Genomic DNA, 57,671 nt, shown 5'->3' with positions numbered 1-57,671 from the left:
TTGAGTAACAATCACTCAGGCTTAAACCATAGTGTTTAATCGTCATCCCAGAATCGAACCGAGCGAGATGTCAGGGATCTCTGTTCGTGAGAGGCCCAAAGAAGAAGGGGATTTGTAGTTGTTAGGTATAAGGCCAAAGCGGCTGGTAATCTGGCATTAGAACTATATAGCAGGCACAAAAAACGCCACCCTTAGGTAGCGTTTTAATTAAAGCAGATAAGTAATCGAGATTACTTAGTTACTTTAAGAACTGGAGTTTCGCCAACAGTTACAGAACCAGAAAGCTTGTTCAGCTCTTTGATTTCGTCCATGTTAGAGATAACAACTGGAGTAAGCGTAGATTTCGCTTTCTCTTCTAGAAGCGCTAGGTCGAAAGTGATGATAGTGTCACCAGCTTTAACAGATTGACCTTCTTCAGCTACACGAGTGAAGCCTTCGCCTTTAAGTTCAACAGTATCGATACCGAAGTGAACGAAAAGCTCAACACCGTCGTCAGACTCGATAGAGAATGCGTGGTTAGTTTCGAAGATCTTACCGATAGTACCGTTAACTGGAGCTACCATTTTGTCGCCAGCTGGTTTGATCGCGATGCCGTCACCAACGATTTTTTCAGCGAAAACTACATCTGGCACATCTTCGATGTTTACGATTTCACCAGAAAGAGGTGCGATGATTTCGATTGCACCAGCATCAGCGCTGTCATCAGATACAAGCTTTTTCAGTTTGTCAAACAGACCCATTGTGTCATGCTCCTAACGTTTAGTTTTATTCTGTAGAATATACTATACCAATCTAACAAATTAGACGACTATTTTTAGCCGTCTAACGTTATTAAGCGATTGGCGATTACTGAGTTTTCTCAGCGATGAACTTTTCTACGCAAGCTTCAATTTCAGCAGCTGTTGGTAGAGATAGTGCTTCGTCAGCCATAGCTTTAACTTCAGCGAAGTTAGAGTTACGGATTACTTTCTTAACTTTAGGGATAGAGATACCGCTCATAGAGAACTCATCTAGACCCATACCAAGTAGAAGTAGCGTTGCACGCTCATCACCAGCAAGCTCACCACACATACCAGTCCACTTACCTTCAGCGTGTGATGCGTCGATCACTTGCTTGATTACTGTAAGGACAGCAGGAGATAGTGGGTTGTATAGGTGAGAAATCATTTCGTTACCACGGTCTACCGCAAGAGTGTATTGCGTTAGGTCGTTAGTACCGATAGAGAAGAAAGATACTTCTTTCGCTAGGTGGTGTGCGATTGCAGCAGCTGCTGGAGTCTCAACCATTACGCCGATTTCGATTTCTTCATCGAAAGCTAGGCCTTCAGCGCGAAGTTCAACTTTGTACTCTTCGATTGCTTTTTTCAGTTCACGGATCTCTTCAACAGAAATGATCATTGGGAACATGATACGTAGTTTACCGTGTGCAGATGCACGTAAGATGCCACGTAGTTGGTCACGTAGGATTTCACGACGATCCAAGCTGATACGTACTGCACGCCAGCCTAGGAACGGGTTCATCTCTTGTGGAAGGTCCATGTATGGTAGGTCTTTGTCGCCACCGATATCCATAGTACGGATAATCACTGACTCGCCTTCCATTGCTTCTGCTACTTCTTTGTAAGCAACGTATTGCTCTTCTTCAGTAGGAAGCGCGTCACGGTCCATAAATAGGAATTCAGTACGGTACAGACCAACGCCTTCACCGCCGTTACGCAGGATACCGTCACAGTCTTTTACTGTACCGATGTTGCCGCAAACTTCTACACGGTGACCGTCTAGAGTTTCAGCATGCAAATCTTTTAGTTTTGCTAGTTCAGCCGCTTCTGCTTCAAAATCTGCTTTGATTTTCTTAGCTTCTGCTAATTCAGCTTCAGAAGGGTTGATGATGATTTTGTTGTTCATCGCGTCTAGCACAAGCATGTCGCCGTTCTTAACTTGCTTAGTGATATCGTTAGTACCAACGATAGCTGGAAGCTCAAGAGAACGTGCCATGATTGAAGTATGAGATGTACGACCGCCGATGTCACAAGCGAAACCAAGAACGTAGTCTAGGTTGATTTGTGCAGTTTCAGATGGCGTTAGGTCGTAAGCTACTAGGATAACTTCTTCACTGATGTCTGATAGAGACACAATGTTGATGCCTAGAGCATTTTTAACGAAACGAGTACCGATATCGCGGATATCAGTTGCACGTTCTTTTAGGTACTCATCATCAAGAGATTCAAGCGCACAAGCTTGCTCTTCGATCACAGTGTGGATCGCGTTGTCTGCGTGCATTTTTTCTTTCTTGATGAGTGCTAAAATCTCTTCTTCTAGCTCTTCATCTTCAAGCAGCATGATGTGGCCTTCAAAGATTGCTTCTTTTTCTTCGCCAAAAGTTTCAAGTGCTTTTTGCTTAACAACTTCAAGCTGTTGAGAAGATTTGTTACGAGCGTCAAAGAAACGCTGTACTTCTGCTTCAACTTGGTCGTCAGAGATAGATTGAGTGTTTAGGACAATTTCATCTTCTTGAAGTAGTAGTGCTTTACCGAAAGCAATACCGGGAGATGCTAGGATGCCTGAAATCATAGCCTTACCTTAGTTGTTCAACTGTAAACGGGAGAGTGTGTGACTTTAAGTCGTCGACTAATGTCGCGCTTATTCCTATCTATTTCGAACAAAGCCACTTTGCTATGCAAAATGGCTTTGAAAGAAGGAGACCGTATTAGTGTAGTTGATCCATAAGAGCAACTAGGTGGTCTACTGCTTGCTGAGCTTGAGGACCTTCAGCTGAAATAGTAACGTTAGTACCTTTTACTAGGCCTAAAGTTTGTAGTTTGAACAGGCTTTTCGCGCTAGCGCTTTTGCCGTTAGAAGTCACTGTGATGTCAGCGTCGAAAGATTTTGCTTCTTTAACGAACTGTGCAGCTGGACGAGTGTGAAGACCGTTTTCTGCTGTGATTTCTACTTGCTTCTCGTACATTTTATATACCCCAATTAATTTATTTTTTGTAAGTTTGTAACCAGATTAGCTTAACTGCTTTAGCCCAAATGCGCTAGAGGCTAGTACGCCATGTTCGTGTTAGAACTTAGACTGGTTATAAATTTTTATCCAGCCATGGTCGTCTTTTGCTGAGTACTCATGACTTTCAGAATTTGTTTATTGCTTCTTTTATTTTGAAGCGAAAAATAAAACAGACCTGATATTACCAAAGGTGGGGCAGGGATCAACAAAAAAGCCCCTAAACGGGGCTTTTTTGGACGAAAAATTGATTTGACCACATATTATTGTTGGTTCTCTTTTTCCGTAAAGATGCCAGCAAATAGGGCTGTGCTTAGGTAACGCTCACCAGAGCTTGGTAGTACAGTAACGATAGTTTTTCCTGCAAATTCAGGTAGTTCGGCGATTCTGTTTGCTGCTACAACTGCCGCGCCAGATGAGATGCCTGCAAGAATACCTTCTTCTTTCATTAGGCGTTGAGCCATCTCAATCGCTTCTTCAGAAGTTACCGATTCAACACGGTCAATAATCTCTAAATCTAGGTTTCCAGGGATGAAACCTGCACCGATACCTTGAATTTTGTGTGGAGCTGGTTTGATTTCTTCACCTGCAAGTGCCTGTGCAATCACTGGAGACTCAGCCGGCTCAACCGCGACTGAAGTAATCGCTTTGCCTTTTTCACCTTTAATGTAACGACTCGTACCAGTGATAGTACCGCCCGTACCAACACCCGCTACAAACACGTCGATTTCGCCGTCTGTTGCTTCCCAAATTTCAGGACCAGTCGTCTGCTCGTGAATCTGTGGGTTAGCAGGGTTGTTGAACTGTTGAAGTAGTAGGTATTTGTCTGGGTCTGAAGCAACAATCTCTTCTGCTTTAGCAATCGCGCCGTTCATGCCTTTTGGTGCTTCAGTTAGCACAAGGTTTGCGCCAAGCGCTTTAAGCAGCTTACGACGTTCTAGGCTCATTGATTCAGGCATAGTTAGCGTTAGTTTGTAACCGCGTGCTGCTGCTACGAATGCAAGTGCAACACCTGTGTTACCACTGGTAGGTTCAACAAGCTCGATACCTGGCTTCAGAGTACCTGCTTTTTCTGCTTCCCAGATCATATTAGAACCGATACGGCACTTAACACTGAAGCTTGGGTTACGAGCTTCGATCTTAGCTAGGACGTTACCTTTGCTTACTTTGTTAAGGCGGACTAGAGGTGTGTTACCAATCGTTAGGGTGTTGTCTTCGTAGATCTTGCTCATGCGATATTCCTTCATTTAATGACAGAACTAAACGTAGTATATCAATCACTTTACCGTCTAGTGTCTTTCGATGTTTGTTCAGCTTGAATTTAGATTAAACAAGTTGAAAAAAAGGTAAAAGGATTAAAAAGTTATATCATATAGATATGTAGCAGAATTGACGCCTATCTTTATTGAAATCAGAACTTCAAAAAGATAGGCGAAACTAGGAAGTGTAGAAAGGGTTAGAGACGAGAACTATAGACGAGAACGCAGAGCTTGGTCTTTAAACTCAGCAACCCACATTGCCGTCGCGCCGCAAACGGCAACGGGCATTACGATCAGGTTTAGAATTGGAATTGTGGTGAACACAGAAACAAGCGCGCCAAAGCTGTAGCTCTTGCCTTGTTTTTGTTTCAAATTGTTTCTCATGTCATCAAATTTGATTTTATGGTTATCGAACGGGTAGTCGGCGTATTGAATCGCTAACATCCATGCTGTGAAAATGAACCATAAAAACGGAGCAACGGTTTGCCCTAGTGCTGGAATTAACAAAAGTAGGAATAAACCGATCGCTTTTGGCAGAATGTAGACAAGCTTGCGCCATTCTCTCGCTAATATACGTGGGGTATCTTTGAGGACATCAAGTAAACCATCGTCATTAACTTTTTTACCGCTCAACAACTCTTCAACTTTTTCCGCGAGTAAACCGTTGAACGGTGCGGCAATGAAGTTAGCGAGCGTGCTAAAGAAGTACGAGAATGTGGCCAAGACGGTTAACACAAGTAATGGCCATAAAATGTATGACAACCACGACAAGAAACTTGGCAATGCACCAATCCAACCTTCAATCCAAGTGTTTAGGTTGGAGAAGATATAAAACAAGGCACCACCAACGAGTAACACGTTCGCGATAAGTGGCATTAGTACAAACTTACGAATGCTCGGCGACAAAGCGATTTTTATTCCGAAAATAAAATAGCCAAAGCCGGAGCGGGGAACAGATTCAATAGTCATATTTAAATTAGGTCACATGTGAATTTGGTTAAATAGCAAACATGTCTAGTGTACTCGACCGAAATTAAGAAAAAAAGCGTGGTGAAAATCACACCATGTAAGGAACTAATTGTATTAAGTTGTTCTAAAACAGTGGCTACTTTTGATAGAGTAGTGAGATTAGCCAAATTAACCCAACTTAGTGACAGCGTGTTTATAGCTAGTTGACTAAGAAAGCTGAGAGCGAAAAATGCAGGAATTGCGATTTGTACTCATTATTGTTGGCGCATTAGCTATCGCCGCATTATTGTTCCATGGTCTATGGACGAGTAAAAAAGAAGGGAAAGCAAAGTTTGGAGATAAGCCGCTCGGTAAGCTTGATAACGACAGCTTAGATGAAGCAGAAACTATTCCAAACCGTTCATTCGCCCCAGAAGATGATTTTGAGATAATCCGAAAAGAACGTAAAGAGCCGGATTTTGCTGTTTCACCCTCTGATACTGATCCGCTGATCGACTCAGATCCGCTAACAGCGCCACAAGCGAAAGAAGCTTACGAAGATGATATCGAATTAAATGATCTTCCTTCTTTCAGCGTAGAAGACCCAATTAAGGTTGAAAGTGAACCTGAAGTGATTGAGGAAGAGAAGGACGTTGAGCCTGAAGTTCCAAGCTTTGAGTTGACTGACGAGCAAAAAGAAAACCATGCCGGCTTTAAAGTGCAGTACGGTTCGTTTGAAGAGCCTTCTGAAACAGTTGATGAGCCAGTCGTTCCAAACGAAACGCTTACTCAAAGAGAGCCCGTTGTTGCGAAAGAAGTCGTGACTCCGCAAAGTGCGACTGTTGAAGAAGCAAAACCAGATGAAGAACTTGGTTTAGAAGTGATCGTTCTTAATGTTCACTGTGCTGGAGAGATCCCATTCGTTGGGACTGAACTTTTCCGCAGCATGGAGAACAACGGTTTAACTTATGGTGAGATGTCTATTTACCACTGCTTTGCACAATCTACAGATGCACCAAAGGTTATTTTCAGCGTTGCAAACATGATGCAGCCAGGAACGCTAGAACATGATGATCCTGCTGACTTCACGACTAAAGGTATTTCGTTCTTTATGACGTTGCCTTGTTATGGTCAAGCTGATCAAAACTTCAATGTGATGCTGAGTGCGGCGCAGAAAATTGCTGACGATATGGGCGGAAACGTGTTGGATGAGTCACGCAACTTAATGACACCAAACCGTTTATCTGACTACCGCAAGCAAATCAGAGACTTTATGACGGCATCGAATGCCTAGCCGTATTGTTTAGCCTTGTAAATAATCTATATTTATAGAAAAGGGCTCCTAAGGGAGCCCTTTTTGATATTTCAATCACGATAGAGAATGATATGAAAGAATCGATTCAAGTTACCTTAGAGCAGTTAAGAGAAACTCTGCATTATCACGCCGTTCGTTATTACGTAGAAGATAGCCCTGAGATCCCTGATGTCGAGTACGATCGATTAATGCAGCAATTGCTAAAGATCGAAGAAGAGAACCCGGAACTAGTGACGGTAGATTCTCCGAGCCAACGTGTTGGTGGTCAGCCTCTCGATGGTTTCACTCAAGTGACTCATGAGATCCCAATGCTTTCTCTGGACAATGCTTTCTCTGATGAAGATTTGGATGCGTTCAATAAGCGAATGTCTGATAGAGCGCCAACCGCTAACCTCAAGACTTTCTGTTGTGAACCTAAGCTTGATGGCCTTGCCGTTAGCCTACTCTATGTGAATGGTACCTTAGTTCAGGCAGCGACACGTGGTGACGGTGCGACGGGTGAAAACATCACTGAAAACGTGCGTACTATCAGCTCTATCCCACTTAAGTTGCAAGGTGAAAGCTGGCCGCAGCGTATTGAAGTTCGTGGCGAAGTGTTTATGCCAAAAGCGGGTTTCGATAAGTTGAATGAGATGGCGTTGAAGAAAGGCGAGAAAGTCTTTGTTAACCCACGTAATGCCGCTGCAGGTAGCCTGCGTCAGCTTGATTCTCGTATTACTGCGAAACGTCCGCTAGCTTTCTACGCATACAGCGTCGGTGTTGTACAAGGCGCTGAGCTATCAAATAGTCACTACCAACGCTTCTTACAGCTTAAAGGTTGGGGCTTACCTATGTGCCCTGAGACTAAGCAACTGAGCTCTCTCGAAGACGTGAAAGCCTATTACCAAGATATTATGACTCGTCGTGATGCTCTGGCTTACGAGATTGATGGCGTTGTTATCAAAGTCGACGATATCGCGGCTCAAGAAGTGCTTGGTTTTGTTGCTAGAGCGCCACGTTGGGCAATTGCTTATAAGTTTCCAGCTCAAGAAGAGATTACACTGCTCAATGACGTTGAATTTCAGGTGGGCCGTACTGGTGCTATTACGCCGGTTGCTAAACTTGAACCTATCTTCGTTGGTGGCGTGACAGTCAGCAATGCCACTTTACACAATGCCGATGAGATTGCGCGTTTAGGCGTGAAGGTAGGCGACAGCGTTATTATTCGCCGTGCAGGTGATGTTATTCCGCAAATTGTGGCTGTTGTACTAGATCGTCGCCCTGAAACGGCTAGAGACATTGTTTTCCCTGATGCTTGCCCTGTATGTAGCTCTACGGTTGAGCGTGTCGAGGGGGAAGCTGTAGCGCGTTGTACTGGCGGTTTAGTCTGTCAGGCGCAGCGTAAAGAAGCGCTTAAGCACTTTGTGTCGAGAAAGGCGCTAGACGTTGATGGACTGGGCGTGAAAGTTATTGAGCAGCTTGTGGACCGTGAAATGGTCGAAACACCTGCTGATTTATTTAAGCTAAGTGCTGGCGTGATTACTGTTCTTGACCGAATGGGGCCTAAATCGGCACAGAACGTCGTGAGTGCGTTGAATAAAGCTAAAGACACGACGTTAGCGCGTTTCCTCTATTCACTCGGTATTCGTGAAGTCGGTGAGGCGACAGCGATGAACTTAGCGCAACACTTTAAGACGTTGGAACTGGTTCAAGCAGCTACTCATGAACAATTAGTTGAAGTGTCAGATATTGGTGACATCGTTGCTAGCCATATCACCAGCTTCTTCTCACAAGAGAAAAACAGAGCGGTCGTCGAGCAGTTGCTAGAGCTTGGTGTTAACTGGCCTGCAATCGAAGCTGTTGCGGATGACCAAGATCTACCGTTAGAAGGTAAAGTGGTTGTGTTAACAGGCTCATTGTCGCAATTAGGTCGAAGTGAAGCTAAAGCTGCGTTACAAGCATTAGGTGCGAAAGTGACGGGTAGCGTATCGAAGAAAACGGACATCTTGTTTGCCGGTGAAGCTGCGGGTTCTAAATTAACTAAAGCACAAGATTTAGGTATCGAAATAAGAACAGAAGAAGATCTAATAGCCCTTATTTCGTAAGTAAATACAGATAAAAAAAGCTCAAAGGCACTCCTTTCAAGGGAGTGCCTTTTTTGTTTCTGATATAAAAATGAGGGCTTTTTAATTGTTGAGAATTTTGTTCCTATACGAACTCTAAAATCAGGACAGTGACGCTGCTCAACATTAATGAAATACCATTGTAGTTGTATCAAAAATGCGACTCATATCTATTTTTATAAAGTGATAATTACCTCAAGTTGTTGAATTTATTGGTATTGATTTTGTTTTGGTGAGGATTTTTCTATTTATCGATCTGGATCACTAAGTACCTATTAAATTTGCACCAACTCATATTTTTTTAGATGAAAATTAAGTTCTCATTGATCTTTTTGAGGGCGAAGTTAGTCTTAATGCCATGGATGCACATGATGTGTATAACCAGAAAGGAAATAGAGAATTCAGAGTTTAGGGTTCTCAAACAAGAAAAGGTATTTCTCTCTACGGCGGCCAACTTTAGGCGGGGAATATTCAAACAGCTATATCCATTTTTAGGAGTTTTATTCCATGGAAAACAAAATTTTCAAACGTACTCTACTAGGTGCATCCGTTGCACTTTTATCGACAGGCGTAATGGCGAAAGAAGTTGGTATCAACTCTGATTTCAACGTTGACGTATACGGTGTTGCAGCTATCTCTCTAGTTAACTACAACACAACTGACAACAACGACTCTAGTACTGGTTACGCTGTAGAGAATGAATCTCGTATCGGCTTCCGTGCTCATAAAGAGATGTTTGATGACGTATTAATCACAATGCAGATTGAATCTGGCTACGTAGATAGCACAGACTGGGGTCATGGCGGCGTTTCAGGCGGTGTGCTTGGTTTCCGTGATACGTTCGTTGGTGCTTCTGGCTCTTGGGGTAACCTGCGTGTGGGTCGTGTTCTTACTCCACTATACGAAATCGTCGACTGGCCATTCTCTAACCCTGGTCTAGGTTCTGTATTCGATTGGGGCGGCATCAACGGTCACTACGATCGTCAATCTAACCAAGTTCGTTACGATTCAGCTAAATTTGGCGGTTTCTCTTTTGCAGCTTCTGTTGGTCGTGACGATAACGACAACGGTGGTGGTGCAGCAACTCGTGACGCAAACTTTGTTGGCGCAAGTGCTAAGTACAGCTTCGAGAAAGTAACATTAATGGGTGCGGTTGAATCTGGTACTCGTGTCGTTGCCGCGTCTGGTGGTGATTGGTCTTTTGATGAAAACGGTAACCCAGAACAGGCTCCTGAAGTAGCTGGTTACGATGATGATACATTCGCATACATTGTTGGTTTCGAAGCTAGCCTACCAGCAGGTTTCGGTTTCGCTGCAGCATATAAAGGCGAAGAGCTAGATAACGGCATCCGTAAGCAAACACAAGATTCTTACTCAATTATTGGTCAATACTGGAACGGTCCAATCGGCTTTAAACTGGGTTACGCAGCGAACTTAGAATCTGAACTTAACGGTAAGAAAGAAGCTAACTCAGATAGCAACACTATCTCTGGTCAGCTAATGGCTGTTCACAACGGTTTCGTACCTTACCTACGTGTTGCGGGTCGTACTGTTGGTGACGCTGATACAGATATCGTAACTCGCGTTGGTCTTGAGTACGGTTTCTAAGCTAAAGTTATCAGCTTAAAAATAGTTAAATAAAATCAAAACGCTGGTAAATTATTTTGCCAGCGTTTTTCCATAGTGAACATAAGGAATTAGTCATAATGAATAAAGTTAGTGTAGTTGTATTATCATTATTTTTGGGAGCTTGTAGTTCACTCGATTCAAAAAGTAATTTTGCAGATTCAGTGGCGGATGTGCAGCCCAAAGGTGGTTACATTAAAGTAACCGGTCAATCTTACGTAGCAGAAAATAGAGCAAATGTAGGCGCAGACATTCTCAAGTCGTCGCTTTACTTTACATACAATAAAGAAGTAACACCAAATACTGCCCCAGAATCTTCAATTACTATGGACGTGAGTTACTTCCAAAGTTACAAAGAGTACGAAACGGTTAGTTTTTTTGGTAAAACGATAGAATTAGAAGATAGACAAGTACCAAGAGAAAGCTGCAGCGAGCACTGTACTAAGACTCAATATATTAAGTTCCCATTAAGTGACGCTGATATTCAGCAAGCAAGACAAAAGAATTTAGAATTTACGCTTGAAGGCCAAAACTCAGTCATGAGCACGACTTTTATCGTACCAAAGGCGTATATCGACACAATTTATAACGGTGCAAATAATCATACAGCTATCGCGGTTGCTCCAGTCGCGGCTGTTCCAGTAGCAGCAGTAGTTGCTGAAGAGCCAAAAGCATCACAAGCACAAGAGATGGTGAATTACTGGTATGGTGAAGCAACCAAAGAAGAGCAATCTGCAGTAACAGATTGGGCATTCAAGAACCGTAAGAACGCTAACCCAGCATTACTAGAAGGCTCAAAAGAGATCGAAATGGTTTCATACTGGTTCAATAAGCTAGACAGTGAAGAAAAATCTCAAACTATGATTTGGTTGTTAGAACAAGAGTAAGTTTCTAACGTTACACCCTAGCTATGTTTTTCAGCCGCAGTATTGTATAACAGCAGTACTGCGGTTTTTCATTTTAGGCTTACAGGTAAGATTGTGAATATTGGTGAAGTAGCGAAGCGTGTTGGTACAACAGCGAAATCCATTCGTTTTTACGAAAGTAAAGGCATGATGAGCCCACCGCACCGATCAGAAAATGGTTACAGGCAATATGGCGAGATTCATATCGAACAGTTAGAGTTCGTTTTGAGAGCTAAAATGGTTGGTTTCACTCTCGATGAGTGTAAGTCACTGGTTGAGTTGGCAATGAATCCCAACAGACAAAGCTACGAAGTAAAGAAGAAGGCTACTCAGAAGTTAGATGAAATAGAGTTGAAGCTTGCGGAGTTAAACAAGATGAAGGTGCAGCTACAATCTTGGGTACATGACTGCCCTGGAGATACTTCAACGGAATGTCCTATCTTGAATAATCTATCTGGCCGCAGTTAGGTTATTCCAGTTCTAAATAATCGTCAGGCAGCAATTTCATTACTAGCCTGACTTTAATCACCTATCACAGTACCTATCACAGCACCTTTCCGCCGTAATGTTTACAGATCAACAGTGGTACATGAGTGACTGCGTTACCATCTGAACACTTAACGATAGGCCCCATGTTTCCGTTACCAGGAGACTGACTGCTCGCTAGAGCGCTTCCAAATGACAAGCTGAAAATAGCCGTTAGAATTATTAAAAAATGTCTCATACAAACTCCATTAGGTTTATCTCTAATTGAGATAATTGAAAGTATGGACAAGGAAAAGAAAATTTCAAAAATTGGACGGACTTAACATTTTTAATGATTATAAATAAGCGAGAGTAAGGTTAACTATTCATATATATATTGGGTAAGAAATCTGGCTTTCTTATACCTTTTTAGCTCAATCAAACTTTTTAGCTTTACGAAATAAGAACTTATTTTTTTTTCAATTCAATCTATCGCAATGATAATTCGAATATTATTAAGGTTCAAAAATAGAAAAAGCCTGCATTTATTGAAAATGCAGGCTTCATATAGCTCTTGTTTATAAAGGTTCTATTATTAGAACGATTCCGTCTAAAGCGACAATCTTAATTTCGGTTCCAGATGGAATATCTTGACTGGCCTTTGCTGACCAAGAAGAGTCACCGAACTTAATTCGACAGCTACCTTTCTTTACGTCTTCACTTAAAATAACGGTTTGACCTACCAATTGCTTTTCTCTTTGGTTTAACTCTCGCCCTGCATCCGATTGCTTGTCATTCGAGAGTTGTCTTCTCCACCACAACCAAGTGGTAATAAGAGAGAAGCTAGCAAAGGACAGCCATTGCATCTGCCAACCAATTGGTAATGCTCCTAATAGGGCACCGACCAGCATGGCAGATATGCCTATCCATAAAAAGTAACCAGCGGTTCCAATTAGCTCAAGCGCTAACAATGCTAGACCAAACGCTAACCAATGCCAGTGGTTTACTTGTTCTAGTAATTCGACCATAAGTTAGTCCTTACTACCTTTGTCATTCTTATGTGCAAACATCTCCGCGATACCCGCTACAGAACCCATAAGGCCAGTTGCTTCGAGTGGTAGCATGATGATCTTGCCGTTTTCAGCTTGGCCTATAGATTTCAATGCGTCGGTGTAACCTTGTGCAATGAAGTAATTGACCGCTTGCATGTCACCTTGAGCAATTGCCGTTGATACCATTTCTGTCGCTTTAGCTTCTGCTTCTGCGGCACGCTCACGGGCTTCTGCTTGCAATATTGCCGCTTGCTTCTCACCTTCTGCTTTCAGGATCTCTGATTGCTTGTGGCCTTCTGCTTTCAAGATCTCAGCTTGTCGTACACCTTCTGCTTCTAAGATATCAGCACGTTTATTACGCTCGGCTTTCATCTGGGCATTCATCGCAGCAGTAAGGTCTGCTGGTGGCTGTACGTCTTTAATTTCGATACGGGTGACTTTTACGCCCCAAGGGTTTGTCGCTTCATCAACGATGTTCAGTAGCTTGGTATTGATCATGTCACGCTGACTCAGCATCTCATCCAGTTCCATCGAGCCAAGCACAGTACGGATATTGGTGAGGGTTAAGTTACGGATCGCATGTTCAAGGTCATTCACTTCATAAGCTGCCTTAGGCGCGTCGATAACTTGAACAAAACAAACCGCATCGATAACCACATTTGCATTATCTTTGGAGATGACTTCTTGTGCTGGGATGTCGAGAACACGCTCCATCATGCTGATGCGCTGTCCAACTTTATCAATAAATGGAATGATTAAGTTAAGACCCGGTTTAAGGGTGTGTGTGTATCGCCCGAAGCGTTCAACGGTCCAGTTGTTGCCTTGTGGAACGGTTTTTACGCCAGCGAAGATAAATAACAGTGCGACGGCAGTAAAGACGCCGATAGTAATCAAGGTATCAATAGGCATACAAAATCCTTTGCAAGTTTGAGTTTTTGATAGTTCAGTATTGATACTGGCTCATATTTAAATTCTGAGCAAATTTATAAACGAGAAATGGGCCATAAAGCATTGATTTTATGGCCCATTTTACATTCTATTATGCGATAAACTAATTGATTGAATTGTCAATTTTCGATGTTTAATCTACGGCTTTTTAGGTTTTACTAGTAAAGCAGAGAGTACAGTTGTCGACGGTACTTACTGGCAACTGGGTTACCTTGTCCAAGCGCACTCAAGATGTCCATGAACTCTTTCTTCATGTCACCATCGAGAGCATTAAGATCTTTGGCTAGGAAAGACCATAATAGATCCATAGCTTCTTCACTGCGGTTCACTTGGTGATATTGCAATGCTAATTCAGATGCTGTTTTAGCGTCGCTCGGATTTTGCTGAAGAGCGGCTTCTAATGCTTGTATTTCAGGGCTGTCTGCTGCTTGTTTATGAAGTTCAAGCTTTGCAACTAAGCCTTTGTAGTAGTTGTCTTGGTACTCAAGAGGGATAGTTGCTAGCTGAGTTTCAGCAAGGTCAAATTGTTGTGTTTCTAACAAACACTCTGCGATCGCCAGTTTTACTTCACCTTTATTCGTCAGCTCTGCTGGAAGTTGCTGCATTGCTGCTAGTGCCTGTGTGTGCTCGCCAGCTTGCATTTGCTCAAGAGCCTGACGCAAAGCAAGTTCATCTTGGCTAGGAAGGTGTTTGCTGAGCATATCGACAATAGCTTCTATGCTTTGAGGGCCACCGAGCCCATCGACTGGCTGACCATTAACAAACAGTGCAATAGTGGGCAGTGCTTGAACACCAAACTGGCTAGCAATAGCTTGCTCTTGTTCGCAATTGAGCAGGGCTAAGGTGAAGGCACCGTTGTATTGCTGAGTTAAAGTTTGCAGTTCAGGAATGACTTGGGCGCTCTCTTGGCTCATTGGTGCCCAAAAATGGATGAGTACAGGGGTCTGCATCGAACCTTCTAATACTTGACGAAAGTTCTGCTCATTAAGTTCAACAATATGCGGAGATTGCATTTACGTTCCTTGAGGTTTGTTTTGTGGATACGTTGCAAATATGGGGGGATTAGTCGGTAACTTCAAGATCTAACTCGGTTATCTCGGATAAAAAGAACCAAAAATAGGAAAACGCTATGCTTCGATGTTGATATAATTGTTATCTCAACATGGAAGGCATAGCGTTATCATCGAGGTAGTCAGTGAGGCGTTGCGTGAGATACTCAAAACAGAATAAACAACGTAATCGCCAGACCCACACCTACCCAATTAAGGCGGTTTAAAGTCATGAGATTTCCAGAGTAGAACCATCAATTGGGAATAACTGATGGGATAGGATAATCATGACATCTTATTGTTACGGAAAAATTACATCGTTACATTAAAGTTTGCGACTCTGCATTCAAAGTTAGTAATTTATGCAGCTTTTCTCAAAATAGGGTCTAGCAAGCGACTCGGTAGAATCCTTTTCAATACCGCGAACACTTTAGTCGGGGTCGTAACTCGGTATCTTAGCTTGGGTTTGTCGGCGGTGAGAGCATGGAATACCGGCTCAATACAACTTTCTGGAAGCAGGACAAAAGCGTTATTCGATGATTCTTTTTCGAGTCGATCTTTTTGTTGTTGGTAAGCGTCTTGGTGGGCGCTGCCAGAAATGTTGATCCATTTATTGAACGCTTTCAAGGCATTGGTTCTAAATTGAGTCTCAATTGGCCCTGGTTGCAGTAATGAGATCTGTATACCGCTGCCATGCAGTTCTAATCGTAAGGTATCTGTCCAACCCTCAATCGCGAATTTAGAAGCATTATAAGCACCACGATACTTCATGGCTGCAAAACCTAATACGGAACTGTTTTGTACGATTCGACCTTCGCCACGCTCGCGCATGTGCGGAAGGATCTGACAGACGAGATGATGCCAACCAAAGAAGTTGGTTTCGAATTGTTCTCTGAGTCCTTGGGTCGGTAAGTCTTCTAGTGCCCCTGCTTGACCGTAAGCACCGTTATTGAATAATCCATACAATCCATTAGGTGCGAGATCAATAGCAAGCTTGGCGCCATGCTCAATACTTTCTTGGTTGGAAAGATCTAATTGAATACAGGTGAGGCCTTCATCTTGAAGGCGTTGAACATCTTGTGGATCACGACAAGATGCAATGACATGAAAACCACGCTTTTGAAGTGCATGAGCACATGTATAGCCAATACCTGTTGAGCAACCGGTAATCAGAATCGACTTGTTCACACTTAATCCTTTATTAGAGTCTCTATCGCTCTAGGGTAAAGAATTAGTCTTGATGTTGTAACAAGTTTTTTAGTGCTGGCTCGATTCTTGAGTAACTAAAGATGAATCCCATCTCAGTGAGTTTCTTCGGCTTGGAGCGAATGCTGTCAAATAGCAAACAAGATGATTCCCCCATGAGAATCGACATTGCCCATTTCGGCGTGAATAAGAAATGCGGTCGGCCTAATTGTTTCGCTAACGTGCTGCTGAACAGTTTGTTGGTCACAGGGTGAGGGGCACACATATTGAATTCCCCTTGAGCGTGAGGGATAGACAACAAGTGATTGATGGCTCTCACCATATCGAGAATGTGAATCCATGGCATGTACTGCTCACCTGAACCTATTGGACCACCGACGCCGAGTTTATAAGGCAATAGCATCTTCTTGAGTGCGCCGCCATTCTCGCCAAGTACAACCCCTGTTCGCAGTAGTATCACGCGTGTGCTTTCTGATTGTGCTCGCTTGGCTATCTCTTCCCAGTGGGCACAGACTTTATGAGGAAAGCTTTCATCTTCTACTTGCAGTGACTCGTCAAACGGGTGCTGCTGTTGATCGCCATAGTAGCCGACGGCTGAACCGCTAATAAAAGCGTGTGGCGGGTTGCTACTGGCATGAATTAGTTCGACCAGCTTTTCAGTGATGTGCCAGCGACTGTTACAGATCCTCTCTTTTTGCTCTGTACTCCAACGCTTATCGGCAATCGGTTCACCCGCGAGGTTGACCACCACATCAAAGTCATTGAGATCACTGAGCTCATCAAGGGATCGAATGTAATGAAGGTTGTTCTGGTTGAGGTGATTTAGGTTTTGCTTGGCATTTTCAGGACTCCGCGTCAGCAATGTCACGTCGTCAGTGTTCCAACTCTTGACCAATTCAGAGCCAATAAATCCAGTACCACCCGTTAACAATATCTTCATACCAATCTCCCTATTAAACATAATTATAGACATGGCTTGTTTTTAGTCGCCAATCAATACGAAAAAATCACTATAACGATCATAAGGTTTCAATCGTGTGATGCCCAAATTACGCCTTTTTCAATTTACAAAGGAGTGAAATTAAATTCATCAAGTCAGGATGTGTACCGTTATCACACTTATGCACTTTACTTGGATATGTTACCAACTGCGTAATATTTGTCACATAAGCAATGATAAGGATTTGCCATGATTATTATTAATTCATAACCAGCGACAAGGAATTGCGATGACGGCGGTGCTTGCTTTGTTTCGATCCATGTTAGGTAGCCTGAGGGATCTATTGCCAATCGTGGCGGTAATCGCTTTCTTCCAGCTTGCTGTCTTACAAGAGCCACTTCCTCATCTTTTATCTATTCTGACTGGCTTAGTGCTCGTCGTTTTTGGACTCACTTTCTTTATCTTTGGCCTTGAAATGGGGTTGTTTCCAATTGGCGAATCGATGGCTCAAGCATTTGCCAGAAAGGGGAGTGTGTTCTGGTTATTGATCTTCGCTTTTTGTTTGGGTTTTGGTACCACCATAGCCGAGCCAGCGTTAACCGCAGTCGCTGCCGAAGCCGCAGAAGTGGCAGCTGAGGGAGGTGTAATCCCCAATACGTTAGATGAAATGGAGCAGTATGCCAATGGCCTGCGCTTTACTGTGGCACTGTCAGTCGGTATCGCTATTTTACTCGGTGTGCTGAGAATCTTAAAAGGTTGGCCAATCCAGTACATGATCATCGGTGGATATATTGGAGTGGTCGTGCTCACTGCATTTGCTCCGGAAAGCATCATTGGAATTGCGTATGACTCTGGTGGAGTAACGACATCGACGATCACCGTCCCATTAGTAACTGCGTTAGGGGTGGGTTTAGCCTCGGCAATTAAAGGGCGTAATCCGATGATAGATGGTTTTGGGTTGATCGCGTTTGCTTCGTTGCTGCCGATGATGTTTGTCATGGTGTACGGGATGGTGGTGACATGATCAGTGTTCAACAATTTATCGACACCTTTCTCGGCACTGTGATGGATGTGATCCCGATTGCGATCATCATCTTCGGTTTTCAGTTGGCGGTATTACGAAAGCCAGTCAATAACCTAGCCAAAGTGCTGATCGGTTTCTTCTACGTCATTCTTGGCTTATCACTCTTTTTGATGGGATTGGAGCTCGCGTTATTCCCTCTAGGGGAGACGATGGCAATGCAACTCACCGAGCCAAGCTTTTTGACTGAGTTTAAGATCAGTTCTGGTCTTGCTTTGGTTTGGTTTGATTATTACTGGGTTTACCTGTTTGCGTTTTGTATTGGTTTCAGCACCACGATAGCCGAGCCTTCTTTGATAGCTGTAGCGATTAAGGCGAACCAAGTTTCCGGTGGCAGTATCAGCGTCAATGGGCTGAGGATCGCCGTGGCATTGGGCGTTGCTATCGGTATCTCTCTGGGCAGCTACCGTATCGTTGCGGGTGACCCGATCCATTACTACATCATTTTTGGTTATGTCGTCGTGGTCATTCAAACCTTTTACGCCCCAAAACTCATTATCCCATTAGCCTACGATTCGGGTGGCGTCACTACATCAACGGTGACAGTCCCTTTAGTGACGGCACTCGGGCTTGGACTTGCTTCAACCGTACCAGGAAGAAATCCTGTCATTGATGGCTTTGGATTGATCGCCTTTGCCAGCTTATTTCCCATCATTTCAGTGATGGGCTATGCCCAAATAACACAATGGTTAAACCGTTTACACACCTCTAAGGAGAGCAAAGATGCGCTTTAAACTTATCTTAGCGTTTGTAGAAGAGAGCAAGACCGACACTGTGCTCGATGCCGCGCGTGATGCGGGCGCGACTGGAGCAACGGTGATTAACAACGCCAGAGGGCAAGGCTTAAACCAAAAAACCACCTTCTTTGGCCTAACGCTAGAGGTACAAAAAGATGTGTTGCTGTTTGTGGTTGAGGAACACTTAGCGAGGCATATTCTTGAAACTATTGGCGAAGTCGGTGAGTTTGACCAGGAGTCAGGACAAGGTATAGCGGTGCAGATCGATATCGAAGACGCAGTCGGGGTTGCGCATCAAGTCGAGACGTTAACAAAGGTTGTGGAGGATGAGCTATGAGTACCAGTGAAAAGATCCGAGTAGGCGATGTCATGGCCAATACGTATGTGATTATCGATGGGCTAACCACGGTGTTAGAAGCGATAGAGATGGCTAAAAAGCACAAAGTGAAGGCAATCATTGTCGATAAACGCCACGAAGATGACGAATACGGCATCGTATTGATGAATGACATTGCCAAGAAAGTACTGGCTAAGAACCGATCTCCAAAGCGAACCAATGTTTATGAGATCATGACCAAGCCAGCGCTAAGCGTGTCTGCTGAGATGAACGTAAAGTATTGCGCTCGCCTGTTTGAACGCTTTGGTATCAGTCGTGCGCCAGTAGTTCGTGATAACAAGATAGTCGGTATGGTTAGTTACAATAATATCGTGATCAATGGTATGGCGAGAGATGACGTGTAGCATTTAGATACGTACAATAGGCTCATAAATTTTATGGAGAAGTACGTGTGAAATTATTTTTTGCTTCAGACCTACACGGTTCGCTGCCAGCAACAGAAAAGGTATTAGAACTCTACCAAGCATCTGGTGCGCAATATTTAGTTCTATTGGGTGACATTCTGAATCATGGACCAAGAAATCCGATTCCAGAAGGATACAACCCGCCGGCGGTTGCAGATAAGTTGAATGCGTTTTCTCAAGAGATCATTGCCGTTCGTGGTAACTGCGATAGCGAAGTGGATCAGATGTTGTTGTCTTTTCCAATGATGATGGATTACTCGTGGGTGCTATTAGAATCAGGCCAGCGTATCTTCCTAACGCATGGCCATTTGTACAACACCAATAAACGCCCTGCGTTGAAGGCGGGCGATATCATTGCACACGGTCATACCCATATTCCTGTCGCCGAATACCAAGATGACATCTTTATCTTTAACCCTAGCTCGGTGACATTCCCACGAGAGGGACACGCGGCAAGCTATGGCATCTATGAAAACAATACCTTCAAAGTCATTAGCCTTGAAGGTGATGTTCTCGTGAGTGGTCAGCTTTAAATCATTGGATCGGCTGTGAAAGGCTTATTTTGAGTCCACGTGGCCGAGATCTCTGTCTGGAGCAATGATGTTTCGTACTCTTTGCTTCAGAACTTTCGCCTCTGGAAAACCGTCATCTGCTTTTCTTTCCCAAATCTGCACACCATTACAAAAGATTTCGAACCTGCCTCCTGTGTCTGGGTGTAAGCTCACTTGTTCAATTTCTTCGCTGAAGGTATGCAGTAGCTCTTGGCATAACCAACTAGAGCGAAGCATCCAATTGCATTGACGGCAATAGTGTATCGCGATTGTGGCTTTTGTTGCTGTCTCTTTCGCTGGCGCCAGATTAGGTTGTTCCGTTTTCATGGTTAATCCTTAAAATGCTACATCCGTAATTTGATACCAACGGCTAACAAAAAAGGGGCTTCATGCCCCTTTTTTCTATTGGTTTACCGTTTCATGGTATTCAGCTATTCATAAACAGTAAATAGCGATCCAATCTTAGTTTGAAAACAATACGGTAGAACCATGATTTAAGCTAGTCAGTAGCAGTGCCTTCGGGTTAACAATATCTATGCGGCGGCTTTGCTCTGCGTCCATCTTAATGACTTGAGTGATCAGCTCTAGCTGTTCTTCTGAAAAGTCTTGGCGCTCAGCCGAGGTCACATCTTTAAACTCCGTTGGCGAAATCAGTAAGTAGTTATCGTTAATATCCCACTGACCCGTTTCAGAGATGTTGATGACATTCGCAGGCGCAGTTTGAGTGCTGTACAGTCTAACCACTGACATTCTTAAATATGTACCATTTGGTAGGTATTTCGCATTCGATGATAGTTCAACTCTACGAAGTGGGCCTATTGAGTCAGCTTGCTTGTTATCGCTAATCAGCGTCACCATTCTCGACTGCCATTCATGCTGAGTGAGCAAGCGCTCTACTTTTGCATTGCTGCTCCAATATAGCCAACCACTCAAAAATGCCGATAGAACCAGTAAGATAATCGATACTTTTAATTTCATGTTACTTACCACCGTTACAAATGTCGTTTACATCCGACTGGTTTGCGTAAATTCTTAGGGTTACATTTTCGCTCGAGTAATCTTGCGGGTGAATGTAATTGAGGGCAAGGTTATTGGTTTGTCCTCCTGTAGCGATCACTTCAGCCGGCTTTAACACACCAGTGTGACTCGTGTTGTAACTTAATACACACTTTTCTATTGCTGGCAGCCAACTGCTGAGGTCTGGGTGGTTAACCGGTGATTGAACCTTTACACCATCCACTTCAGTCAAAACCGTGAACTCGGACTCCACCGGGGTAGTAAACGTTAAAACGAGAATCGGCATGATGAAAGCGGCAAGCAGTAACCAAAATGTTAACCATTTATTGGTGCTTTTAGCCGGAGCTACAACAGGAGCGGTTGCTGGTTCTACTGCCACTTTAGTTTGTTGAACTTTTGTAATTGGCTCAGGTTCAAATGTGTCAGTGATTGCTTGTTCAGTCGCTGCAGGCGTTGCAAACGTTAGGATAGGTTCAACGTCATTTTCTGCAATTTCAGCGGCTACTGGCTGATCATTTGATGACAGTGGCGCAGAGCGCTCAACGGTCGCAATAAATTGGTAACCGCGCTTCGGTACTGTCTTTACGAATTCAGGAGATTTAGTCGAGTCTTTGAGCATCTTTCTCAGAGTCGATACGGCTTGCGTTAAGCTTGAGTCATCCACCTCAAAGCCTTGGTCTCGCCAAACATACTCATGCAATTCATTACGAGTGATAACTTCATTCGGCCTTTCTGACAGCATCAAGAGAATGCGGCTTTCATTGCTACCAAGACGTACGACTTCACCGTCGCTCATTTGATCGACAAGTGAATTGCTGTTTGGGTCGAATACGAACCGTTGTGCGAGAATAAACTTTGTGCCGATATTACTCATTGAATTCTTCTATTTTGGATTGTTTTGGGGGGCGAAATAGACAAATCTCAGGTGAAGTTCCGTTAATTCTTCACCAAATCATGGCTTATTTTATGTTCTTTTATATTTATCAGGCTCAAGGATAATAAAAACAGATAAAAAAAACAGTGTTTTTATGATTTTTGACCTTGAATTTACATTTGTCATCCTCATGTTAATGATCAGAAGAGTGGCATCAAGTGTTACGCCCCTATGATTATTCAACATAAAGTATAGATGTTTTGGAGTAAAAATGAGCGAAACGGCAACGCAAAATAAAGAGACTCGTGGCTTTCAATCTGAAGTAAAACAACTACTTCATCTAATGATTCACTCACTGTATTCAAATAAAGAAATCTTTCTACGTGAGCTGATCTCTAACGCATCTGACGCGGCTGATAAGCTTCGTTTTCAAGCTCTATCGAACGGTGACCTTTACCAAGGTGATGCAGATCTAGGTGTAAAACTTTCTTTCAACGCGGAAGCAAACACGTTAACCATTTCTGATAACGGTATCGGTATGAGCCGCGACAACGTTATTGAGCATTTAGGTACGATTGCTAAGTCAGGCACTGCAGATTTTTTCTCAAAGCTGTCTGAAGACCAAAGCAAAGACTCTCAACTGATTGGTCAATTTGGTGTGGGTTTCTATTCTGCATTCATCGTCGCAGACGCGGTAACGGTTCGCACACGTGCAGCTGGCCTGCCGAACAATGAAGCTGTTCAGTGGCACTCTGCAGGTGAAGGCGATTACACAATCGAAGACATCACTAAAGAGTCTCGTGGTACTGACATCGTTCTGCACATGCGTGAAGACGGTAAAGAGTTCTTAAATGAGTGGCGTCTGCGTGAAGTGATTGGTAAATATTCTGACCACATCGGCATTCCTGTTTCTATCTTCACAGCAGTGAAAGATGACGAAGGTAAAGACACCGAAGAGAAACATTGGGAACAGATCAATAAGGCGCAAGCGCTTTGGACTCGCAACAAATCTGATATCGAGAAAGAAGAGTACCAAGAGTTTTACAAGCACGTATCTCACGACTTTGCTGATCCACTAACCTGGAGCCACAACAAGGTTGAAGGTAAGAACGATTACACAAGCCTGCTTTACATCCCAGCGAAAGCACCTTGGGACATGATGAACCGTGACCACAAGAGTGGCTTGAAACTTTACGTGCAGCGTGTATTCATCATGGATGACGCAGAGCAGTTCATGCCATCTTACATGCGTTTCGTTCGCGGCTTGATTGACTCAAACGATCTGCCATTGAACGTGTCTCGTGAAATCCTGCAAGACAACAAGGTAACTCAGTCTCTTCGTGGCGCATGTACCAAGCGTGTACTGACTATGCTTGAGCGCATGGCGAAGAATGACAATGATAAGTACCTAGAGTTTTGGAAAGAGTTCGGCCTAGTATTGAAAGAAGGCCCGGCTGAAGATATGGCGAACAAAGAGAAGATCGCTGGTCTACTTCGTTTCTCGTCAACGGAAGTGGATTCTGCTGAACAAACCATCAGCCTAGAATCTTACGTTGAGCGCATGAAAGAAGGCCAAGATAAGATTTACTACCTGACGGCAGATAGCTACGCTGCCGCTAAGAACAGCCCACACTTGGAGCAGTTCAAAGCTAAAGGTATTGAAGTGGTTCTAATGTACGATCGTATTGATGAGTACGTAATGAACTACCTGACTGACTTCGACGGTAAACAGTTCCAATCGATCACTAAAGCAGGCTTAGACCTAAGCAAGTTTGAAGGTGAAGAAGAGAAAGAGAAGCAAAAAGAGACAGAAGAAGAGTTCAAATCTGTTGTAGAGCGCACTCAATCTTACCTAGGTGGTCGTGTTAAAGAAGTTCGTACGACCTTCAAGCTAGCAACAACACCTGCGGTTGTTGTGACTGACGACTTCGAAATGGGCACGCAAATGGCGAAGCTTCTTGAAGCTGCGGGTCAAGCGGCACCGGAAGTGAAGTACATCTTCGAGATTAACCCTGAGCACGCACTGGTTAAACAGATGGCTGACGAAGCAGACGAGCAAGCGTTTGGTCGTTGGGTTGAGTTGCTACTTGGTCAAGCGATGCTGGCTGAAAAGGGCTCAATGGAAGATCCGTCACAATTCTTGGGTGCAATCAACGAGCTACTAACAAAGCGTTAGTCTTTCGACTTTAGGTTAAGCCAACAATTACAATAAAAAGCTCGCAAATGCGGGCTTTTTTTTATGAACGTCGTTGAAAATTGACCTAACGTGGTCAACGTCACCGTTATCGTCAAAACAAATGTTGTCGATGCATTCTTTAGTCGTAAATTCAGCCAAATTGAATATTAATGTGATAGAATGCTCGACCTAATCAGCTGGGGCTAAGAAGCAACTATCTCCAGTTGTATGATTTTTAAACGTTATACCGAAACTTACCGTTTTGCTTCTGTTCACAGTTTTGCTTAGCCTCAATGGTTACTTAACGCTTTCTGTTCATCCTAAAAATGAGCAAGAATGGAGGGATAGTGAGCTTCGGTATAAATCATAATTTTATAAGAGGATTAAACATGCGCATCATTCTTCTAGGTGCTCCTGGCGCGGGTAAAGGTACTCAAGCTAACTTCATCATGAACAAATTTGGTATCCCTCAAATTTCAACTGGTGACATGCTACGTGCTGCTATCAAAGCGGGTACTGAGCTTGGTAAGCAAGCAAAATCAGTAATCGACGCTGGTCAGCTAGTTTCTGATGAAATTATCCTTGGTCTTATCAAAGAGCGTATCGCTCAAGATGACTGTGAGAAAGGTTTCCTACTAGACGGTTTCCCACGCACAATCCCACAAGCTGATGGCCTAAAAGAAATGGGCATCGCTGTTGATTACGTTGTTGAATTTGACGTAGCTGACGATGTGATTGTTGAGCGTATGGCTGGTCGTCGTGCTCACCTTCCTTCTGGTCGTACATACCACACTGTGTACAATCCGCCTAAAGAAGAAGGTAAAGATGACGTAACGGGTGAAGACCTAGTGGTACGTGATGACGACAAAGAAGAAACAGTTCGTGCACGTCTAGGTGTATACCACGATCAAACAGCTCCGCTAATCTCTTACTACGGTAAAGAAGCTGAAGCAGGTAACACTCAGTACCTTAAGTTTGACGGTACTAAGCAAGTTGCTGAAGTTAGTGCAGAACTTGAGAAAGCACTAGCATAATTGGCTAACAGCCAGTTTTAGAATTTGATATATTGGAAGCGACCTTAAGGGTCGCTTTTTTTGTTTCAATTTTTAGTACGATACCAATCTATATAACTTGATTGCACATGATTCAGAACGGTTCAGACCCGATGGCAGTGGCTAGCAATTGAGAGTGGATGTTGTGTATCTCATATGAAGAATGATTATTCAGACTTTCATTGAGGCGCAATGATCTTAAACTTATGCAGATTAGTATATTACTTTCCAGAAAATCACATATTGGTCTCAGGTATCTATGGAAAATAATAAAAAGCAGGGCGTTTTACTGGTGAACTTAGGAACGCCAGATGCGGCGACCCCCGCTGGCATTCGTCGATTTTTGAGTGAATTCTTACACGACAAGCGAGTTGTAAACCTAACGCGTTGGCTTTGGTGTCCTATATTACATGGCGTGATTTTACCGATTCGCTCGCCTAAAGTTGCTAAGCTGTATCAGTCTGTCTGGATGGATGAGGGCTCACCACTGCTTGTGTACTCTCAAAGACAAGCTGAAAAGCTCCAGAAAAAACTAGAGATGCCTGTTGCACTGGGTATGACCTATGGCAACCCAAGCCTAAAGGCTGGTGTTGAGCAACTGATGGAGCAGGGCGTTGAGGACATCATCGTACTGCCTTTATATCCGCAGTACTCTGGCACAACCACAGCGGCGGTTTCTGATGGTTTAACCAAAGCCTTTAAGCAGATGCCAGTTATCCCGAGCTATCGCTTTATTCGCGACTACTACGCGCACCCAAGCTATGCAAAAGCATTGGCTGAAAGCGTCCGCAGTCATTGGGATAAAAATGGCAGAGCCGATCATTTAGTGTGTTCTTTCCACGGTATTCCGAAGCGACTGGCTGATGAAGGCGATATCTACCCTCAGCATTGTGAAGCGACAACAAAGCTGCTTGCGGCAGAGTTAGGTTTGTTAGCGGACGATATCACCATGACATACCAATCGCGATTTGGTCGAGAAGAGTGGTTGAAGCCATACACTGACGAGACACTTGAGTCACTGCCGAGTAAAGGCATCAAGAAGATCGACATCATGGCACCTGCCTTTTCGGTTGACTGTTTGGAAACGTTGGAAGAGATTTCAGACCAGTGTAAAGAGACGTTCATTGACGCTGGTGGTTCGGACTTTAGCTACATTATGTGTCTGAACGACAGAGACTCACACATCGACATGATGGCTGAACTAGTGGCGCTTCATCGCTAACTGATATGGCGATTGAATAGATAACAAAAGGGCTGCTCATTGAGCAGCCCTTTTTGATCTTGATGTTTCTTCTTGAAATCGATCTAGCTATTAAGCGACCGAAGTTTCTGCTTTTGGTTCTGCTTCAAGCGTCATGTTGGTTTCTACACCATGCATCCATGATACAAGCTTACCAGCACAAAGCAGCAGTAATATGGCACTCACCGTTGCTGTGATAGCAATACCACTGAAGATTGACATAGCACCAAGCTCACCAACGTGAGAACCGACCAGGCCTGCCACGTAGTTTGCCACCGCATTGAAGCCAAACCATGCACCCATCATCAATGATGCTAGGCGAAGCGGAGCTAACTTAGTGACCAACGACAGGCCAATAGGCGATAGACAAAGCTCACCAAGGGTATGGAAGAAGAAAGCACCGACTAGCCATAGCATTGATGTTTTCACGGTTAGGTCACCGCCTTGCTCCATTACCGCGCCCATCATGCACACAAAGCCCAGTGCTAAGAAGAACAATGCCATTGCAAACTTAACAGGAGAGTTGGGTTCACGCTTACCCAGTTTCACCCAGAACGCAGCAATGATTGGAGCAAGTGTAATGATGAAGAATGGGTTCAAAGATTGGAACCACGCAGCAGGAACTTCAAAGCCACCAATCATACGGTCAGTATATTGTTGAGTGTAGATGTTCATTAGGCCGCCAGCTTGTTCAAAGCCCGCCCAGAAAACAATCACGAACAGACCCATGATAAGAATCACTTTTAGTCTGTCGAACTCTTCTTTGGTCAGTGGCGCTTTTTCTTTAGATTTGTTTAGTGCTTTCGCTCTTGCAGCAGCAGGTACAGAACCGATGTTGCCCAACCAAGACTGAGCCATTGTCACTTGCATGATCAAGCTAATAACCATACCAATACCAGCGGCTAGGAAACCTGCTTTCCAACCGAATGAATCGACAGCAGCACCTGAAATTAAGCCACCAAGCAGCGCACCTAAGTTGATGCCCATGTAGAAAATGGTGAAAGCACCGTCACGGCGGTTATCGCCTTCTTGGTACAGATCGCCAACCATGGTTGAGATGTTCGGCTTAAACATACCGTTACCACTGATTAGCAGTGCTAAACCAAGGTACAGCGCGTTCACTTGGTCTAAACCGATGAAGCCGTTAGGTAGAGCCATTGTAAATTGGCCAAGTGCCATCAATACACCGCCAATCATAATTGATTTACGCTGACCTAGGTAGTTATCGGCAATCCAGCCACCAATTAATGGTGTGATGTAGACTAAGCCGGTGTAAATACCGTAGAGATCGAGTGCGTCTTTCGTTGACCAACCCAGTCCACCGTTGAGGGTAGTGTCAGTCAAAAATAAGACAAGGATGGCACGCATCGCATAGTAAGAGAAACGTTCCCATAGCTCTGTGCTAAAAAGTAGAAATAGGCCTCTAGGGTGGCCAAAGATGTTGTGGTTGCTTGGCATAAGTTTTACTAATTTTAGGTATTAAAAGATTTTATAGTCATTCATGTATACACAGTGGGATAAAAGTCTGCAATAGACTTATTTTATGGTCACGACAACTTGGTTTAACTAAGATGTTGATATTAAATATCTTTATTTTTAATGTTGCCCATTTTAGATGTGCTGCAAACTAATTTTCCAGATTTGAGTTGGTTGGTTAATAACCTTCATTAAAGTTGTGTTGAATTAAAATCTTTAGATATATTGCTCTGGTGTATCATTTTGAGTTTGAAGGGAGTGGCATGCGCATTAGGTGGGGCATACATATGCTTACAACAATGAGTCTTTTGATCTCTAAATTATCTCTGTACAATGCTTAACCACTCCGACACCTATAACTTTTTGTTGATAAATTGGTCTGCTACGCATTATTTTTCGTTAGCAACGATTCATTTTATTAATGGTGATTTAACCGTTTTAGGCATGTGGTAAAATATCTAAAAATATAAAATGGCTAGTCAAATGAAACGTTGGTATTTGCTTTACTGTAAGCGTGGTGATCAAAAACGCGCTCAGCAGCACTTAGAGAATCAGGGGGTAGAGTGCTTTTACCCTCAAATAGAAGTCGAAAAGGTGGTGAGAGGGAAAGAAAAGCAGGTCAAAGAACCGCTGTTTCCGTCTTACATCTTTGTTCGCTTCGACTATGAGCAAGGTCCTAGCTTCACGACCGTTCGTTCAACACGTGGCGTTGTGGACTTTATTAAGTTCGGTTCACTGCCGCACGAGGTCCAAGGAGACTTGGTGTTTGAACTTAAAGAGTTTGAGAAGTGCTGCAGTAACGAAGTGGAAGATTGTTGTGTTGAGTTTGAATCTGGACAGGTAGTTAAGATTCAGAGTGGCCAATTTGCTGGGGTTGAAGCTATTTTCGATCAGAAAGACGGTGAGGCTCGATCGATTATGCTGGTGAAAATGATCAGCCAAGTCGTTCCAATCAGTATTGAGAACGAAGCACTACAAGCTCGCGCATAACTGCAGTAATAAAAATAGGCTTAAAACAAAAGGCGCATAATGCGCCTTTTTTAGTCTTTAGGATTTGTTCAAAACGCTCTAAGCGTTGTAAGCATCGTTGTGAACGGCTTGTACTGCACGGCCTGATGGGTCGACACAATTTTTGAATGACTCATCCCACTCAATCGCTTTCGCTGATGAACAAGCAACTGAAGGACCACCAGGTACACACTCTGCCGCAGATTCTAGAGGGAATAGCTCCGCAAAGATTTCACGGTAAGCATAACCTTCTTTGGTTGTTGGCGTGTTGTAAGGGAAACGGAACTTAGCAGCTTCCATTTGTTGATCCGTTACTTTTGCTTCAGCCGTTGCTTTCAATGTATCAATCCAATCGTAGCCAACACCATCAGAGAACTGCTCTTTTTGACGCCATGCGATTGAATCTGGTAGGTAGTCTTCAAAACACTCACGCAGGATGTGTTTCTCCATCTTACCGTTACCGCACATCTTATCTTCAGGGTTCAGACGCATTGCGACATCGATGAACTCTTTATCCAAGAATGGTACACGGCCTTCAACACCCCATGCCGCTAGCGATTTGTTTGCACGAGCACAGTCGAACATGCTTAGAGCAAGCAGTTTACGTACTGTCTCTTCGTGGAACTCTTTCGCGTTTGGCGCTTTATGGAAGTACAGGTAACCACCAAAGATTTCATCAGCACCTTCACCTGAAAGTACCATCTTGATGCCCATCGCTTTGATCTTACGAGCCAGCAAGTACATTGGCGTTGATGCACGAATCGTCGTTACATCGTAAGTTTCGATATGGTAGATAACGTCACGGATTGCGTCTAGGCCTTCCTGAATAGTGTAAGTCATCTCATGGTGCACAGTTCCGATCTTGTCCGCAACTTCACGAGCAGCGATAAGGTCTGGTGCGCCTTCAAGACCAACAGCGAACGAGTGCAGTTGTGGCCACCAAGCTTCAGATTGCTCATCATCTTCGATACGCATTGCCGCAAAGCGTTTTGCAACTGCTGAAGTAATTGATGAATCCAGGCCACCAGATAGAAGTACACCGTAAGGAACGTCAGTCATTAGTTGACGTTTAACGGCTGCTTCTAGCGCTTCAGTCAGTTCTTCTTTGCTTGTGCTGTTGCCTTGTACCGCAGCGTACTCGTTCCAATCGCGGATGTAGTAGCGTTGAGGTTCAGCATCTTTCGAAGAGTAGAAGCTACCTGGAGGGAATTCACTGATCGTCTTACATACTTCAACCAATGCTTTCATCTCTGAAGCCACGTAGTAGTTGCCGTGCTCATCGTAACCTTGGTAAAGCGGGATGATACCAATATGGTCGCGGCCCACTAGGTACTCGTCTTTCTCTTCGTCGTATAAAACGAATGCGAAAATACCGTTAAGCTCTTCTAGAAGGTCTGCACCCATCTCTTGGTATAGCGCTAGGATAACTTCACAGTCAGAATCAGTCTGGAACTGGTACTTATCTTCATAGCGTGCACGAAGTTCTTTGTGGTTATAAATTTCACCGTTTACTGCAAGAATGTGCTTTTTGTCTTGACTGTATAGTGGTTGAGCACCACTGTTCAAGCCAACAATAGCAAGACGTTCATGAGCAAGGATTGCTTTTTCACCAGCATAGATACCAGACCAGTCTGGACCACGGTGACGAAGCTTCTTAGACATTTCTAAAGCAATAGGGCGAAGTGCTGCGGCATCACTTTTAATGTCGAGAATGCCAAATACTGAACACATAGAACTTCCTTTTAAATAATTTCCAAATCAACTGCATTCAATTTGCCATTCTGGCTAAAAAAAGCAACCGGATGTGAGCAAAAAAATAATATAAAGGGTTTTCTGTTAGAAATTATCTAATTTTTATGTGCTTTTGGTGTGTGATGTTTAATTGCGGTTGGTTTTTTAAACAAAAACCTCTCAAAAGTGCGAAAAATAGGCAGTTTTGAGAGGTTTAGTTGAACACTGTCTAATACTAGATTTTATTGATATTTGGATTTAACTGTTCGCAAACGTGGCGAGCAAAACCACTACCAGCCTCGCTGTAAATGTTAAATGCCGCATCAACGCCATTCTCTTTCAGTGTTTCGAGTTGATCGGGATATTCAGCAATAGCCGCAATTTGGCCTTTAAAGTTACGTGACTTTAATTGTTCTAAAGCGGTTTGATTACCTTGGTGGTGAGGCATTGCCAAAATCACCAGCTTTACGTTTGCTGTATCTAGAATTCGCTCCCAGAAATCTGGGTCAGTCGCGTCGCCAGAAATCACGTTTCTGCCTTGGCTTTTGTGGTTGTGCGCGGCTTCTTCACGCACTTCTACACCTAGGCTGACCTTGCCATAGCGAGTACGTAATTCGTCATAAGCACCGGTACCAATTCGGCCCATACCTAGAATAAGCACTTGGGCACGACCAGGGTCAATTCGCTTATCACGTCGGTGAAGCTTTTCTGACGCATGCTCTTTTAGCCATTTACCTGACTGCTGATAAAGCTTATGACCAGCTCGGTTTAAAGGAGCAGCGATTAGAAAAGACAGTGAAACTGCAATGGCAACGGCAACTAAGATATCACCCGACATCCAACCCATCTTGAAGGCGAGACCACCAACGATGAGGCCAAACTCGCTATAGTTAAACAGTGATAGCGAGGCAAGTAGAGACGTTCGAACACGGAACTTGAAGCGGTTGAGTACCAAGAAGTAGAGAACACCTTTCACAGGCAGCATCAGCAAGAACAAGATTGCGAGCATAAAGCCTTGAATGGTTGGTTGCTCTGACAGACCAATATTCAAGAAGAAACAGACAAGGAAAAGTTCTTTAAGGTTAAACAGCGACTTTGATAATTCTGAGGCTTTTGGGTGACCAGCAAGTAACATACCTAGAACAAGAGCCCCCAAATCTGGTTTCACACCAACCAAATGGAATAAACCAGCACCGACGACTAATGCGAAGAAGATGCCGGAAAGAACCAGCATCTCACCGTGACCAACCCAATCGAGCACTTTGTAGAACAGTGGGCGTAATAAGGGTAGGGCAAACAGAGCAATTGCATACCACTCAGGTATTTTGCCCGTAGAAGCCGTTAAGAATACTACGGCGAAGATATCCTGCATGACCAAGATACCAATCGCTAACGTTCCGTAGGTCGCATTCATTTCGCCTTTCTCTTGCAGAGTCTTAACCGCAAATACAGTACTAGAGAATGAAAGAGCAAAACCGAGCAGAACGATCTGTTCTACCGACATGGCAGCTAGCGATGAAATACCTAAGAACTTAAAGCCAAACAGGGCGACGGCGAAAAACAGAGTGGACAAAAGGTTGTGGATTGTCGCGCCAGCCCAGATCTCTTTAGAGAGTAGGGTTTTGATATCGAGCTTTAAGCCGATAGTAAATAGAAGCAGCGTGACACCAAGGTCAGCTAAAGTAATGATGGTGTCATTGGTTTCAAAGCCAAAGGCAAAAAGCCCAAAGCCTGCAACCAAAAAACCAACTAATGGGGGAAGGTGACACTTTAAAGCAATAAATCCTGCGATAAACGCAGTGGATATTAATATAAGTTCCATAACTTGTTGTTGTAGTTCCCTAGCTTAAAAAAAACGGGCCGTGTTTATACAAACACGGCCCGCGGAAAATCAGAATTGTTTTCTCTAGTCTTCGAGAAGCTTCTGCAGTAACACGCCGTTAAGCATGGCGCGCTTAATCATAGCAAAAGCTCCCATCGTAGGATGTTTATCGATCTGTGATGCTACAATAGGCAGGCCGCTATGGAAAGTCGTTAACGACTGATTCTCTACATTGCGCTTAATTGCAGGAAAAACAATCTCTTGTGCCTTGGTAATATCACCAGCAATGATAACTTTTTGAGGGTTAAATAAGTTAATCGTCATCGCGATAGCCTTACCTAACTGGTTTCCTACTCGAACTAAGCTTTGCTTGGCTAGCTCATCACCATTAATCGCGTGGTCACAAACGTCTTGAATCGTAATATGCTCAAGCTCTGTTAAAGAAGACTCATAGCCTTGTTTAATCAGCTTCTGCACGCGTTCAACGATAGCTGGGTTTGCCGCTACTGTTTCAAGACAGCCGAAGTTACCACATTGGCATTGCTCGCCTAGCGGATCAATTTGGATATGACCAATTTCACCCACATTACGGTTATGACCTAGGAAAACCTGACCATTAACGATAATACCTGCACCTGTACCACGGTGAACACTGACCAAAATAGAATCTTGGCTATCTTTACTTGCACCGAAGTAGTGCTCAGCAAGCGCCATTCCACGAACATCGTTACCAACAAAACAAGCAACATGGAATGTATCGCGAATAATGTCGCTTAATGCGAGGTTATCGATGTCGGTATTCGGCATGTACTCAACAACACCGGTCGTTGGGTTAACCAAGCCTGGAAGCGTGACACCAATAGCAATCAGTTGATCGATCTTTGGTTGATGCTCAGCAATGAAAGCTTTGAGGTTATTGACCAAGCCTTGGGTAAGGTCTGATTGGTCTGAATAATTCAGGTCTTGCTGTTGGAAAGCCAATTCACGACCACCAAGGTCATGCAGGCTTATTTGAATGTAGTCTCGACCCAAACGCACAGCAACAGAATGAAAAGGCTCTACTTCTGTGGTTAGGGAGATAGCGCGTCTACCGCCAGTAGACGCTTGCTGCGCAACCTCTTTAATTAGGCCGCGCTCTAAAAGTTGGCGGGTAATTTTTGTAACACTTGCCGGTGCGAGTTGGCTTACATCAGCCACTTGTATACGACTGATAGGCCCCTGTTGGTCTATAAGTCGGTATACCGCCGCACTGTTTAGTTGTTTAACTAAGTCTACGTTACCTATTTGTCCGCCATTCATACTTAATTGTGCTCGTATTGTCCGTTAACAACAGTCGCTTTAACGTTAAAGTCTCGGTCAAATACAGCTAGGTTTGCAACCATGCCTTTTTTGATTCGACCTAGCTTGCTTTCTACACCGATAGCCGTAGCTGGGTATAGCGTAGCCATGCGAAGAGCTTCGTCTAAAGCGATACCAGCGTGCTCAACTGTATTCTGAACTGCTTCAATCATAGTCAGAGCTGAGCCGCCCAGTGTGCCGTTTTCATCAACACACTTACCATCACGGTAATATACTTTCTTACCGACAAAAATAAAGTATTCCATGTCAGCACCTGCAGGAGCTGTGGCATCCGTCACTAATACCAACTTTTCTCCCTTGATTTTATGCGCAATTCTGATGTTTGCGTAATCAACGTGGAAGCCGTCGGCAATAATGCCAGCGTAAACCTCAGGAGTATCGTAAATCGCGCCAACAACGCCAGGCTCACGACCAACCATCGGCGTCATTGCATTGAACAGGTGAGTGGCGAACGTGATACCAGATTCGAAACCTTGACGCGCTTCTGCGTAAGTTGCGTTGGTGTGGCCGATAGAAACGACAACGCCAGCTTTGTGCAGGCGTTCGATGTGTTCAGGGTCGTTAAGCTCTGGAGCCAATGTTACTTTTGCAACAAGGTCACGGTTCTCACAGATAAGCTCAATCATTTCGTTGTCAGATTTACGAATGTGATCGACGCTATGGATGCCTTTTTTCGCAACGTTTAGGTAAGGGCCTTCAAGGTGCAGACCTAAAGATTGGTTTTGGTACTGGTTATGGTATTCACGAGCTGCCGTAATAACCGCACGCATATCTTCGTCTGAAGAGGTGATAAGCGTTGGTAGGAAGCTAGTACAGCCAGATTTCAGGTTTGCTTTGTGCATGATCTGCATGGTTTCTGCAGTGATCTCATCGTTAAGCATTACACCGCCACAACCATTCAGTTGTAGGTCAATGAAACCTGGGCTTAGGTTTGCTCCGTCTAGGTCGCGAAGCTCGATTCCTTCTGGCAATTCAGAGATAGGACAGACTTTTTTGATCAGTTCGTTTTCGATTACAACAGCATGATCGGTTAGAACATCACTACCAGTGTAAATTTTACAGTTACTTAGCGCGTACATAGTCAGCTAATCCTTATTTCGTGAGATCTTTTAAATTCGTTCGTTACCTAAATGCGGACTTAGTTTGCGAGCATCATTTACGTAACGATTTATCTTTTATGGGCAAACGGCTTCAAAATGAGAAGCGATTTAAGTTGTTGAAAAACATATGAACAATTGATTTTTATTATACATTTAGGTCCATCAATAATGATTATTCACGGTGCTCTATAAGCCTGGAGTTACCATCTTTTTGCCTAATGATTAGATTTGGATTTTATCCATAAATGTTCATTTTTTTGAATGATAAAATAAGTTTTATGATCTCGCTAGCAAAAACCTCTGGATTTGGTAAAAACTGGTGATTAGGATCACAAATGGTAAGGTTTTAATTTGCGGAGCAAAATTAATTGAATACACTGAATAGGACTAAATTGAGCGACTAAAATAAGTTTCTCAAACGAATTCTAAAAAATCCTATAGGGGGAAACAACTGGTGAATATTCTAGGATATGCGCAGAAGCTTGGTAAGGCGTTAATGCTACCAATCGCAACGCTTCCGATTGCGGCATTGCTGCTACGTCTGGGTCAACCAGACTTACTCGATATCGCATTCATGGCATCTGCTGGTAACGCAATCTTCAGTCAACTACCATTATTGTTTGGTTTGGGTATAGCTATTGGTCTTTCTAAAGACGGTAACGGCGCAGCAGGTCTTGCTGGTGCAGTTGCTTACTTTGTTCTGACAGCAACCGCAACAAACATCGATGCTAGTGTAAATATGTCATTCTTCGGCGGTATCTTTGCAGGTATCATCGCAGGCCACTCTTACAATGCATTCCACGCGACTCGTCTTCCAGAGTGGCTAGCATTCTTCTCTGGCAAACGTCTAGTTCCTATTATGGCTGGTCTATTTGCTCTAGTTGCTGGCGCGATCTTTGGTGTTGTATGGCCTGCTGTTCAATCTGGTCTAGATGCACTTGCTCACGCAGTTTCAACGTCTGGCGCTATCGGTCAATTTGTTTACGGTACTCTTAACCGTGCACTTATCCCAGTAGGTCTACACCATGTACTGAACTCGTACTTCTGGTTCGGTATGGGCTCTTGTCAAGAGATCGTAGTTGCTGCAGAAGGCTTCTCTCAACTTTGTGTTGACCCTGCACTAGCTAAAACTTTAGTTGTTGGTCAAGAGTACACATTTGAATTTGCTAACTCAGTTAACCCAGAAATTGTTGCAACTGTTAAAGAAGTAACTGAAACAGTTAAATCTGGCGACCTACACCGTTTCTTCGGCGGCGATAAAGGCGCTGGCGTATTCATGAACGGTTTCTTCCCAGTAATGATGTTCGGTCTACCAGGTGCTGCACTTGCAATGTACCTAGCTGCTCCTGCTGAAAAACGTAGCCAAGTTGGTGGCGCACTATTCTCAGTTGCATTCTGTTCATTCCTAACAGGTATCACAGAGCCGCTAGAATTCATGTTCGTATTCCTAGCTCCTGCTCTATACGCAATGCACGCTGTATTTACAGGTTTGTCTCTAGTAGTTGCTAACATGTTTGGTACTCTGCACGGTTTCGGTTTCTCTGCTGGTCTTATCGACTTCGTATTGAACTGGGGTCTAGCAACTAAACCATTCGTACTACTACTAATCGGTCTTGGCTTCGGTGCTCTATACTTCTTCACTTTCTCTTTCGCAATCCGCGCTTTCAACTTGAAATCGCCAGGTCGTGAAGATGATGACGAAGCTGTTGCAGCTCCTGCTGGCGAAGCACCAAAGGGCGACCTTGCACGTCAATACCTGAAAGCTCTAGGTGGTCACGACAACCTAACTTCAATCGACGCTTGTATCACTCGTCTACGTCTAACTCTTAAAGACCGCTCTGTTGCAGATGAAGTTGTTCTTAAGAAACTTGGTGCTAAAGGTGTGGTTAAACTAGGTGAAAACAACCTACAGGTTATCCTAGGCCCACTAGCTGAAATCGTAGCTGGCGAAATGAAAGCTATTGGTGCAGGCGAAGACCTATCTGATGTAAAACTTCCACAGTAAGGGAAGTACTTAGTTAAGACGTAAAGTTACTCTTAAGTAAGTGTCAAATTGAAAGCCTCCCACATGGGAGGCTTTTTTGTGCCTGCAGTTTAAGACCAGCGAACACGGTTCGTTCTATTCTTCATCGAATAGCAGAAATAATCGCAATTAACGGACGGTTCTTATTGTGCAAAGGCTAAGAATTGTGGATGATTAGCAACAATGATCTTTCTATCTTTGACTGGCGCTATAAGCGACCGTTTTCTTGGGGACGAAAGATAACTTTCTCTGACAATACTAAATACATAGAGGTGCTATAGATGAGTGAAGCTGAGGCTCGTCCATCGAATTTCATTCGCCAAATTATTGATAAAGATTTAGCGGATGGTACACACAGTAGCGTGCATACTCGTTTCCCGCCGGAGCCAAATGGCTACCTGCACATTGGTCACGCTAAATCTATTTGCTTGAACTTTGGTATTGCTCAGGACTACCAGGGACAATGTAATCTTCGTTTCGATGATACAAACCCTGAAAAAGAAGACGTTGAATACGTTGAGTCAATTAAGAATGATGTAAGCTGGTTAGGCTTCGAATGGTCTGGTGATATTTGTTACTCATCAAACTACTTCGATACGCTTTACGCTTATGCTGTGGAATTAATTAATAAAGGCTTAGCGTATGTTGACGAGCTAAGTCCTGATCAAATCCGTGAGTACCGTGGCACGCTAAAAGAGCCTGGTAAAGCGAGCCCATACCGTGACCGCAGCCCTGAAGAGAACCTAGCGTTGTTTGAAAAAATGCGTGACGGTGGCTTTGAAGAAGGTAAAGCGTGTCTACGTGCTAAGATCGACATGAGCTCTTCGTTCATGGTTATGCGCGATCCTGTTATCTACCGTGTTCGTTTTGCTCACCACCATCAAACGGCTGACAAGTGGTGCATTTACCCAATGTACGACTTTACTCACTGTATCTCTGATGCGCTGGAAGGTATTACGCACTCTATCTGTACGCTTGAATTCCAAGATAACCGTCGTTTGTATGATTGGGTTCTAGATAACATCACGATTGACTGCCAACCTCGTCAGTACGAGTTTAGCCGCCTGAATCTTGAATATACAGTGATGTCTAAGCGTAAGCTGAACCAACTTGTGGTTGAAAACCTAGTTCAAGGTTGGGATGACCCACGCATGCCTACTATTTCTGGCCTACGTCGTCGTGGTTTTACTTCAAGCTCGATTCGTGAATTCTGTAAGCGTATTGGTGTAACTAAGCAAGAGAACATGATTGAGTTCGGTTCACTTGAATCTTGCATCCGTGATGATCTGAACGAAAATGCACCTCGTGCAATGGCTGTTCTGGATCCAGTTAAGATCGTTATCGAAAACTACGAAGCAGATACAGTAGAAACGCTAACGGTTGCAAACCACCCGAACAAGCCAGAAATGGGTACTCGTGAAGTTCCATTTACACGCGAAGTTTGGATCGAACGTGACGACTTCCGTGAAGAAGCAAACAAAAAGTACAAGCGTTTGGTTCTAGGTAAAGAAGTTCGCCTGCGTGGTGCTTACGTGATCAAAGCTGAACGTATCGAAAAAGATGCAGAAGGCAACATTACGACTATCTTCTGTTCTTACGACAATGAAACATTGGGTAAGAACCCTGCAGATGGCCGCAAAGTGAAAGGCGTTATCCACTGGGTATCTGCTGATAAAGCACTGCCTGCTGAGATTCGTTTGTACGATCGTCTATTCACAGTGCCAAACCCAGCCGCTGCTGATGACTTCGCTGCAACGCTAAACCCTGAATCTCTTGTTACGCTAAATGGTTTTGTTGAACCTAGCTTAGCAGAAGGTGTGGCAGAGCAAGCGTACCAGTTTGAACGTACAGGTTACTTCTGTGTGGATTCGAAAGACTCTAAAGCAGATGCACTAGTCTTCAACCGCACGGTTGGTCTACGTGACACATGGGGTAAAACTGAAGCTTAATGCTTGAGTATTTAGTTTGTTAAAAACGACCCAATAAAAAACCGGCTTAGAGCCGGTTTTTTTGTGTCTGAATAATATGGGATAAGTATCGGAGATCGTACTTATGTAGGGCCATATAAAAAACGCCGGCCTAAGCCAGCGTTCTGTATTACTACTTCGCTTTATGCGCGTCTGGATTGCCTTTGCAATCTCCGTTAATGCTTTTGCCGTACAAGTACAAACTGTGGTTTGTTAGTTGCACGTTGTAACGCTGAGCAATCTCTTTCTGTCTTTCTTCGATGATGTCATCAGAGAATTCGATCACTTCGCCACAATCTAAACATACAAGGTGGTCGTGGTGGTGCTGTGTAGAAAGTTCAAATACAGACTTGCCGCCTTCGAAGTGGTGACGAGTTACAATGCCAGCGTCATCGAATTGGTTAAGTACTCGATAAACGGTTGCAAGACCGATTTCTTCACCTAGGTCGATCAGCTTCTTATATAAATCTTCAGCACTAATATGTTGGCAGTCTGGCTGTTGTAATACTTCTAAAATTTTGAGCCGTGGAAGGGTCACTTTAAGACCTGCATCTTTTAGCGCTTGATTATTGTCTGACATATACTTTCCTGTTGATGATCTGCAGCAATTAACAGAATTCAATATTAATACCATTATAGTTTAGTCAGGCATAACAATAAACCACGAACTTCAAAGGGTTACTTACTGACATCACAATCTGTTTTGTAAATTGGAAGTATCTCACTTATAGTGGAGGTACGACCAGTCAAGGTGACGGTGTTTCTGATATGAACATGGAATGTTGTTATGAATAAGCAACTCGCAAAAATATATAAACCCAACATTGTAAAATTTGCTCTTAATATTTGGCCTCCCTTTTGGGGAGCGGGTATTCGAATAGCCCACATTAGCACTGACTTTAGGGTTGTTAAGACAGTACTTAAGCTACGCTGGTGGAATAAGAACGCCAATCGTACTCAATATGGCGGCAGTATCTTTTCTCTTACCGATCCCGTTTACTCATTGATGTTAATGGGAATTTTAGGTGAACGATATTATGTTTGGGATAAAGAAGCGAGCATTAACTTCATCAAGCCGGGGCAATCGGACTTGTATGCAGATTTTGAGATAAGGCAAGGGCAGCTTGACGATATCTATCGTCAGACGCAACTCGGTGAAAAGTGCTTCCCCGAATTTATTATTCACGTGAAAGATAAGCAGGGTAATGTGGTTTCAGAAATTCAACGCACCCTCTATGTAAGAAAGAAGCCGCAATTTAGAGATGATGATGAAGCATTAGAGGCTGAGTGCTAATTAATAGATTTTAAATAGCAAAAAACCTCCTATAAGGAGGTTTTTTCATATCTACATAATGGTTATTAACTGTAACAATTAACAACCACTAGAGAATTAGTCTTCTAGCTCTGCTAGGCACATCTCTTCGTGGATTTGTTTAACCCAGTTAGATACGCGCTCATCAGTTAGCTCAGGTTGACGGTCTTCATCGATACATAGACCAACGAATTGGCTGTCATCGCCTTCAACTAAACCTTTCGATGCTTCGAATTCGTAGCCTTCAGTTGATGTGTGACCTAGGATAGTACCGCCTTTCGCTTCAACGATGTCACGGATAGTACCCATAGCATCACAGAAGTATTCTGCGTAATCTTCTTGGTCGCCACAACCAAAGATAGCAACAAGCTTAGTTGAGAAATCAATAGCTTCTAGCTCTGGGAAAAAGTCATCCCAATCACATTGTGCTTCGCCGTAGTACCACGTAGGGATACCAAGCAGCAGTAGATCGAAGTTATCGATATCTTCTTTGCTGCTTTTTGCAATGTCTTGAACGTGAACGAGCTGTTTGCTCAATTGCTTTTGAATCATCTTAGCAACAGCTTCAGTGTTACCTGTATCGCTACCAAAGAAGAGACCTACACTTGCCATAGAATCATTACCTTTCATTTTGTCTGTTGTCGGTGTAATAAAGTTCGGAAGAGAATCGTTAGATCCCAGTTCCTTCCCAGCTTAGTTGGATTATCCCTTTGGCGATAAAACCCGCACAGCCAAGGAAAAGTACTAACCATACGATGCGACGACCAAATGGAGGAACATTTCCCTGCTTGAGAACGTCCTTAATTGCCATACCGATTAAAAAGAAAATCGCGGCAAACAGGAGATCTAAACCAACAGATTCGATGATGTTCATGTAGTCGTAAAGCATGGGAACCTTATATACCAATTTTGCTTGGGCGCACTATATCACTGTTGTGAGATAAAGTTAATCTGCAGTAATTACACAGCTCTCATTTATCTGCACGAAAAAGCGCAGTTAAGCGATGAATTTTCTAATTGCTCTAAGTACTTCTGCTGGTTTTTCAGCATGCAGCCAGTGACCTGTGTTGGCAATGACATGCGCTTTTGCGTTAGAAAATTGCTGCTGAACGGCTGCTTGATGTTCTGCGGTGAGGTAATCTGAATCCCCACCTTTAATGAGCAAGGTTTTGACCGAGGTTTTCTCGATCGGTTCCCAACCAATAATATGTGGGTAGTTGCTCAATAACGAAGCAACATTGAAGCGCCATTCCATGATGCCTTGCTCTGTTTTGAACAAAGATTTGGTTAAAAACTGGCGAACGCCATCGATCTCGATATGTTTTGCGAGAACCTTGAGTGCATCTGAGCGTGAAGTCGGCTCTTCTTCTATCACGGCTTGCAGGCCTGCGAATACGTTGTCGTGGCGACTCTGAGTGTACGCGACCGGAGCCATATCCAAGACAATCAATTTATGCAGCGCAAGATGTTGTGTCAGTGCCATCGCTACTTTGCCACCCATCGAGTGACCAATCACAGTGACGTCTTCTGACTTAAGATCATGCAGCAGTTGAGCCACGTCTTGTGCCATCGCTTGATAGTTATGAGTGTCACTATGGAAGGATTGACCGTGGTTGCGGAGATCGATACTAAGTACCTGATGATCGGCTTTTAGATCCCTAGCGAGCAAGCCAAGGTTGTCCAGATTACCGAATAATCCATGGATCAAAACAATGGTGTGACCCTCACCTTCAATTTTATAGTTGAGCTGTACTGACATTTTTATCTTATTCATGGTGGGTTTGACGTAGAGTATCCGCGCGGATCTCGCTATAATCCCCCAGAGTTTAAACATTGAGATTGTGAAAAGCGAATGAAAACAATTGAGGTTGATGAGGACCTATACCGTTTTATTGCGGGTCAGACAGAACGTATTGGCGAAAGCGCTTCAGATATTCTGCGCCGCTTGTTACAGGTTGATAGCCAAGGCATGGCTCCGATCGAAGAGATCGTTGAGCCAAAAGGTATCGTTGTTAGCAAAGAGGTAGGCTTTACTCCAGAGAAGTTCGATGGCGTTAAAGAAATGCGCTCACTACTAATATCAGATGAGTTTGCATCACTAAAGAAAGCCATTGATCGTTTCATGCTTGTGTTATCAACACTGCATAAAATCGACCCTTTAAGCTTTTCAGAAGCAACTCAAGTAAAAGGCCGTAAGCGCGTTTACTTTGCAGATAACGAAGCGACGTTGCTAGCAAACGGCAACACGACTAAGCCTAAAGCTATTCCACAAAGTCCTTTTTGGGTTATTACTAATAACAATACAAGCCGAAAAAGACAGATGGTTGAGCAGCTTATGAGCCGCATGAATTTCCAAGCAGAATTGATAGAAAAAGTAACAGGTTCAATTTAACGAAATCTGATTTAAACCTCATAATATCCATGGATAAGAAGATATTATGAGGTTTTTTTGTTTTAAAATTTTATATATAAGGATGTCGAAAAATGGCTATGCACCCTCGTGCTGGGCAGAAAGCTCAGCAGGAAGATCTTCATAATATCCCGGCTTTAGTTGCTAACTATTTCTTACAGCAACCGGATGCTACGAACCCAGATCATAAAGTACTTTTCGGTACTTCAGGTCACCGCGGTACAGCAGACAAATCAACATTTAACGAAAACCACATTCTAGCAATTGCACAAGCGGTTGCTGAAGTTCGTGCCGAGCAAGGTACAACTGGCCCTCTTTTCTTAGGTAAAGATACTCACGCTCTATCTGAGCCTGCGTTCTCTACGGTTATCGAAGTGCTTGTAGCGAACGGTGTTGAAGTTATTATTCAAGAAAACAACGGCTTTACTCCAACACCTGGTATCTCGCACGCGATTCTTACGCACAACCTAGTGAATGACAAAAAAGCCGACGGCATTGTTATCACGCCTTCACATAACCCACCTCAAGACGGCGGTATTAAATACAACCCGACACACGGTGGCCCAGCTGAAGCTGAACTGACTCAAGCGATTGAAGACCGTGCGAACGTGATCATTGCTGAGCAAATGCAAGGTGTTAAGCGTACGCCTATCGCACAGGCTAAACAGTCTGAGCTAGTAAAAGAAGTTGACCTAGTCGCGCCATACGTCGCTGATTTGGTTAACGTCGTGGATATGGAAGCGATCCAGAAAGCAAACATCAAGATTGGTGTTGATCCACTGGGTGGCAGCGGTATTGATTACTGGCGTCAAATTGGTAAAGCGTACAATCTAGATCTTACTCTGGTAAGTGAAGCGGTTGACCCTTCATTCCAATTCATGTCTCTAGATAAAGATGGCGTAGTTCGTATGGACTGTTCTTCTCCATACGCAATGGCAGGCTTACTGGCGCTTAAAGACGAGTACGCTCTAGCATTTGGTAACGACCCAGATTACGATCGCCACGGTATCGTGACACCTAAAGGTTTGATGAATCCAAACCACTTCTTAGCGGTTTGTATTGATTACCTATACCGTAACCGTGAAGGTTGGGGTAAAGACGTTGCTGTTGGTAAGACACTAGTATCAAGTGCATTAATCGATCGCGTAGTTTCTGACTTAGGTCGCGAACTTTGTGAAGTGCCAGTTGGTTTCAAATGGTTCGTTGATGGCTTATACAACGGCCAGTTTGGTTTTGGTGGCGAAGAGAGCGCAGGTGCTTCTTTCCTACGTAAAGACGGTACGCCTTGGTCAACAGATAAAGACGGCCTGATTCTTTGCTTGCTTGCGGCTGAGATCACAGCCGTGACAGGTAAGAACCCACAAGAATACTACGAAGAACTTGCCGCTAAACACGGTGAATCTAAGTACAACCGTATTCAAGCGGTAGCAAATGGTGCACAGAAAGACGTGCTGAAGAAACTATCTCCAGAGATGGTTTCTGCTGAGACGTTGGCTGGTGATGCAATTACTGCACGCTTAACACACGCTCCAGGTAACGGTGCTGCGATTGGTGGCTTGAAAGTGACAACTGAGAACGGCTGGTTTGCTGCGCGTCCATCAGGCACTGAAGACATCTACAAGATCTACTGTGAAAGCTTTAAGGGTGAAGAGCACCTGAAAGCAATCGAAGCAGAAGCTCAAGAGATTGTTAACCAAGTATTTGCAGCCGCTGGCCTATAATCGAATCTCGATTACTAGAGTTGCTAAGTAAATAGAAGAAGGGTTGATGTGAAAGCATCAACCCTTTTTGTTTGTGTTAGTTACGTATAAGCGGGAAAAGGTAACTGAGTTAGCTCAGACGACTAACCGTGTGGCCAACTTTGTGGCATCACAAACCAGAATTGCCCCGACTTTGTTTGCCCATGGACGAAGCGATCACCGAACTCGGTGATCGGCTGACTGCTGAAATCATCCGTCCCTGCTGCCCATTGCTCTTTGGTGAGTGGATACAGTGGTTCACTGATTAAATGAGCCTGATCTTGATAGCACCAAAAGCCGTTTACTTGGCTTGGGTTAATGTCATAGCCCAAGCATTTTGTCGGTATGTTTTGCTCTAAGAAAGGGTTGGTATATAGACGACCTTGCATCAGTAAGTGTTTTGAGTCGACATCGATTTCTGGATATTGCTCAACAAAGGCGGCAGAAGAGGACATTTCGAGTTGGTGGCTGAGCATCCTGTCGAGTTTCTTATCCAATTGGTCGTGAGAGTTGGGTCCAAACCATGTTTGTTCGTGGAGCAGATAAAACTTAATCGCCACTTCCCAATGTTCCAGCTTTTGGCTGCTCTCCTCTTTAAGAATAAAGTCGATTGCACCGAGAGTTCTGCCTTCCACATTGATCTGAATCTCGTCGTGCTTTATCGAGTAATTCGGTGAGGCAGCGATCACTTGCTCGCATAGATATTGGTAGAGGAAACCTAATCTAGGATTACCCTCATAAGTATGTGATGAGTCGATGGCATGGTTGCTAGAGAATGCACTGAGATCCGAAACCGGTGGCTTGATTTCTAGTAATGGCGGTGAGTCGATGACCCATTGGTAAAAACGTTGCAGTGCTGTCATCTCTTCCTCATAAACTCATCGTGGGGCTTTCGACATTCTACCCGTAAATTGATATAACGACGTTATTATAAAGGTAAGCTGGAAAGAAAAATGATTAACTTACAATTAGAAAAGCTACTTAACGAAAAACTGCAGCCACAGCAGATTAAAGATTACTGTCCTAATGGTCTTCAAGTTGAAGGCGCGACAGAAGTGAAGCGAATCGTTACTGGTGTAACAGCTTCTCAAGCCTTGATTGATAAAGCGGTAGAACTGAACGCAGACGCTTTGTTAGTCCATCACGGCTTTTTCTGGAAAGGCGAGTCAGAAGCGATTCGTGGCATGAAGGGCAAGCGTATTCGTACCCTAATTAAAAATGACATCAACCTTTTAGGTTATCACTTGCCGCTTGATATCCACCCTGAACTTGGCAACAACGCAAAATTGGCAGAGTTACTTGAGATAGAAGTTGAAGGCGGCTTGGAAGGGCACCCACAATCGGTTGCTATGTTTGGTAAATTAAAAGCGCCAATGACAGGTACTGAATTTGCAGCAAAAATCGATCAAGCTCTAAATCGTAAACCACTGCATATCGCTCCAGAAAACCAAGACAAAATGATAACGACCGTCGGTTGGTGTACTGGTGGTGGTCAAGACTACATTGAGCTAGCGGCTTCTCAAGGCATTGATGCTTTTATTTCTGGTGAAATTTCTGAGCGCACTACTTACTCAGCACGCGAGCAAGACATTCATTATTTTGCTGCTGGCCACCACGCGACTGAGCGATACGGTGTAAAAGCGTTAGGTGAATGGTTAGCGGAAGAACATGGCTTGGATGTTGAGTTTATTGATATCGATAACCCAGTTTAAGAGCAGATGCGAGATAAGGGGTACGAGTCGAGTGTATGCGTCGTTCTCTAGAATTGAGCAGGTAACCTGTATAGTTTATCTGCTCGCTTAAGGAGATCCCCAACTCATTCGTCCCTCGTTCTTGGGGATGACGATATTATTTTATTCGTTCACTTCGCATTCTTGAGGATGACGAAGTTGAGAGCGTAAAAAAGAAAAGGGGTTGATGTTCTCACATCAACCCCTTTTAACATTATGATTTATAGCAACTATTCACGTTCGTGAAGTGCTTTAAAGTCACGTTGTTCTTCACCAGTATATAGCTGACGAGGACGACCGATACGGTTCGTCGGATCGCTGTGCATTTCGTTCCAGTGAGCAATCCAACCGATGGTACGAGACATCGCGAAGATTACTGTAAACATAGATACTGGAATACCGATTGCTTTCAGAATGATACCTGAGTAGAAATCTACGTTCGGGTATAGCTTCTTAGAAACAAAGTACTCATCAGAAAGAGCGATACGCTCAAGTTCCATCGCCACGTCTAGTAGTGGATCTTGGATGTTTAGCTCTTTAAGCACTTCGTGACACGCTTCGCGCATTACTGTTGCACGTGGGTCGTAGTTCTTGTAAACACGGTGACCGAAGCCCATCAAACGGAATGGGTCATCTTTGTCTTTTGCTTTCGCAACGTATTCTTCAATGTTATCTACGCTACCGATCTCTTCAAGCATGCGCAGACAAGCTTCGTTTGCACCGCCGTGAGCTGGGCCCCAAAGTGATGCGATACCTGCTGCGATACACGCAAACGGGTTAGCACCAGATGAACCAGCAAGACGCACTGTAGACGTAGAAGCGTTCTGTTCGTGGTCAGCATGTAGAGTGAAAATCTTATCCATTGCACGAGCAACGATAGGGTTCACTTCATACTCTTCACATGGGTTTGCAAACATCATGTGTAAGAAGTTTTCTGCGTAGCCTAGGTCGTTACGTGGGTAGATAAACGGCTGACCGATTGAATATTTGTAACACATTGCAGCCAGTGTTGGCATTTTTGAAATCAGGCGGTATGCCGCAATTTCACGGTGTGTATCGTTGTTGACATCAAGTGAGTCGTGGTAGAACGCCGCTAGAGCGCCTACAACACCACACATTACAGCCATAGGGTGAGCGTCACGACGGAAGCCGTGGAAGAAACTAGCGATTTGCTCGTGCACCATAGTGTGACGTGTCACGGTAGTCTTGAACTTTTCGTACTCAGCTCGAGATGGGGCTTCACCGTAAAGAAGTATGTAACATACTTCTAAGTAATCAGCGTTATTGGCAAGTTGGTCGATTGGATAACCACGATGTAAAAGAATGCCTTTTCCACCGTCAATAAAAGTGATTTGAGACTCACAGGATGCAGTGGCAAGAAAACCAGGGTCAAAAGTGAAAAAACCATTAGAACCTAGTGTACGAACATCGATCACTGGAGTACCAAGTACACCTTCTGTAATCGGCAGCTCGATTGGCGCTTGACCTTCAATGTGAAGGGTAGCTTTCTTATCCGCCATAACAATCTCCTTTGTTTATTATTTAATCCATCCAGGATGTTTATGTGCCATTTTTTTACTGGTCTTACGTGGGAAAGTCAATTTTTCTGAAGCTTTGTGTGCACTTGTTAGTGTTTTTTACATTAAATTCGTTAAAAATCTGGTCTGTGTAGCATTATTTGTTACATCAATTGTATTAGAATGTTGCCAGTCGTATAGTGACGCTGAAAATTTTGGTTAAAACCTTATAAATGCAAGGCTAAGAAGAAATGTGAGGTGTCTTTCTTAATCGAGCAGTTAACAATTATTTTACAATTATCTAAGGCTCAACTTTAGTTATTTGTTAAGTTAATGTTAAATTTTGAAGGTTTACAATCAAATTTTGTCCATAACAATATCATAAGGTTATTTAATGACCATAATGCTCAATGGAGCTGAGTGAGCAAGCCCGTGAAAGAAAGAAAGACAAGACCTGTTAATTTAGATTTACAGACCATCCACTTTCCAATCACAGCAATAGCTTCCATCCTACACCGTGTGTCTGGGGTGATAACTTTTGTCGCGATTGGAATTCTGCTTTGGTTACTATCCATTTCCCTCTCATCCCCAGTAGGCTTTGCCGAAGCTAGCGACATTGTCGATGGTTTCTTCGTGAAGTTTATTCTGTGGGGCATTTTAACCGCTTTGGCTTACCACATTGCTGGTGGTATTCGTCACCTTCTTATGGACCTTGGTCACTTTGAAGAGCTGGAATCTGGCGCTAAGAGCGCTAAGGTTGCATTCGCAGCAACAGCGGTATTGTCTCTACTAGCGGGGATCTTAGTATGGTAAACAACGTTTCTACTTTTGGTCGTAATGGTGTCCACGATTATCTATTGATTCGTGCTACTGCCATCATTATGACGCTTTACACTATCTACCTAGTTAGCTTTTGTGCTTTCTCTGGTGATATCTCTTACGCATCTTGGACGCAATTCTTTGGTGGAACCTTCACTAAAGTCTTCACCATGTTAGCGCTTACTTCTGTTTTGGTTCACGCGTGGATCGGCCTATGGCAAGTACTAACTGACTACATCAAATGCGCAAAACTGCGTGTTGGTCTTCAAGTCGGTGTTGTTGCAGTTCTTCTTGGATATTTCTTCTCTGGTCTGTTTATTTTGTGGGGTGCGTAAGTGACTATTCCTGTTCGTGAGTTTGATGCCGTAGTGATCGGCGCTGGTGGTGCAGGTATGCGTGCCGCACTGCAAATTTCTGAGCAAGGCCTTTCTTGTGCATTGCTTTCTAAAGTTTTCCCTACTCGTTCTCATACGGTTTCAGCGCAAGGCGGCATCACTGTTGCTCTTGGTAACGCGCATGAAGACCATTGGGAACAACATATGTATGACACAGTAAAAGGTTCTGATTACATCGGTGACCAAGACGCTATCGAATACATGTGTAAAAACGGTCCTGAGTCGGTAATCGAACTCGAAAAAATGGGCCTGCCTTTCTCTCGTTTTGAGAACGGTACTATTTACCAGCGTCCTTTCGGTGGTCAATCTAAAAACTTTGGTGGTGAGCAAGCGGCTCGTACCGCAGCTGCAGCCGACCGTACTGGTCACGCTCTGCTTCACACGCTTTACCAACAAAACATTAAACACAAAACGACTGTTTTCTCTGAGTGGTATGCACTGGATCTTGTTAAGAACGAAGATGGTGCAATCTTAGGTACTACTGCGCTTTGCATGGAAACCGGTGAGGTTTGCTACTTCAAAGCGAAGGCAACAATCCTTGCTACCGGAGGTGCTGGTCGTATCTACGCATCAACAACCAATGCACATATTAATACTGGTGACGGTGTTGGTATGGCGATTCGTGCTGGCGTTCCTATGCAAGACATCGAAATGTGGCAGTTCCACCCAACGGGTATCGCTGGTGCAGGTGTATTGGTAACGGAAGGTTGTCGTGGTGAAGGTGGTTACCTTCTCAATAAAGACGGCGAACGCTTCATGGAACGTTACGCACCAAACGCTAAAGACTTAGCGGGTCGTGATGTTGTTGCTCGTTCAATGATGGTTGAAATTCGTGAAGGTCGCGGTTGCGATGGCCCTTGGGGTCCACACATCAAGCTTAAGCTTGATCATCTAGGTAAAGAGACACTTGAATCTCGTCTTCCTGGTGTATGTGAACTTTCTCGTACCTTTGCTCACGTTGATCCAGTGAAAGAGCCAATCCCAGTAATCCCTACATGTCACTACATGATGGGTGGTGTTCCAACACAAGTTTCTGGTCAAGCTATTAAGCAAACCGAAGACGGCAACGATGTTGAAATCCAAGGTCTCTTTGCTTGTGGTGAAATCGCATCAGTATCAGTACATGGTGCCAACCGTCTAGGTGGTAACTCACTGCTTGATTTGGTGGTATTTGGTCGTGCGACAGGTCTACACCTAGGTGAGACACTGAAGAAGCAAGACGAAGCGAAACCTGCAACTGAAGCTGACATTGAGCGTTCACTAGAGCGTTACAACCGTTGGGAAAACAGCACAGACGGCGAAGATCCAGCGCAAATCCGTAAAGATCTTCAGCAATGTATGCAGAACAACTTCTCAGTATTCCGTGAAGGCAAAGCAATGGCTGAAGGCCTAGAAGAGCTAAAAGCGATTCGCGAGCGTCTGAAAAATGCACACCTATCTGATAAGTCTACAGAGTTCAACACTCAACGTATCGAGTGTCTAGAGCTTGAAAACTTGATGGAAACGGCATTCGCAACGGCTGTTGCTGCAAATTTCCGTACAGAGAGCCGTGGCGCACACGCTCGATTCGATTTCCCTGACCGTGATGATGAGCAATGGCTATGCCACTCACTTTACAACCCAGAGTCAGAGAGCATGACTAAGCGTGGTGTAAACATGGAACCTATCCATCGTGAAGCGTTCCCACCAAAAGCACGTACGTACTAAGGAGATATGACCATGAAACTGAATTTCTCTTTATATCGTTACAATCCAGATGTCGACCAGAAACCTTATATGAAGGAATACACTCTAGAAGTGGATGAAGGTTCAGACATGATGCTTTTGGATGCGCTTATTCTGTTGAAAGAGCAAGATCCAACAATCTCATTCCGTCGCTCATGCCGTGAAGGTGTATGTGGCTCGGATGGTTTGAACATGAACGGTAAAAATGGCCTAGCGTGTATCACGCCATTGTCTGCGCTTTCGGGCCAAGACAAGATTGTGATTCGCCCACTGCCTGGCTTACCCGTTGTTCGTGACCTGATTGTAGACATGACTCAGTTCTACGATAACTACGAAAAAGTGAAGCCATTCTTAGTGTCTGATGGCAATGTGCCACCGGCTCGTGAAAACTTACAAAGCCCTGATGAGCGTGCTCATTTAGATGGATTGTACGAATGTATCATGTGTGCATGTTGTACAACGTCATGCCCATCATTCTGGTGGAACCCTGACAAATTCATCGGACCAGCAGGCCTGCTTGCAGCGTACCGTTGGCTAATTGATAGCCGAGATACAGCGACAGACGAACGTTTGTCCGATCTTGATGATGCATTTAGCGTTTTTCGTTGCCATGGCATCATGAATTGTGTAAGTGTTTGTCCTAAGGGATTAAATCCGACGAAAGCTATTGGTCACATCAAGACCATGCTAGTGAATCGTTCGGTTTAAGTTATATAAAAATTGCCGCCCTAGAAGTTTTGGGGCGGCCTTTTAATAGCTCGGCATAGACCGCAGCAAACGTGAAAACTACTGGTTAAGGGAAAATATGCACAACGGCGTGATGAAGGCATGGCTCGAGTCTTCACACTTGGCTGGCGCCAATGCAACGTACGTAGAAGAACTCTATGAACTGTATCTAAGTGACCCAGATTCGGTAAGTGACGAATGGAGAAGTGTTTTTGAAGAACTGCCTGTGCAAGCTTCAGAGACAGTGGAACAACCACACTCTCGTGTTCGTGAATACTTCCGTCGACTCGCTCAAGAAACAAAGCATTACAGTGTCCAAGTTAGTGATCCAGATGTCGATGCGAAACAAGTAAAGGTTCTGCAACTTATTAATGCCTATCGATTCCGAGGGCATCAAGCAGCAAATCTAGACCCCCTAGGTTTATGGAAAAGAGCGACAGTTGATGAACTGGACCCTTCTTTCCACACTCTTACCGAAGATGACCTCAATGAGACGTTCAACGTCGGCTCTTACGCCATTGGCCAAGAGACGATGGTGCTTAAAGATCTCTACAAATCTCTAAAGCAAACGTATTGTGGCTCTATTGGTGCTGAATACATGCACATGACAAATACAGAGCAAAAGCGTTGGATCCAACAACGTTTAGAGTCTGTATCTGGTCAACCCTCTTTCAACAAAGAAGAAAAGCAAGCTTTCCTAGAAGAGCTAACTGCTGCTGAAGGTCTTGAGCGCTATCTTGGTGCGAAATTCCCAGGCGCAAAACGCTTCTCGTTGGAAGGTGGTGATGCTCTTATCCCAATGACGAAAGAAATTATTCGTCATGCTGGCGGACAAGGCATGCGTGAAGTTGTTGTTGGTATGGCTCACCGTGGTCGTCTAAACATGTTGGTCAACGTGCTTGGTAAAAAGCCACAAGACCTGTTTGACGAGTTTGCGGGCAAGCACGATGACACGTGGGGTACTGGTGATGTGAAATACCACCAAGGCTTCTCTGCGGACTTCGCAACGCCAGGCGGCAACGTTCACTTAGCACTAGCATTTAACCCATCTCACTTAGAAATCGTAAACCCGGTAGTTATCGGTTCAGTACGTGCACGTCAAGATCGCCTTGGTGATAATGATGGTAGCCGTGTACTTCCAATTACTATCCACGGTGACTCAGCTATCGCTGGTCAGGGTGTAGTACAAGAGACGTTTAACATGTCTCAAGCTCGTGGTTTCTGTGTAGGTGGTACGGTTCGTATCGTTGTAAACAACCAAGTTGGTTTTACAACTTCTAACCCTCGCGATACACGCTCTACGATGTACTGTACCGATATCGCGAAGATGGTTCAGGCTCCGATTTTCCACGTTAACTCTGATGATCCAGAAGCGGTTGCGTTTGTTGCGCGTCTTGCATTGGATTACCGTAATACGTTTAAGCGTGATGTTGTTATTGATTTGGTTTGTTACCGTCGCCACGGTCACAATGAAGCCGATGAGCCGAATGCAACACAGCCTTTGATGTACCAAAAAATCAAGAAGCACCCAACACCACGTAAGCTTTACGCTGACGTGCTAATGGAGCGCGGTGAGTTTGGTATTGATACAGCAACTCAGCTAGTTAACGAATATCGTGATGCACTTGATCACGGTGAAGTTGTGGTTAAAGAGTGGCGTCCAATGGCACTTCACTCAGTAGACTGGTCTCCTTACCTAGGTCACGACTGGAACATCGAGTGGGATAACAAGATTGATATCGAGCGCCTGAAAGAGCTTGGTACCAAACTTTGTCAATACCCGGACAGCCACAAGCTGCAAAGCCGAGTAAATAAACTGTACAACGATCGTACTGCCATGGTGAATGGTGAGAAACAAGTCGATTGGGGTATGGCTGAAACTCTGGCATACGCAACACTTGTTGACGACGGTAAGCGTATTCGTATCTCAGGCCAAGATTCAGGTCGTGGTACGTTCTTCCACCGTCACTCAGTACTGCACAATCAATCAGATGCAAGCACGTATGTTCCTCTTGCGAACATTCATGATAAACAAGGGCCATTCCAAGTGTTTGACTCTGTGTTATCTGAAGAAGCGGTACTCGCATTTGAGTATGGTTACGCGACAGCAGAGCCAAGCGGTCTAACCCTTTGGGAAGCTCAATTTGGTGACTTCGCAAACGGTGCACAAGTTGTTATCGACCAATTCATTTCATCAGGTGAGCAAAAGTGGGCACGTCTATGTGGTCTAACTATGCTGCTTCCTCACGGTTATGAAGGCCAAGGCCCAGAGCACTCTTCTGCACGTCTTGAGCGTTACCTTCAGTTATGTGCTGAACAAAACATGCAGGTTGTTGTTCCTTCAACACCGGCACAGGTTTACCACATGATTCGCCGTCAGGTTGTTCGACCAATGCGTCGTCCTCTGATCGTAATGTCACCTAAGTCATTGCTTCGTCATCCTCTGTGTACTTCTTCTCTGGAAGATTTGGCAGAAGGTTCGTTCCAACCAGCTATCGCAGAAATTGATGACCTGGCGCCTGAGAACGTAAAACGCGTCGTGTTCTGTTCAGGTAAGGTTTACTTTGACCTGCTTGACCAAAGACGTAAGAACGAGCAAGACGATGTCGCTATTGTACGTATTGAGCAACTTTACCCGTTCCCTTATGAGGATGTGAGAGCTGCCATCGCACAATACACAAATGTAGTCGATTACGTTTGGTGTCAAGAAGAGCCACAAAACCAAGGTGCTTGGTACAGTAGCCAACATAATTTCCGAGCTGCTATCCCAGTAGGTGCTGATATTCAATACGCAGGTCGTCCTGCATCAGCATCACCAGCTGTTGGCTATATGTCAGTACACTTGAAACAACAAAAAGCGTTAGTTGACGACGCTTTGACCCTACTTAAGAACTAGAAGTAAAAGGAAAATACGCACATGACAATTGAAATTCTGGTTCCAGATTTACCTGAATCTGTGGCTGATGCAACAGTTGCTACTTGGCACAAAAAACCGGGCGAAGCGGTTGCACGTGATGAAGTCATTGTAGATATCGAAACAGATAAAGTAGTTCTAGAAGTACCGGCTCCTGAAGCGGGTGTTCTGGAAGCTATCATTGAAGAAGAGGGTGCTACGGTACTTTCTAAGCAGCTTCTGGCTAAAATCAAGCCGGGTGCTGTCGCTGGTGAACCAACGAAAGACACCACTGAAGATACAGAAGCATCTCCTGATAAGCGCCATAAAGCTGCGCTAACAGAAGAGAACAACGACGCGCTAAGCCCAGCTGTTCGTCGCCTGCTTGCTGAGCACAACCTACAACCAGCTGACGTTAAAGGCACTGGTGTTGGTGGTCGTATTACTCGTGAAGACATCGACGCACACCTAGCAGCAGCGAAAGCGGCTCCGGCAGCAGCATCTGCACCAGCAGTTGAAGCGCCAGCAGCGGCTCGCAGCCAAAAACGCGTGCCTATGACTCGCCTGCGTAAGACAGTTGCAAACCGTCTTCTAGAAGCGAAAAACAGCACAGCAATGCTGACTACTTTCAACGAAGTGAACATGAAGCCAATCATGGACCTTCGTAAGCAGTACAAAGACCAATTCGAGAAACGTCACGATACGCGTCTTGGCTTCATGTCTTTCTACGTGAAAGCAGTAACAGAAGCACTGAAGCGTTTCCCAGAAGTGAACGCTTCTATTGATGGTACAGATATCGTTTACCACAACTACTTCGACATCAGCATGGCAGTATCAACGCCACGTGGTCTAGTGACTCCAGTACTCAAAGACTGTGACACACTAGGTTTCGCTGATATCGAAAAAGGCATCAAAGAGCTAGCAATCAAAGGTCGTGACGGCAAGCTAACGGTTGATGAACTGATGGGCGGCAACTTCACTATCACAAACGGTGGTGTATTTGGTTCTCTAATGTCTACGCCAATCATCAACCCGCCTCAAGCGGCAATTTTGGGTATGCACAAAATCCAAGACCGTCCAATGGCTGTTGATGGCAAGGTAGAGATTCTACCAATGATGTACCTAGCGCTTTCTTACGACCACCGTCTAATCGATGGCCGTGAATCAGTTGGCTTCCTAGTGACCATCAAAGAGCTTCTAGAAGATCCTGCACGTCTGCTATTAGACGTTTAGTATCGCTAAAACGTCTAGTTAACCCCGTTAGCTAGACGTAAAAAGTTTCAAAGGCTAGGCTGCTCAACGTCTGGCCTTCAATTGAACTGTAAAGCCATTAGAAAATGGACAGCAGTTGTTTTGAGAAGACCCTACAGACGTAACACAGGAAACTGTGTCGTTATGGAAATAATAATCCCTTAAGGGAAAATAAACGGAATATCAAAATGAATTTGCATGAATACCAAGCCAAACAGCTGTTTGCAGAATTCGGTTTGCCTGTACCAGAAGGTTTCGCATGTGATACTGCACAAGAAGCTTTCGAAGCTGCAGGTCGTATCAGTACAGCCAAGAAAGTCGTTAAGTGTCAAGTACACGCTGGTGGCCGCGGTAAAGCGGGCGGCGTAGAGCTACATGACACCAAAGAAGGCGTTAAAGAGTTTGCACAAAAGTGGCTAGGTAAAAACCTAGTGACTTACCAAACAGACGCTAATGGTCAGCCTGTAACTAAGATCCTAGTTGAAGAAGCATCAAACATTGCTAACGAACTTTACCTAGGTGCTGTTGTTGACCGCGCAACGCGTAAAATTGTATTCATGGCGTCAACTGAAGGCGGTGTGGACATTGAGAAAATCGCTGAAGAAACTCCAGAGTTGATTCACCAATCAGCGATCGATCCTCTAGTAGGCCCTCAAGCTTACCAAGGCCGTGAACTGGCGTTCAAACTTGGTCTAGTTGGCGATCAAATCAAACAGTTCGTTAAGATCTTCATGGGTCTTGGCCAAATGTTCTCTCAGTACGACCTAGCTCTACTAGAAATCAACCCGCTTGTAATTACTGGCGAAGGCAACCTGCTTTGTCTAGACGGCAAGATCAACATCGACTCAAACGCGATGTACCGTCAGCCTAAACTACGTGAAATGCACGATCCATCTCAAGAAGATGAGCGCGAAGCACACGCAGCACAGTGGGAACTGAACTACGTAGCACTAGATGGTAACGTTGGCTGTATGGTTAACGGTGCAGGCCTTGCGATGGGTACGATGGATATCGTAAACCTACACGGCGGCAAGCCAGCAAACTTCCTTGATGTAGGCGGCGGCGCGACTAAAGAGCGTGTAGCTGAAGCATTCAAGATCATCCTTTCTGATGATAATGTTAAAGCAGTACTCGTAAACATTTTCGGTGGCATCGTTCGTTGTGACATGATCGCTGAAGGTATTATCGGTGCAGTTAAAGAAGTCGGCGTAACAGTTCCTGTAGTTGTTCGTCTAGAAGGTACAAACGCAGACCTAGGTCGCGAAGTACTTGCTAATTCTGATGTTGATATCATTGCAGCTGAATCTCTAACAGATGCTGCTCAGAAAGTTGTTGCTGCTGCGGAGGCTAAATAATGTCTGTATTAATTAACAAAGACACTAAAGTAATCTGTCAGGGTTTCACTGGCGGTCAAGGTACATTCCACTCAGACCAAGCTATCGCATACGGTACGCAAATGGTTGGTGGTGTTTCACCTGGTAAAGGTGGTCAAACTCACCTAGGCCTTCCAGTATTCAACACAGTACGTGAAGCGGTAGAAGTAACTGGCGCAACAGCAACAGTTATCTACGTACCAGCTCCTTTCTGTAAAGATGCAATCCTAGAAGCGATTGATGCAGGTATCGAACTGATCGTAACGATCACTGAAGGTATCCCTACAACAGATATGATCGACGTTAAAGTGAAGCTAGAAGAAACTGGCGTTCGCATGATCGGTCCTAACTGTCCAGGTCTTATCACTCCAGACGAGTGTAAGATTGGTATCATGCCTGGTCACATCCACAAGAAGGGTAAAGTAGGTATCGTATCTCGTTCAGGTACTCTGACATACGAAGCAGTTAAGCAAACAACAGATGAAGGCTTTGGTCAGTCTACATGTGTTGGTATCGGTGGTGACCCTATCCCAGGTTCAAACTTCATTGATATCTTGAAACTTTTCCAAGAAGACCCAGAAACTGAAGCAATCGTAATGATTGGTGAAATCGGTGGTACTGCGGAAGAAGAAGCGGCTGATTTCATCAAAGCAAACGTAACTAAGCCAGTTGTATCTTACATCGCTGGTGTTACTGCTCCTCCGGGCAAACGTATGGGCCACGCAGGCGCAATCATCTCTGGCGGTAAAGGTACTGCTGAAGATAAATTCGCAGCACTAGAAGCAGCAGGCGTTAAGACTGTTAAGTCTCTTGCTGACATCGGTAAAGGCCTACGTGAAATCACGGGTTGGTAATCAGCTGGCTTTTATCGATTGAGATAGAAGTTAATTGAAACGATATTAAAAAGGCTTGGTCACTGACCAAGCCTTTTTTTATGGTGCGCCGAG

Annotated in this window: 53 protein-coding genes; 28 read left to right on the top strand and 25 right to left on the bottom strand. The window is 44.1% G+C overall.

Annotated features, from left to right (window positions below; all coding sequences use genetic code 11):
• Window positions 1-230: 230 nt before the first annotated feature.
• The 5 genes from crr to cysZ all read right to left on the bottom strand — a co-directional run bounded on the left by crr (window position 231) and on the right by cysZ (window position 5,232).
• Window positions 231-740 (bottom strand): PTS glucose transporter subunit IIA, encoded by a 510-nt coding sequence (gene crr, locus AB4375_RS10640; RefSeq protein WP_004737851.1) that lies wholly within the window; start codon window positions 738-740, stop codon window positions 231-233.
• A 106-nt stretch (window positions 741-846) separates the two neighbouring features.
• Window positions 847-2,571: a phosphoenolpyruvate-protein phosphotransferase PtsI gene (gene ptsI, locus AB4375_RS10635; protein ID WP_017063391.1), complete on the bottom strand. Its 1,725-nt coding sequence runs from the start codon at window positions 2,569-2,571 to the stop codon at window positions 847-849.
• A 136-nt stretch (window positions 2,572-2,707) separates the two neighbouring features.
• Window positions 2,708-2,965 carry an HPr family phosphocarrier protein gene (locus AB4375_RS10630; protein ID WP_004734263.1) on the bottom strand — a complete coding sequence of 86 codons (258 nt, stop codon included), beginning with the start codon at window positions 2,963-2,965 and terminating at the stop codon, window positions 2,708-2,710.
• Between the two features lie 302 nt (window positions 2,966-3,267).
• The gene (gene cysK / locus AB4375_RS10625) at window positions 3,268-4,236 is read right to left on the bottom strand and encodes a cysteine synthase A (protein WP_017061934.1); all 969 of its coding nucleotides are present in this window, start codon (window positions 4,234-4,236) and stop codon (window positions 3,268-3,270) included.
• Between the two features lie 237 nt (window positions 4,237-4,473).
• The gene (gene cysZ / locus AB4375_RS10620; RefSeq protein ID WP_029235129.1) at window positions 4,474-5,232 is read right to left on the bottom strand and encodes a sulfate transporter CysZ; all 759 of its coding nucleotides are present in this window, start codon (window positions 5,230-5,232) and stop codon (window positions 4,474-4,476) included.
• A gap of 229 nt (window positions 5,233-5,461) precedes the next feature.
• Here cysZ and zipA point away from each other — a divergent pair, with 229 nt between their 5' ends.
• The 5 genes from zipA (at window position 5,462) to cueR (ending at window position 11,627) form a co-directional block, all read left to right on the top strand.
• The gene (gene zipA / locus AB4375_RS10615) at window positions 5,462-6,505 is read left to right on the top strand and encodes a cell division protein ZipA (RefSeq protein WP_017061932.1); all 1,044 of its coding nucleotides are present in this window, start codon (window positions 5,462-5,464) and stop codon (window positions 6,503-6,505) included.
• A 92-nt stretch (window positions 6,506-6,597) separates the two neighbouring features.
• Window positions 6,598-8,610, top strand: a complete 2,013-nt coding sequence (gene ligA, locus AB4375_RS10610; RefSeq protein ID WP_372051549.1) for an NAD-dependent DNA ligase LigA — start codon at window positions 6,598-6,600, stop codon at window positions 8,608-8,610.
• A gap of 525 nt (window positions 8,611-9,135) precedes the next feature.
• Entirely contained in the window at window positions 9,136-10,236 is a 1,101-nt protein-coding gene (locus AB4375_RS10605) for a porin (RefSeq protein WP_017069000.1), read from the top strand.
• Window positions 10,237-10,334: 98 nt separating this feature from the next.
• Window positions 10,335-11,141, top strand: a complete 807-nt coding sequence (locus AB4375_RS10600; protein ID WP_017068999.1) for a DUF2057 family protein — start codon at window positions 10,335-10,337, stop codon at window positions 11,139-11,141.
• Window positions 11,142-11,234: 93 nt separating this feature from the next.
• On the top strand, window positions 11,235-11,627 hold the full coding sequence (cueR, locus tag AB4375_RS10595) for a Cu(I)-responsive transcriptional regulator (protein ID WP_017061928.1): 393 nt from the start codon (window positions 11,235-11,237) through the stop codon (window positions 11,625-11,627).
• Window positions 11,628-11,703: 76 nt separating this feature from the next.
• Here cueR and AB4375_RS10590 read toward each other — a convergent pair whose 3' ends face one another.
• The 6 genes from AB4375_RS10590 to AB4375_RS10565 all read right to left on the bottom strand — a co-directional run bounded on the left by AB4375_RS10590 (window position 11,704) and on the right by AB4375_RS10565 (window position 16,819).
• Entirely contained in the window at window positions 11,704-11,883 is a 180-nt protein-coding gene (locus AB4375_RS10590; protein WP_017061927.1) for a hypothetical protein, read from the bottom strand.
• Between the two features lie 319 nt (window positions 11,884-12,202).
• The gene (locus AB4375_RS10585; RefSeq protein WP_017061926.1) at window positions 12,203-12,652 is read right to left on the bottom strand and encodes an NfeD family protein; all 450 of its coding nucleotides are present in this window, start codon (window positions 12,650-12,652) and stop codon (window positions 12,203-12,205) included.
• Between the two features lie 3 nt (window positions 12,653-12,655).
• Complete coding sequence (locus tag AB4375_RS10580; RefSeq protein ID WP_017063395.1) at window positions 12,656-13,585, bottom strand: SPFH domain-containing protein; 930 nt, start codon at window positions 13,583-13,585, stop codon at window positions 12,656-12,658.
• Window positions 13,586-13,782: 197 nt separating this feature from the next.
• Window positions 13,783-14,637 carry a co-chaperone YbbN gene (locus tag AB4375_RS10575; protein WP_017061924.1) on the bottom strand — a complete coding sequence of 285 codons (855 nt, stop codon included), beginning with the start codon at window positions 14,635-14,637 and terminating at the stop codon, window positions 13,783-13,785.
• A gap of 396 nt (window positions 14,638-15,033) precedes the next feature.
• Window positions 15,034-15,861 carry an SDR family oxidoreductase gene (locus tag AB4375_RS10570; RefSeq protein ID WP_372051546.1) on the bottom strand — a complete coding sequence of 276 codons (828 nt, stop codon included), beginning with the start codon at window positions 15,859-15,861 and terminating at the stop codon, window positions 15,034-15,036.
• 43 nt (window positions 15,862-15,904) lie between these two features.
• Complete coding sequence (locus AB4375_RS10565) at window positions 15,905-16,819, bottom strand: TIGR01777 family oxidoreductase (RefSeq protein WP_372051544.1); 915 nt, start codon at window positions 16,817-16,819, stop codon at window positions 15,905-15,907.
• Window positions 16,820-17,108: 289 nt separating this feature from the next.
• Here AB4375_RS10565 and AB4375_RS10560 point away from each other — a divergent pair, with 289 nt between their 5' ends.
• Genes AB4375_RS10560 through yfcE form a run of 5 tightly spaced genes read left to right on the top strand, consistent with a single transcriptional unit; the run spans window position 17,109 to window position 19,971 of the window.
• Window positions 17,109-17,843: a DUF1538 domain-containing protein gene (locus AB4375_RS10560; protein ID WP_017068997.1), complete on the top strand. Its 735-nt coding sequence runs from the start codon at window positions 17,109-17,111 to the stop codon at window positions 17,841-17,843.
• Entirely contained in the window at window positions 17,840-18,634 is a 795-nt protein-coding gene (locus tag AB4375_RS10555; RefSeq protein WP_017066002.1) for a DUF1538 domain-containing protein, read from the top strand. The genes AB4375_RS10560 and AB4375_RS10555 overlap by 4 nt, the downstream gene beginning before the upstream one ends.
• Window positions 18,624-18,974: a P-II family nitrogen regulator gene (locus tag AB4375_RS10550; RefSeq protein WP_017062207.1), complete on the top strand. Its 351-nt coding sequence runs from the start codon at window positions 18,624-18,626 to the stop codon at window positions 18,972-18,974. The genes AB4375_RS10555 and AB4375_RS10550 overlap by 11 nt, the downstream gene beginning before the upstream one ends.
• Window positions 18,971-19,378: a CBS domain-containing protein gene (locus tag AB4375_RS10545; protein WP_017062206.1), complete on the top strand. Its 408-nt coding sequence runs from the start codon at window positions 18,971-18,973 to the stop codon at window positions 19,376-19,378. Before AB4375_RS10550 ends, AB4375_RS10545 begins: the two co-directional genes overlap by 4 nt.
• Before the next feature lie 47 nt (window positions 19,379-19,425).
• Entirely contained in the window at window positions 19,426-19,971 is a 546-nt protein-coding gene (gene yfcE, locus AB4375_RS10540) for a phosphodiesterase (protein WP_017068995.1), read from the top strand.
• 24 nt (window positions 19,972-19,995) lie between these two features.
• Here yfcE and AB4375_RS10535 read toward each other — a convergent pair whose 3' ends face one another.
• The 3 genes from AB4375_RS10535 to AB4375_RS10525 form a co-directional block, all read right to left on the bottom strand.
• Window positions 19,996-20,316 (bottom strand): SelT/SelW/SelH family protein, encoded by a 321-nt coding sequence (locus AB4375_RS10535; RefSeq protein ID WP_017062204.1) that lies wholly within the window; start codon window positions 20,314-20,316, stop codon window positions 19,996-19,998.
• Window positions 20,317-20,451: 135 nt separating this feature from the next.
• A complete protein-coding gene (locus AB4375_RS10530) occupies window positions 20,452-20,967 on the bottom strand; it encodes a regulatory protein ToxS (RefSeq protein ID WP_017068993.1) in 516 nt (171 codons plus the stop codon).
• A gap of 1 nt (window position 20,968) precedes the next feature.
• On the bottom strand, window positions 20,969-21,880 hold the full coding sequence (locus AB4375_RS10525; protein WP_017063403.1) for a transcriptional regulator: 912 nt from the start codon (window positions 21,878-21,880) through the stop codon (window positions 20,969-20,971).
• A 271-nt stretch (window positions 21,881-22,151) separates the two neighbouring features.
• On the opposite strand from AB4375_RS10525, the gene htpG reads away from it, so the two are divergent.
• The 3 genes from htpG (at window position 22,152) to hemH (ending at window position 26,330) form a co-directional block, all read left to right on the top strand.
• Window positions 22,152-24,056 (top strand): molecular chaperone HtpG, encoded by a 1,905-nt coding sequence (gene htpG / locus AB4375_RS10520; RefSeq protein WP_017062201.1) that lies wholly within the window; start codon window positions 22,152-22,154, stop codon window positions 24,054-24,056.
• 389 nt (window positions 24,057-24,445) lie between these two features.
• Window positions 24,446-25,090 (top strand): adenylate kinase, encoded by a 645-nt coding sequence (gene adk / locus AB4375_RS10515; RefSeq protein ID WP_017062200.1) that lies wholly within the window; start codon window positions 24,446-24,448, stop codon window positions 25,088-25,090.
• A gap of 277 nt (window positions 25,091-25,367) precedes the next feature.
• Window positions 25,368-26,330, top strand: coding sequence for a ferrochelatase (gene hemH / locus AB4375_RS10510; RefSeq protein ID WP_372051541.1), 963 nt, complete (start codon window positions 25,368-25,370; stop codon window positions 26,328-26,330).
• 90 nt (window positions 26,331-26,420) lie between these two features.
• Here the strand turns inward: hemH and AB4375_RS10505 are convergent, their stop codons facing one another.
• On the bottom strand, window positions 26,421-27,806 hold the full coding sequence (locus AB4375_RS10505; RefSeq protein WP_102393253.1) for a peptide MFS transporter: 1,386 nt from the start codon (window positions 27,804-27,806) through the stop codon (window positions 26,421-26,423).
• A 501-nt stretch (window positions 27,807-28,307) separates the two neighbouring features.
• Between AB4375_RS10505 and rfaH the strand changes: the two genes are divergently transcribed.
• Window positions 28,308-28,814, top strand: a complete 507-nt coding sequence (gene rfaH, locus AB4375_RS10500) for a transcription/translation regulatory transformer protein RfaH (protein ID WP_017068990.1) — start codon at window positions 28,308-28,310, stop codon at window positions 28,812-28,814.
• 78 nt (window positions 28,815-28,892) lie between these two features.
• Here rfaH and asnB read toward each other — a convergent pair whose 3' ends face one another.
• The 4 genes from asnB to nagA form a co-directional block, all read right to left on the bottom strand.
• Window positions 28,893-30,563 carry an asparagine synthase B gene (gene asnB / locus AB4375_RS10495; protein WP_372051539.1) on the bottom strand — a complete coding sequence of 557 codons (1,671 nt, stop codon included), beginning with the start codon at window positions 30,561-30,563 and terminating at the stop codon, window positions 28,893-28,895.
• Window positions 30,564-30,798: 235 nt separating this feature from the next.
• The gene (locus AB4375_RS10490; RefSeq protein ID WP_372051538.1) at window positions 30,799-32,385 is read right to left on the bottom strand and encodes a cation:proton antiporter; all 1,587 of its coding nucleotides are present in this window, start codon (window positions 32,383-32,385) and stop codon (window positions 30,799-30,801) included.
• An 84-nt stretch (window positions 32,386-32,469) separates the two neighbouring features.
• Window positions 32,470-33,684, bottom strand: a complete 1,215-nt coding sequence (locus AB4375_RS10485; RefSeq protein ID WP_017062194.1) for an ROK family protein — start codon at window positions 33,682-33,684, stop codon at window positions 32,470-32,472.
• 2 nt (window positions 33,685-33,686) lie between these two features.
• The gene (gene nagA / locus AB4375_RS10480; protein ID WP_017062193.1) at window positions 33,687-34,823 is read right to left on the bottom strand and encodes an N-acetylglucosamine-6-phosphate deacetylase; all 1,137 of its coding nucleotides are present in this window, start codon (window positions 34,821-34,823) and stop codon (window positions 33,687-33,689) included.
• A 475-nt stretch (window positions 34,824-35,298) separates the two neighbouring features.
• Between nagA and nagE the strand changes: the two genes are divergently transcribed.
• Together nagE and glnS are read left to right on the top strand one after the other, a co-directional pair.
• Complete coding sequence (nagE, locus tag AB4375_RS10475) at window positions 35,299-36,849, top strand: N-acetylglucosamine-specific PTS transporter subunit IIBC (RefSeq protein WP_032545860.1); 1,551 nt, start codon at window positions 35,299-35,301, stop codon at window positions 36,847-36,849.
• A gap of 299 nt (window positions 36,850-37,148) precedes the next feature.
• Entirely contained in the window at window positions 37,149-38,816 is a 1,668-nt protein-coding gene (gene glnS / locus AB4375_RS10470; protein ID WP_017063407.1) for a glutamine--tRNA ligase, read from the top strand.
• 151 nt (window positions 38,817-38,967) lie between these two features.
• On the opposite strand, the gene fcrX is transcribed toward glnS, so the two are convergent.
• Window positions 38,968-39,414, bottom strand: a complete 447-nt coding sequence (gene fcrX, locus AB4375_RS10465) for a ferric iron uptake transcriptional regulator FcrX (protein ID WP_017061956.1) — start codon at window positions 39,412-39,414, stop codon at window positions 38,968-38,970.
• Window positions 39,415-39,621: 207 nt separating this feature from the next.
• On the opposite strand from fcrX, the gene AB4375_RS10460 reads away from it, so the two are divergent.
• Window positions 39,622-40,128: a DUF4442 domain-containing protein gene (locus AB4375_RS10460; RefSeq protein ID WP_017061955.1), complete on the top strand. Its 507-nt coding sequence runs from the start codon at window positions 39,622-39,624 to the stop codon at window positions 40,126-40,128.
• A gap of 96 nt (window positions 40,129-40,224) precedes the next feature.
• Here the strand turns inward: AB4375_RS10460 and fldA are convergent, their stop codons facing one another.
• The 3 genes from fldA to AB4375_RS10445 form a co-directional block, all read right to left on the bottom strand.
• The gene (fldA, locus tag AB4375_RS10455) at window positions 40,225-40,758 is read right to left on the bottom strand and encodes a flavodoxin FldA (RefSeq protein ID WP_010436745.1); all 534 of its coding nucleotides are present in this window, start codon (window positions 40,756-40,758) and stop codon (window positions 40,225-40,227) included.
• A 58-nt stretch (window positions 40,759-40,816) separates the two neighbouring features.
• Window positions 40,817-41,035 carry a DUF2788 domain-containing protein gene (locus AB4375_RS10450; RefSeq protein WP_004737900.1) on the bottom strand — a complete coding sequence of 73 codons (219 nt, stop codon included), beginning with the start codon at window positions 41,033-41,035 and terminating at the stop codon, window positions 40,817-40,819.
• 108 nt (window positions 41,036-41,143) lie between these two features.
• Window positions 41,144-41,905 (bottom strand): alpha/beta fold hydrolase, encoded by a 762-nt coding sequence (locus AB4375_RS10445; protein ID WP_017061954.1) that lies wholly within the window; start codon window positions 41,903-41,905, stop codon window positions 41,144-41,146.
• A 93-nt stretch (window positions 41,906-41,998) separates the two neighbouring features.
• On the opposite strand from AB4375_RS10445, the gene seqA reads away from it, so the two are divergent.
• Complete coding sequence (gene seqA, locus AB4375_RS10440) at window positions 41,999-42,538, top strand: replication initiation negative regulator SeqA (RefSeq protein WP_017061953.1); 540 nt, start codon at window positions 41,999-42,001, stop codon at window positions 42,536-42,538.
• Window positions 42,539-42,630: 92 nt separating this feature from the next.
• The gene (gene pgm, locus AB4375_RS10435) at window positions 42,631-44,277 is read left to right on the top strand and encodes a phosphoglucomutase (alpha-D-glucose-1,6-bisphosphate-dependent) (protein ID WP_017061952.1); all 1,647 of its coding nucleotides are present in this window, start codon (window positions 42,631-42,633) and stop codon (window positions 44,275-44,277) included.
• Between the two features lie 122 nt (window positions 44,278-44,399).
• On the opposite strand, the gene AB4375_RS10430 is transcribed toward pgm, so the two are convergent.
• On the bottom strand, window positions 44,400-45,158 hold the full coding sequence (locus AB4375_RS10430; RefSeq protein ID WP_017061951.1) for a DUF1853 family protein: 759 nt from the start codon (window positions 45,156-45,158) through the stop codon (window positions 44,400-44,402).
• A gap of 90 nt (window positions 45,159-45,248) precedes the next feature.
• Here AB4375_RS10430 and AB4375_RS10425 point away from each other — a divergent pair, with 90 nt between their 5' ends.
• Window positions 45,249-46,007, top strand: a complete 759-nt coding sequence (locus AB4375_RS10425; RefSeq protein WP_372051536.1) for a Nif3-like dinuclear metal center hexameric protein — start codon at window positions 45,249-45,251, stop codon at window positions 46,005-46,007.
• Window positions 46,008-46,255: 248 nt separating this feature from the next.
• Here AB4375_RS10425 and AB4375_RS10420 read toward each other — a convergent pair whose 3' ends face one another.
• Entirely contained in the window at window positions 46,256-47,545 is a 1,290-nt protein-coding gene (locus tag AB4375_RS10420; protein ID WP_017061949.1) for a citrate synthase, read from the bottom strand.
• A gap of 417 nt (window positions 47,546-47,962) precedes the next feature.
• Between AB4375_RS10420 and sdhC the strand changes: the two genes are divergently transcribed.
• The 8 genes from sdhC (at window position 47,963) to sucD (ending at window position 57,578) form a co-directional block, all read left to right on the top strand.
• Complete coding sequence (gene sdhC / locus AB4375_RS10415) at window positions 47,963-48,355, top strand: succinate dehydrogenase cytochrome b556 subunit (RefSeq protein ID WP_017061948.1); 393 nt, start codon at window positions 47,963-47,965, stop codon at window positions 48,353-48,355.
• On the top strand, window positions 48,349-48,696 hold the full coding sequence (gene sdhD, locus AB4375_RS10410) for a succinate dehydrogenase, hydrophobic membrane anchor protein (protein WP_010436768.1): 348 nt from the start codon (window positions 48,349-48,351) through the stop codon (window positions 48,694-48,696). The genes sdhC and sdhD overlap by 7 nt, the downstream gene beginning before the upstream one ends.
• On the top strand, window positions 48,697-50,463 hold the full coding sequence (gene sdhA / locus AB4375_RS10405; protein WP_017061947.1) for a succinate dehydrogenase flavoprotein subunit: 1,767 nt from the start codon (window positions 48,697-48,699) through the stop codon (window positions 50,461-50,463).
• Window positions 50,464-50,475: 12 nt separating this feature from the next.
• Window positions 50,476-51,189, top strand: a complete 714-nt coding sequence (locus AB4375_RS10400) for a succinate dehydrogenase iron-sulfur subunit (protein WP_010436773.1) — start codon at window positions 50,476-50,478, stop codon at window positions 51,187-51,189.
• Between the two features lie 97 nt (window positions 51,190-51,286).
• Entirely contained in the window at window positions 51,287-54,103 is a 2,817-nt protein-coding gene (gene sucA / locus AB4375_RS10395; RefSeq protein ID WP_372051535.1) for a 2-oxoglutarate dehydrogenase E1 component, read from the top strand.
• Window positions 54,104-54,124: 21 nt separating this feature from the next.
• Window positions 54,125-55,333 (top strand): 2-oxoglutarate dehydrogenase complex dihydrolipoyllysine-residue succinyltransferase, encoded by a 1,209-nt coding sequence (gene odhB, locus AB4375_RS10390; RefSeq protein WP_017056410.1) that lies wholly within the window; start codon window positions 54,125-54,127, stop codon window positions 55,331-55,333.
• A gap of 206 nt (window positions 55,334-55,539) precedes the next feature.
• A complete protein-coding gene (sucC, locus tag AB4375_RS10385) occupies window positions 55,540-56,706 on the top strand; it encodes an ADP-forming succinate--CoA ligase subunit beta (protein WP_010436793.1) in 1,167 nt (388 codons plus the stop codon).
• The gene (gene sucD / locus AB4375_RS10380; RefSeq protein ID WP_017061945.1) at window positions 56,706-57,578 is read left to right on the top strand and encodes a succinate--CoA ligase subunit alpha; all 873 of its coding nucleotides are present in this window, start codon (window positions 56,706-56,708) and stop codon (window positions 57,576-57,578) included. Before sucC ends, sucD begins: the two co-directional genes overlap by 1 nt.
• The last annotated feature ends 93 nt before the right edge of the window (window positions 57,579-57,671 follow it).

The sequence above is a fragment of the Vibrio sp. 10N.261.51.C6 genome (assembly GCF_041471785.1).
Taxonomy (GTDB): domain Bacteria; phylum Pseudomonadota; class Gammaproteobacteria; order Enterobacterales; family Vibrionaceae; genus Vibrio; species Vibrio crassostreae_C.
This window is presented reverse-complemented; position numbering and strand designations above follow the sequence as displayed.

Excerpts from the sequence above, each read along its gene's own strand:
- AB4375_RS10505 (WP_102393253.1), bottom strand. The coding sequence starts at position 27,806 with ATGCCAAGCAACCACAACATCTTTGGCCACCCTAGAGGCCTATTTCTA.
- AB4375_RS10525 (WP_017063403.1), bottom strand. The coding sequence starts at position 21,880 with ATGAGTAATATCGGCACAAAGTTTATTCTCGCACAACGGTTCGTATTC.
- adk (WP_017062200.1), top strand. The coding sequence starts at position 24,446 with ATGCGCATCATTCTTCTAGGTGCTCCTGGCGCGGGTAAAGGTACTCAA.
- AB4375_RS10430 (WP_017061951.1), bottom strand. The coding sequence starts at position 45,158 with ATGACAGCACTGCAACGTTTTTACCAATGGGTCATCGACTCACCGCCA.
- AB4375_RS10585 (WP_017061926.1), bottom strand. The coding sequence starts at position 12,652 with ATGGTCGAATTACTAGAACAAGTAAACCACTGGCATTGGTTAGCGTTT.
- AB4375_RS10630 (WP_004734263.1), bottom strand. The coding sequence starts at position 2,965 with ATGTACGAGAAGCAAGTAGAAATCACAGCAGAAAACGGTCTTCACACT.
- sucD (WP_017061945.1), top strand. The coding sequence starts at position 56,706 with ATGTCTGTATTAATTAACAAAGACACTAAAGTAATCTGTCAGGGTTTC.
- AB4375_RS10400 (WP_010436773.1), top strand. The coding sequence starts at position 50,476 with ATGAAACTGAATTTCTCTTTATATCGTTACAATCCAGATGTCGACCAG.
- odhB (WP_017056410.1), top strand. The coding sequence starts at position 54,125 with ATGACAATTGAAATTCTGGTTCCAGATTTACCTGAATCTGTGGCTGAT.
- ptsI (WP_017063391.1), bottom strand. The coding sequence starts at position 2,571 with ATGATTTCAGGCATCCTAGCATCTCCCGGTATTGCTTTCGGTAAAGCA.
- AB4375_RS10445 (WP_017061954.1), bottom strand. The coding sequence starts at position 41,905 with ATGTCAGTACAGCTCAACTATAAAATTGAAGGTGAGGGTCACACCATT.
- crr (WP_004737851.1), bottom strand. The coding sequence starts at position 740 with ATGGGTCTGTTTGACAAACTGAAAAAGCTTGTATCTGATGACAGCGCT.
- AB4375_RS10600 (WP_017068999.1), top strand. The coding sequence starts at position 10,335 with ATGAATAAAGTTAGTGTAGTTGTATTATCATTATTTTTGGGAGCTTGT.
- asnB (WP_372051539.1), bottom strand. The coding sequence starts at position 30,563 with ATGTGTTCAGTATTTGGCATTCTCGACATTAAAAGTGATGCCGCAGCA.
- AB4375_RS10460 (WP_017061955.1), top strand. The coding sequence starts at position 39,622 with ATGAATAAGCAACTCGCAAAAATATATAAACCCAACATTGTAAAATTT.
- AB4375_RS10575 (WP_017061924.1), bottom strand. The coding sequence starts at position 14,637 with ATGCAATCTCCGCATATTGTTGAACTTAATGAGCAGAACTTTCGTCAA.
- zipA (WP_017061932.1), top strand. The coding sequence starts at position 5,462 with ATGCAGGAATTGCGATTTGTACTCATTATTGTTGGCGCATTAGCTATC.
- AB4375_RS10605 (WP_017069000.1), top strand. The coding sequence starts at position 9,136 with ATGGAAAACAAAATTTTCAAACGTACTCTACTAGGTGCATCCGTTGCA.
- seqA (WP_017061953.1), top strand. The coding sequence starts at position 41,999 with ATGAAAACAATTGAGGTTGATGAGGACCTATACCGTTTTATTGCGGGT.
- sdhD (WP_010436768.1), top strand. The coding sequence starts at position 48,349 with ATGGTAAACAACGTTTCTACTTTTGGTCGTAATGGTGTCCACGATTAT.
- nagA (WP_017062193.1), bottom strand. The coding sequence starts at position 34,823 with ATGTACGCGCTAAGTAACTGTAAAATTTACACTGGTAGTGATGTTCTA.
- fldA (WP_010436745.1), bottom strand. The coding sequence starts at position 40,758 with ATGGCAAGTGTAGGTCTCTTCTTTGGTAGCGATACAGGTAACACTGAA.
- fcrX (WP_017061956.1), bottom strand. The coding sequence starts at position 39,414 with ATGTCAGACAATAATCAAGCGCTAAAAGATGCAGGTCTTAAAGTGACC.
- AB4375_RS10590 (WP_017061927.1), bottom strand. The coding sequence starts at position 11,883 with ATGAGACATTTTTTAATAATTCTAACGGCTATTTTCAGCTTGTCATTT.
- AB4375_RS10450 (WP_004737900.1), bottom strand. The coding sequence starts at position 41,035 with ATGCTTTACGACTACATGAACATCATCGAATCTGTTGGTTTAGATCTC.
- AB4375_RS10550 (WP_017062207.1), top strand. The coding sequence starts at position 18,624 with ATGCGCTTTAAACTTATCTTAGCGTTTGTAGAAGAGAGCAAGACCGAC.
- cysK (WP_017061934.1), bottom strand. The coding sequence starts at position 4,236 with ATGAGCAAGATCTACGAAGACAACACCCTAACGATTGGTAACACACCT.
- rfaH (WP_017068990.1), top strand. The coding sequence starts at position 28,308 with ATGAAACGTTGGTATTTGCTTTACTGTAAGCGTGGTGATCAAAAACGC.
- ligA (WP_372051549.1), top strand. The coding sequence starts at position 6,598 with ATGAAAGAATCGATTCAAGTTACCTTAGAGCAGTTAAGAGAAACTCTG.
- AB4375_RS10530 (WP_017068993.1), bottom strand. The coding sequence starts at position 20,967 with ATGAAATTAAAAGTATCGATTATCTTACTGGTTCTATCGGCATTTTTG.
- AB4375_RS10535 (WP_017062204.1), bottom strand. The coding sequence starts at position 20,316 with ATGAAAACGGAACAACCTAATCTGGCGCCAGCGAAAGAGACAGCAACA.
- cysZ (WP_029235129.1), bottom strand. The coding sequence starts at position 5,232 with ATGACTATTGAATCTGTTCCCCGCTCCGGCTTTGGCTATTTTATTTTC.
- AB4375_RS10485 (WP_017062194.1), bottom strand. The coding sequence starts at position 33,684 with ATGAATGGCGGACAAATAGGTAACGTAGACTTAGTTAAACAACTAAAC.
- htpG (WP_017062201.1), top strand. The coding sequence starts at position 22,152 with ATGAGCGAAACGGCAACGCAAAATAAAGAGACTCGTGGCTTTCAATCT.
- AB4375_RS10580 (WP_017063395.1), bottom strand. The coding sequence starts at position 13,585 with ATGCCTATTGATACCTTGATTACTATCGGCGTCTTTACTGCCGTCGCA.
- AB4375_RS10425 (WP_372051536.1), top strand. The coding sequence starts at position 45,249 with ATGATTAACTTACAATTAGAAAAGCTACTTAACGAAAAACTGCAGCCA.
- sucC (WP_010436793.1), top strand. The coding sequence starts at position 55,540 with ATGAATTTGCATGAATACCAAGCCAAACAGCTGTTTGCAGAATTCGGT.
- pgm (WP_017061952.1), top strand. The coding sequence starts at position 42,631 with ATGGCTATGCACCCTCGTGCTGGGCAGAAAGCTCAGCAGGAAGATCTT.
- glnS (WP_017063407.1), top strand. The coding sequence starts at position 37,149 with ATGAGTGAAGCTGAGGCTCGTCCATCGAATTTCATTCGCCAAATTATT.
- AB4375_RS10420 (WP_017061949.1), bottom strand. The coding sequence starts at position 47,545 with ATGGCGGATAAGAAAGCTACCCTTCACATTGAAGGTCAAGCGCCAATC.
- AB4375_RS10560 (WP_017068997.1), top strand. The coding sequence starts at position 17,109 with ATGACGGCGGTGCTTGCTTTGTTTCGATCCATGTTAGGTAGCCTGAGG.
- AB4375_RS10545 (WP_017062206.1), top strand. The coding sequence starts at position 18,971 with ATGAGTACCAGTGAAAAGATCCGAGTAGGCGATGTCATGGCCAATACG.
- AB4375_RS10565 (WP_372051544.1), bottom strand. The coding sequence starts at position 16,819 with ATGAAGATATTGTTAACGGGTGGTACTGGATTTATTGGCTCTGAATTG.
- AB4375_RS10490 (WP_372051538.1), bottom strand. The coding sequence starts at position 32,385 with ATGGAACTTATATTAATATCCACTGCGTTTATCGCAGGATTTATTGCT.
- sucA (WP_372051535.1), top strand. The coding sequence starts at position 51,287 with ATGCACAACGGCGTGATGAAGGCATGGCTCGAGTCTTCACACTTGGCT.
- AB4375_RS10555 (WP_017066002.1), top strand. The coding sequence starts at position 17,840 with ATGATCAGTGTTCAACAATTTATCGACACCTTTCTCGGCACTGTGATG.
- hemH (WP_372051541.1), top strand. The coding sequence starts at position 25,368 with ATGGAAAATAATAAAAAGCAGGGCGTTTTACTGGTGAACTTAGGAACG.